This window comes from Phenylobacterium sp. (assembly GCF_030651755.1).
Classification (GTDB): domain Bacteria; phylum Pseudomonadota; class Alphaproteobacteria; order Caulobacterales; family Caulobacteraceae; genus Phenylobacterium.
Window position 1 is genome coordinate 1 of record NZ_JAUSBZ010000161.1, and the last position, 54,003, is coordinate 54,003.

Genomic DNA, 54,003 nt, shown 5'->3' on the forward strand with positions numbered 1-54,003 from the left:
GACAGCGCCCACATGACATCCTTCCAGTCGCGGGCGTCGATGTCGTCGTCCACGACGATCACCCACTGGGTGTACATGAACTGCCGCAGATAGCTCCAGACGCCCATCATCACGCGCTTGGCGTGGCCGGGATAGGCCTTCTTCATGGAGACCACGGCGATCCGATAGGAACATCCCTCCGGCGGCAGCCAGAAGTCGACAATCTCCGGGAACTGCTGGCGCAGCAGGGGGATGAAGACCTCGTTCAGAGCCTCGCCCAGCACGCTGGGCTCATCTGGCGGGCGGCCGGTGAAGGTGGTCAGATAGATCGGGTCGCGGCGCATGGTGATGGCGCTGACCTGGAAGACCGGGAACTTCTCCACCGAATTGTAGTAGCCGGTGTGGTCGCCATAGGGGCCTTCGTCGGCGTACTCGTCCAGCAGGACATGGCCCTCGATGACGATCTCGGCCTCGGCGGGCACCATCAGCGGCACGGTCTTGGCGGCCACCAGCTCGGCCTTGGCGCCGCGCATCAGGCCGGCGAACTGGTATTCCGACAGGGTCTCAGGCACCGGCGTCACCGCAGCCAGTATGGTGCCGGGATCGGCGCCCAGGACCGCGCAGGCGGGCAGGGCGGTGGGCTTGCCCGCCGCCTTCCAGCGCCGGTGATGCTGGGCCCCGCCCCGGTGGGCCAGCCAGCGCATGATGGTGCGGTCCTTGCCCAGCACCTGCATGCGGTAGATGCCGAGATTGTAGTCGTCCTCCCGCTCGGCAGACGGCCCCTTGGTCACCACCAGCGGCCAGGTGATCAGGGGGGCGGGCTCGCCTGGCCAACAGGTCTGGATGGGCAGCTTCGTCAGGTCGATCTGGTCGCCGGTCCAGACGATCTCCTGCACCGGCGCCTTCTTCACCGTGGCCGGCCGCATGGCCATCACGGTCTTGGCCAGGGGCAGCATGTCCAGGGCGTCCTTCAACCCCCTGGGCGGCTCAGGCGCCCGCAGGAAGGCCAGCAGCTCGCCCACCTCGCGCAGGTCGGCCGCCGTTGTCCGCTCGCGCCCCTCCAGCGTGACGCCCATGGCCACCCGCTTGACCGTGCCAAACAGGTTGACCAGGCAGGGCATGGGCGAGCGCTCACCATCGGCGCGGATGACGTTCTCAAACAGGACCGCCGGGCCGCCCTGGCGCAGCAGGCGACGGTGGATCTCGGTCATCTCCAGGACGGTGGAGACCGGCTCGGTCACCCGCACCAGCTCGCCGGCGGCTTCCAGCTTGGCGATGAATTCCCGCAGCGACCGATAGGCCATGAGCCCTCCTGGGTGTTCTCAGGCCCAGGACTTAGGGCGGCGCAGGCCCGGTGTCACCCTTTGCGCCGGGCGGGCTTGCCGCTAGATTTCGCGCCCATGAAGCGCCTTGACCTCGATGACCTGCCCCCCAAGATCGCCCAGCTGTTGTCCGGCCTTGCCGAGGGCGAAGAACTGATCCTCGTCCAGGGCGGCGCGGTGGCCGCTCGACTGCACGGAGGGGCTGCCCCTGAGCCGGCGGCCGAGGACGAGCCCGAGCCCTACAATAACCAGAAGGCCGCCGAGATTTTTGAGCAGTTCCGTTCGGCGATCGAAGACGAGTTCTGAGGCTTCAGGCGCGCCGAAGGCGTCCGAAAGAGGGGACACGAAGGACACAAAGGGGAAGCCAAGGACACGAAGATGTCGCCGCTTTCTCCTTTGTGCTCTTTGCGACCCTTTGTGTCCTTCGTGTCCCTTCTTTTCCGGCGCTGCGCGCCCAGGGGCAGAGAGCCCGGGCCTTCCCCTGGCCCCATTTGCTCGCCATCTTCCTGAAGTGACCCAACGGAATCCGGGCGGCCGTCAGAGTCGTCGCCGTGGGTCAGTCATTAGGGAGACGACCATGTTCAAGCTTGTGTCCGCCGCGCTCGCCGCGGCGGTTCTTGCGACTCCGGCCCTGGCCGAACCGGCCAAGACGGGGTCCGCCACCGTCATTGTCGCCAATCTCAACCCGGCCAACGCCGATGACGCCAAGCGTCTGGAACGCCGGGTGGAGCGGGCCGCCTTCACCGCCTGTGGCGGCCACGAAGGCAGCGTGCGGATGCTCAAACAGACGGTGACCCGGTCTGACTGTTATCAGGAGACCCTGGCTGAGGCCCGGATCGCCGTCGGCATGAACCGGCAGTACGCCGCCCGTTAGGGCGTCTGCGCCGCGTCATAGGCCTTGACCATCGCCTTGGTGGCCAGCTTGCGCCAGCGGCGCGCCAACAGACTGTGCAGCGAACCCGGATCGAGGGTCTCGATCCGGGCGAGCACGGTCGGATAGGTCTGATAGTGCGCCGTCAGGTGAAAGGTGGCGGGTTCCGCCGCCATCAGCATCTCGCGCTCATCGAAGCCGACATCGCTCAGGACCAGGCTCGCATCCTCAGCCCGCAGGCGAGTGAAGAACTTGCCACGCACCTTGAACGACGGATAGCCGTAGGACGTCCCGTCCTCTGCGCCGGGGAAGGCCAGGATGATGGCGCGCGCCTCGGCTTCGGTCATGGGGACCTCCCTGCTCAGTAGGCCAATGCCACCCCGTCCTTGCGCATCTCGGTGGCAGCAGCATAGCGACCGGGCCAGCGCTCGATGGCCTGGTAGCCGCCGAAGCTGCCGTCGCTCTCGCCAATCTTCCAGCCCAGATCGACCAGGGCCTTGCGGGTGGCGGCCGGCACGCCGCTTTCCAGATGCAGCAGACCGGTTCCCGGCGTGACCTCGCCGGTGGGCTCAGAGCCGCCGCCGTGACGCCAGCGGGGGCTGTCGCCGGCCTCCTGCAGCGAGAGGTCGAAGTCGACCATGTTGGAGATGATCTGGGCCTGGCCCTGGGGCTGCATATCGCCGCCCATGACGCCGAAGGACAGCCACGGCGCCCCGTCCTTCACCGCAAAGCCCGGGATGATGGTCTGGAAGGGCCGCTTGGCTGGCGCATAGACATTGGGGTGGCCGTCGGTCAGGGCGAACATCTCGCCGCGGTTCTGCAGCATGAAGCCCAGGCCGTCGGGCGCCAGGCCAGACCCCATGCCGCGATAGTTGGACTGGATGATCGAAACCATCATCCCGTCCTTGTCGGCGGTGGTGAAATAGGTGGTGTCGCCCCGGGTCGGCGCCTGGCCGGCATAGACCGTCGGCAGGATCGAATCCGGGCGGATCAGACGGGCGCGTTCGGCGGCGTAATCCTTGGAGATCAGCCAGTCAGCCGGCGCGTCATAGAAGGACGGATCGGCGTAGTAGCGGGCGCGGTCCTCGAAGGCCAGCCGCTTGGCCTCGACCCCATGGTGGATGGCGGCCGCCGACTGGAAGCCCATGCCGCGGAGATCGAACCGCTCCATGATGTTGAGCTGCTGCAGGGTCGCCAGGCCCTGGCTGTTGGGGCCGAGACTGTAGACGTCCACCCCGCGATAATTGCTGGAATAGGCCTTGGTCCATTCCGCCCGGTGGGCGGCGAGGTCCGCCTTGGTCATCCAGCCGCCGATCCGCTGGAAATAGCGCTCAATGGTTTCGGCGATCTCGCCCTCGTAGAAGGCCTCGCGGCCCCCCTCGGCGATCAGGCTGTAGGTGCGGGCCAGCGCCGGGTTCTTGAAGATCTCGCCTTCGCGGGGCGTGCGCCCCTCCGGCGCCCAGACGGATTTGAAGTTGTCGACCTCCTCGATCCCGAGCGTCCCGCCGGTGAAGTTGGCGTAGCTGCGCTGCAGGTAGTAGGCGACGTTCTGGCTGATGGCCGCGCCCTCGCTGGCGTGGGCGATGGCCGGCGCAAACAGATCCTTCCAGGGCAGCTTGCCGTAGCGCCCGTGCAGGGCCGACCAGGCGTCCACCGTTCCGGGCACGCTGACCGAGATGGCGCCGTGCGAGGGGATCAGGCCGTTCTTGGCGCGGGTGCGCACCGTCTCCAGGGACAGGCCCCGGGGGCTGCGACCCGAGCCGTTCAGGCCCACGACCTGCTTGGTCTTCGGATCCCACAGCATGACGAAACAGTCGCCGCCGATGCCACAGGCGATGGGCTCGGCATAGCCCAGCACCGCATTGGCGGCGATGGCGGCGTCCACCGCCGAGCCCCCGGCCCGCAGAATGTCGATGGCCGCCAGGGTCGCCAGAGGATGCGCCGTGGCCGCCGCCCCGTGGGTCCCCCAGGCCGCGCTGCGGCTGGCGAAGGTCGCCCCGTCGATCCGGTCGCCCGGGCCTACGTCGGGCCGGTTGCGGTTGGGCGTCGCCTCCCGGCTCTGCCCAGCCGCCCCGCTGGCGAAGAGCGCACCGGGCAAGGCGGCGGGCAGGGCGGCCAGGAAGGTGCGGCGACGCATGGGCGGGCTCCAGATCAGATGTAACTGCGGCGTCACTATAGGCGCGACAGCCGTCGCCAAGGCTAGTCCCGGACCTGGATATTTAGCGCCGACAGGGCGTCGGCGATCGGAATGAAAAGGTTGATGCCGGTGGGCGTGCGGCCCGGCTGGAAGCTCGCCACGGTGATGGCGATCACCTGGCCGCGGCTGTTCACCAGCGGGCCGCCGCTATTGCCGGGGTTCACTGTCACGTCGCTCTGAATGAACCTAAGGCCGTCCGTTACGCGGGTGGCCGAGACAATGCCCCGCGTGATCGTCCCCTCAAACGCCTCATCCAGCGGCGTGCCGACCGCATAGACGTCTTCTCCTGCTTGTGGCGGGCTCTGTTCCAGGCGTAGGGGCGCGCGGCCTTCGGGCGGGGCGATCTTGATCAGCGCCACGTCACGACGAGGATCGCTGCGGACGACCTCGCCCAGGGCCTCGGTCCCGTCGGTCCAGCGAACCTTCACGTATTTTGAGCGCCCGACGACGTGGGCGTTCGTCAGAATTTCGCCGTTCGAGGACACCAGGAACCCGCTGCCATGGCCGGCGTCAGAGAGGACCGAGACCGCCGACTGGGCGGCGGCGGCAGGGGGCCTCGGCTGCACGCCGGACGCGGTAAGCCGTAACGGCGGCCATTGCTGAGCGACTGAATGCGGCGTTCCGGGATCCGTGAGGACCTGCTGACGGAAATCGTCATCTGCCAGCAAGGCAAGGGCATTCTCGCGAAACGCGCCATGCAGCAACCTGTCGATTCCGTCCTCGTACCCTAGGTGGAGTCTGAACCCGGCCCGCGTTTTGACGCGGGAAACCAGTCGGCGCTGCAGCGGGTCGTAAATCTGCCACTCGATGGCCAGGATCATCTCGCCTCGGAAGCTATAGGCTCGGTCGGCTGGTTCCAAAACGCAAAGACGCGTCTCGACATTATCGACGGCGGCTCCGAGCAGAAGGCTATCCGCAGGCCGTGAGGCCTCGAAAAGGTTGTCGCCCTCTATGGGAAGACCCAGGCGCGCGGCCTCCTCGTTTAGGATGGCCGAGAATCGAGACAGGTCCCAATCCTGCTCTTCCGCTTTCCAGTAGAGCGATCTAGGCGCCACGTCGCAGAAGAGCCAAGTTCCGCTCGTGCCCCAGACTTGCCCATCGCGCAGGCGAAAAACCAACCGGTCGAGTTTTAACAGGCGCGCGCCGCCAGCGTTTTCGATTGGCGCAGGCACGATGGAGGGCGGCAGCGGCAAGGGCGCTGCAATGACGTCGCCAACCCAAATGGCGCCCAGCAGCACAGAAGCCCAGGCCAGCCGCAATCCCAACCTCATGACGCCCCTCCAGTTCCCCCTCTGTTCTAGGAGGAGACGTCTAGCCCGGCAAGCTCCACACCGCCGTCTTCTTGACCTCCTGGTCCTCGAGCTCTCGCGTCGTTGCGACCTGGTATTCGGCGAGTTTGACCAGGCCTTCGCGGGGGAAGTAGCTGCGGCCGGGGTCGCCGATCAGGACCTTGGCGCCGGCGGCCTTGGCCTCTCCCAGCCAGGCCATGACCCGGGCGGCCAGGGGCTTTTCGTAACAGATATCGCCGGCCAGGATCACGTCGGCTGCCGGCGGCGGGGCGTCCAGCAGATCGCCGCTGGTGAAGTCGCAGGCCACGCCGTTGGCGGGCGCGTTCAGGGCCAGAGCCGCGCCGCAATAGGCGTCGATGTCGGCGGCTAGCACATGGGCTGCGCCAGCCCTGGCTGCGGCGATGGCGACGATGCCTGAGCCCGAGGCGAAGTCGATCACCGACTTTCCGGCCACGATGTCGGGATTGTCGAGGATGTAGCGGGCCAGGGCCTGACCGCCGGCCCAGGCGAAGGCCCAGAAGGGCGGCGGCAGGCCGATCTCCTCCAGCGCCTCTTCGGTCATCTTCCAGATCGGCGTGATCTCGTCAGCCAGATGCAGGACGAGTTCGGGGGTGTGCGGCGGCGCCTGCTGGCGGGTATTGGCCAGGATGAAGGCGCGGCGGCCCTCGGGGGTCTGCTCGATCACGCCGCTCTCCTGCACCTTGCGTCCATGGCGAGTGACGAAGAACAGCCGTCCAGGCAAGGAGAATGATCAGGCCGGCTCCAGCGTCGCCGGCGGCCGCTTGGAGGCGGCCATGCGCAGCACCTCCAGATAGCCGCCGCGGATCTCCATCTGCGGCCCCAGCCCCTTGGCCAGCAACAGGCGGTGGGCCCGGGGCAGGTTGTAGCAGGGCAGGTGCATGAAGATGTGGTGCTCGCAGTGATAGTTCACCCAGTAGGGCGCGATCAGGGCGCGCTCCACCGGGCCGGCATAGGTGGTGCGGGCGCAGCGGAAGGGGTCGCGCTCGTCCCTGGCCACACAGGCGTGCTCGGCGATGTTGCGCAGGCGGGTGATCATCTGCATCCAGGTGGCCTGGGGCAGGAGCCACAGGACGAACCAGGCCCACCACAGGCCGAACGGGGCGGTGAGCGCGATGGTCACAGCCGCGCCGATCAACAGGCGGCGCTTGCGCACGATCTCGGCCTTGAGGATCGGCCCGAGGGGCTCACCGGCCTTACGGGCGGCCAGCTGGCTGCGCACAAGACCGAAGCGCTGTTTGAACCAGGTCTGGCCCGTCAGGTCGCGGACGATCTTGCGGCGCAGGGAGACGGGCGTGATCGGGAAGGGGGCCGAGAGGACGAGGTCGGGGTCCTCCGCCTGCTGGACGAACTTGTGGTGGGTCAGGTGATAGGGGCGGTAGCGATGCAGGCCGCCGCCGGTCAGCCAGTCACCGGCCCAGTCATTGATCTTGAGGTTCCTGTGCAGGGCCCCGTGGGCGGCGTCGTGCATCAGGACGGCCAGGCCCAGCTGCCGGCCGCCGATGATCATGATGGCCAGCGGCAGGGTCAGGGGCCAGATCACGGCCATGGCGCCTGCGGCCAGGATTACGCCCCAGGCGTGGGCGATCAAGGCCAGGCCCTTCCAGCTCGAACGATTGGACAGGCTCGCCCATTCCTGGGCGCTGAACAGGCTCTTGGGATCTATACGCGGGGCGACGGCCATGAGCGCAGTTTGCCATGGTTTTTGACGCCCCGGTAGAATGACGCTGCGTCAGGCGTTCTCCGCCCCGGCGGCCAGGCGCCGCAGGACCTGCTCGCTGGCGGCGTCGGCGGGGTAGAAGAACTCGATCCGCAGGTCATCGGCCGCCGTATCGGCCGGGGCGCCGAACCGCGCCACCGTGGAGACGAGGTCCAGCCGCAAGCCGGCCGCACGGATCTGCAGGATCAGGGCGGCGGCGGGGGCGGCGTGGACGCGCTCGGCCTCCGGGGCGGCGGACTTCAGCGCCGCAATCGTCGCGTCCAGCTCGGCGCGCATTGGCCCTGGCGGCGCGCGCCAGGCCTCGGCCTCGGCGAGGGCCTGGAAGTGGACGATCAACTGCGCCCAGTTGGCGACGGCGGCGCGGAAGGTCTGACTTTCGCAGGCGGCACGGATCAGGCTGACCTGGGGATTGAGCCCGTCCTCGCCGATCAAGGCGCCGAACAGGGTTTGGCCCGGTCCATTGGCCGCCAGCGGCCGCCAGGCGCGGTCGACGGCGAAGGCGGGAAACGGTTCGTGCGCGGCCAGCGCCAACTGGGTCACCCGTCGCACCATGGCCGCCCCCTCGTCGGTGAAAGCGCTCTCGCCATGGGCCGGGGCGAAGCCGGCGGCCAGGAGCAGGGCGTTCACATCCTGAAGAGCCAGGTCCAGCGCCTGGGCCAGACGACCGACCATCTCCCGTGAGGGGCGCGTGCGGCCCGTTTCCAGGAAGGAAATGTGGCGTTGGGACACCTCGGCCGACAATGCCAGGCCCAGCTGCGAGAGGCCGCGCTGCTGGCGCAGGCGCGAGAGCATGGCTGGAAATTCGCCGACGGGGCGTAGGGCGGTGACAGCCATGCGGTCTCCAGACGGTGGCGGTTGGGGCCGCCCCATCCTGGCCGAGCTTCAGACCCCCCTCAATGACCTGTCAGGTCATCGCCCCTCAGAACAGGCCCTGCGGACCACCCCAGGCGCCGGCCATGAGCGCCAGGAAGAGGGCCAGCCCGGCGAGGCTGTTGGACTTGAACAGGGCCAGGGCGCCGGCGGGATCCTCCAGCCGCACCTGGGCCGCCTGGCGCGACAGATGCAGGCCAAACAGAGCCACAGGCGGCAGGAAGAGGGGCCCAAGCCCCCCGACCCAGGCCGCGGCCAGGGCGAGCACGAAGGCGATGACATAGAAGCCGAGCACCGCCTTGGGCGTCGCCTCGCCCAGCCGCCGAACCGAGGACTTCACCCCGGCCAGCGCGTCGTCCTCAAGGTCCTGGATCGCGTAGATGGTGTCATAGCCCAACGTCCAGAAGATGCCGGCGGCGTAGAGCAGCAGGGCGGGCCACTGCAGGCCGCCGGTGACCGCGGCGAAGCCCAGCAGCGCGCCCCAGTTGAAGGTCAGGCCAAGCCAGGCCTGCGGCCACCAGGTGACCCGCTTCATGAACGGATAGGCCGCCACCAGGGCCAGGGAGCCGACGCCGAGCGCGATGGCGAAGGGCGGCATGGCGAGCAGGATGGCCAGCGAGATGAGGCAGCAGCCGATAACGAAGGCCCAGGCCTGCCGCACGGTGATCTGGCCCGATGGGATGGGACGTCCGGCGGTGCGCGAGACCTTGGCGTCGAAATCCCGGTCGACGATGTCGTTATAGGCGCAGCCGGCCGCCCGCATCAGGGCCGCGCCGACGAGGAAGGCGATCAGCCAGCGCCAGTCAGGCAGCTCCCCCTCCATGGCGCCGGCCAGGGCGATTCCCTGCCAGCCGGGCAGCATCAGCAGCCAGATTCCCGTGGGTCGGTCAAAACGGCCAAGCTTGAGCCATGGGCGCAGGGCGGGCGGCGCGTGGCGGTCCACCCAGTTGGCGGGGGCCGCATCAGGCAAGGGGGCGATCATGCCCCTCCTCCTACCAGATCGTGTCTTCGGCGCCTCAGTGAAAGCGGTTGGCAAACCGATGTTCAACGCGCGGTTGACTGCGATTCCCGCCCCGCCTAGCTTTCGGCCGTCCACCACCCGCGACCAGACAGGAGGGTTCGCATGACAATGCATCTTGCACCGAACCCCCACCGCTGCGTCGCCGCGACCCGAACCTAGCTCAGAGCCCCGCTCGAGCGGATCTTCCCGGGCCGGCGCCTCTCCAGGCTCCCGACCCTCAGGAATTTCCCCGTGTTCGTCCGCACCCGCCGGGACGTCTGCTCCCGGCCCTCTCCGCATTCCGCCCCTTGCCGCGCCCCGTTCGCGCGCCTGCGGTCCTGCGCCCTTTCCGCCGGTCTTATGACCCGCGGCCCAGATGTTTGGCCTCTCCGATGACCAGCGAAATCTTCGACGAAGACGAAGGCGTCACCCGACCCCGCCCCTTGGGCAACATGGCCGTGATCGGCTTCATGTGGCGCCAATGGATGGTGGACAAGCCGCGCTTCTTCACCGCCGCCTCCCTGTTTCTGGTGGGCACGGCCTGTGACCTGTCCATCCCCTGGGCGGCCGGCGCCCTGGTGGACGCCGTGTCCTCGCCTGAGCGCCTGACAGAGGCCGCCTGGACCGCCTGGGCGTTCCTGACCGGCCTCTATGTGGTCTATTACGGCGTCCGCACCACGGGCTTCCGCATCCTGAACGGCTTCTACGCCCGGATCATGGAGCGGATCGTCACCCAGGGCTTCGAGCGGGTGCAGTCCTTCTCGGCCGACTGGCATGGCTCCAACTATGCCGGCGCCACGGTGCGCAAGGTCTCCCGGGCCATGTGGGGCTATGACAGCGCCTCAGACGCCCTGCTGCTGATGCTCATGCCGACCCTGATCGTGCTTGGGGGGCTGGCGGTCTCGATGACCGTGCGCTGGCCGTTGGCGGGGCTGTTCACCGCTACCGTCGTGATCATTTTCGCGATCTACAACGTGCTGGCGGCCACCTATTACGTCCGACCGGTCAATCTCGTGTCCAACGCCCTGGACTCCCAGATCGGCGCCTCGCTCGCCGACGCCATCGGCGCCAACCCGACGGTCAAGGCCTTCGGGGCGGAGGCCCGGGAAGGCCAGCGGTTCGCCGGCACGGTGGCCCAATGGCGGATCGCGGTGATCCGCACCTGGAACCGGTTCAACCTGGTGGGCCTGGGGCAGAACGTTCTGCTGGTCATCCTGCAGGGGGGGCTGACGGGACTGATCCTGTGGGCCTGGACGCAAGGGGAGGCCACCGCGGGCGACGTCGCCTTCGCTATCACCTCCTTCATGCTGATGGCCGGCTATATGCGGAATTTCAGCGAGATCACCCGCATGCTGCAGAAGGGCCTCGACGACCTGCTGGACGTGGCCGTCTACATGCGCACCGATCCGCAGCTGGCCGACAAGCCCGGCGCGCCGCCCTTCCAGGGTCTGGAGGGCGCTGTGACCTTCGACCGGGTGAGCTTCGGTTATGCCGGCCAGGGGGAGCGGCTCTATCAGGATTTCAGCCTGGCCATCGCGCCCGGCGAACGGATCGCCCTGGTCGGCCCCACGGGCTCGGGGAAGTCGACCTTCGTCAAGCTGCTACAGCGGCTGCACGACCTGGACGGCGGCCGGATCCTGATCGATGGGCAGGACATCGCCCATGTGACGCAAGGGTCCCTGCGCCGGGCCATCGCCGTGGTGCCGCAGGATCCGTCGCTGTTCCACCGCAGCATCGGCGAGAACATCGCCTATGCGCGGCCGGACGCCAGCCCCGATGAGGTGGTCCTGGCCGCCCGCCGGGCGAGGGCCCACGACTTCATCGCCCGCCTGCCGCAGGGGTACGAAACCCTGGTGGGCGAGCGCGGCGTCAAGCTGTCGGGCGGCGAGCGGCAGCGGGTGGCCATCGCCCGCGCCTTCCTGGCCGACGCCCCGATCCTGGTTCTGGACGAGGCCACCTCGTCCCTGGACGTGGAGACCGAGCGTCAGGTCCAGGCCGCCACCGAGGAGCTGATGTCCGGCCGCACCACCATCGTCATCGCCCACCGGCTGTCGACGATCCGCAGCGCCGACCGCATCCTGGTCTTTGACCGGGGCCGCATCATCGAGGAGGGCCGCCACGGAGAGCTGCTCGCCCGCGGCGGCGCCTATGCCCGCCTGCACGCCGTCTCCGAAGCCGCCGAATGACCGCCAGATCGAGAAGACCATGACTGAACACTATGACGACACCGACGACCTGGCCGAGCGGACCCTCTCCAACCGCCAGGTCCTGGGATTCATCGGCGCCTTCTGGCTGCGGCGGCCGGTCCTGTTCTGGACCTCGGTCGTCCTGACCCTGGTGGCCATCGGCTTCGACCTCGCCCTGCCCTGGGCGGCGGGCCGGCTGATGGACATCGTGGCCGCCGGCCCCGACCAGGCCGACCTCGCCTGGCGGGCCTGGGCGATCTTCATCGGGGTCTTCTTCGCCTTCACCGTGGTGCGCAACATCGCCTTCCGGTTCTGGAATCCGATGGCCGCGGCCAACATGAAGGACATGACCGACGAAGGCTTCCAGCGGGTCCAGTCCTATTCCTCTGACTGGCACGCCAACACCTTTGCAGGGTCCACAGTGCGGCGGCTCAGCCGCGGCATGTGGGGCTATGACATGGTGTCGGACGCGGTGATCCTGTGGCTGGGTCCGGCGCTGATCGTGCTGATCGGCCTGTCGGTGATGATGATCGCCCGCTGGCCGATGGTGGGGATCTTCTCCCTGGCGGTGGTGATCCTCTATCTGGTCTCCAACCTCTGGCTGACCACGGTCTATGTGCGGCCAGCCAACCTGAAGTCCGTAGCCCTGGACTCACGGATCGGCGGGGCGCTCTCGGACTCCATCGGTTCCAACCCGACGGTGAAGGCCTTCGGCGCCGAGGCCCGCGAAGAAGCCCGCATCGGCGGGGTCACCAGCCTGTGGCGGCGTCTGACCCTGATCACCTGGACCCGGTTCATCAATGTCTGGCTGTGGCACAACCTGCTGCTGGTGGGCCTGCAGGCGGGGCTGACCGGCCTGCTGCTGCGGCTGTGGGCGCAAGGGGCGGCCACAGCCGGCGACGTGGTCTTCGCCATCACCGCCTTCATGTTGATGAGCGGCTATCTGCGAAATGTGGGCGAGAATATCCGCATGATGCAGAAGGGCCTCGACGACGTGGAGGATGTGGCCCGCTACGCCGTCACCGAGCCCGAGGTGGCCGACGCCCCCGACGCCGCCATCTTCCGCGGCGAGCGGGGGGAGATCGCCTTCGACCGGGTGACCTTTGGCTACAAGGCCGCCGCCGGGCCGCTTTATGAGAATTTCACCCTGATCGTGGCGCCAGGCGAAAAGGTCGCCCTGGTGGGCGCGACGGGGGCGGGCAAGTCGACCTTCGTCAAGCTGCTGCAGCGGCTCTACGACGTGCAGTCGGGCCGCATCCTGATCGATGGCCAGGACATCTCCAAGGTGAGCCAGGCCTCGCTTCGGCGGTCCATCGCGCTGGTGCCCCAGGACCCGGCCCTCTTCCACCGCACGATCGCCGAGAACATCGCCTATGCGCGGCCCGACGCCCGTCCGGAGGAGGTGGCCGCGGCCGCGCGACGCGCCCGGGCGCATGACTTCATCATGCGCCTGCCCAAGGGCTACGAGACCCTGGTGGGCGAGCGCGGGGTGAAGCTGTCCGGCGGCGAGCGCCAGCGGGTGGCCCTGGCGCGGGCCTTCCTGGCCGATGCGCCGATCCTGGTCCTGGACGAGGCCACCTCGTCCCTGGACGTGGAGACCGAGCGGGACGTGCAGTCCGCCATGGAGGAGCTGATGGCCGGGCGCACGACCATCGTCATCGCCCACCGGCTGTCGACCATCCGCGGCGCCGACCGGATCCTGGTCTTTGAGGGCGGCCGGGTGGTGGAGGAGGGGCGCCACGCCGAACTGGTGGCCAAGGGCGGCGCCTATGCCCGGCTGCATGCGGTCACAGAGGGAGTCGGCTAGGTTGGGCGTGACGAAGAGTGACGAATAGGCGAGGGTCAACCCAGCTCGAAGCGGGCTCTGGCTGATCGGGGCGACCATTGAACTATGCCGAAAATGTCGTGCGGTGGTTGCGGGAGCGGCTGGATCGCGGACCGCCCCTGGCTGAACCCAAGGAGCTCAACCTTGCCCTGCGCGTCCTGGCGCTCTGGCGCGCCTCGCTGATCGTCGACGCCTTCGTGGCGCGGCATGGGCGCAAGGTGCTGCAGGGTCCGTTCGCAGGTATGGCCTATGTGCAGGGCGCGACCGAGGGCGCCCTGGCGCCCCGGCTGCTCGGGACCTATGAGGCGGAGCTTCATCCCTATCTCCTGGCCCTGGTCGCCGAGGGCCTGGACTGCGTGATCGATGTGGGTTGCGCTGAGGGCTACTACGCCGTCGGCATGGCGCTCCTGGCTCCGGGGGCAAAAATCCACGCCTTCGACACTTCGCCAGAGGCCAGGGCCGCCTGCGCCCAGATGGCGGAGCTGAACGGCGTCAGCGACCGGGTGACGATCGGCGAAACGGTGAAGCCCGAGGACTTCGAGGCCTTCGCCGGCCCTGGCCGGCTCGTGCTGATGGATGTCGAAGGCGCCGAGGACGACCTGCTTCGCCCGGATATCAGCCCGGCGCTGGCCCACATGCACATCATCGTCGAGGCGCATGAAGTCTATCGGCCCGGGGTGGCGGCCCGTCTCGCCGAACGGTTCGCAGCGACTCACCATGTCACCGAACTTCCGCTGGGCGGCCGGACCCTGCCCCTGCCAGACTGGCTGATGGCGTCAAACCACCTGGATCAGTTGCTGGCGGTCTGGGAATGGCGGCTTGGCCCGACGCCCTGGCTGGTCATGCGGCCGAAGTCCCTCAACCCCTGAGGGCGGCGTCCAGGGCCGGCGCAAGGTCGCCGCGGGGCTCAGCCGTCACCTCGCCCAGACCCAGCCAACCCGCCATGCGGCGGAGCTCGGCCGCCAGCCGGTCCGGTGTCGCAAGCGTGGCGTCCGGCTCGGCATGGGCGGCCATGACGCGCAGGACGCCGGCCTTGCGGTCGGCTTTCAGGTCCACACGAGCGGTGATCGCCTCGTCCTCCAGAAAGGGCAGGACGTAATAGCCATGGGTGCGCTTTTCGGCCGGCGTGTAGATTTCCAGCCTTATCCGCACGCCAAACAACCGCTCCGTGCGTTCGCGAAACCAGATCAGATTGTCGAAGGGCGACAGGAGCGCGGCAGTGGTGATCTTCCGGGGCTTGCGGGCCTTGGGGTCGAGATAGGCGATCTGACTCCATCCCTGCACCTGCACGGGAACAAGCTCACCGCCCTCCACAAGGCTTGCGATCTGGCTGCGGGTTTCGCCCGGCGACATGCGGAAATAGTCGCGCAGGTCCCGCTCGGTGGCCACGCCCTGCGCCCGCGCGGCGATGCGCAGCAGTTCCCGTTGAGCGGTGTCGCGGGACGGGGTCGGCGCCCCATGAATGTCGGCCGGCAGGACCTCCTGGGGCAGGCCATAGACCCGCTCGAAGGTCGCCCGCCGGGTGGCCGTGGTCAGGCGGCCGGTCCAGAACAGGCATTCGGCCGCCCGCTTGGCCTCGCTCCAGCCCCACCAGCCCCCTGCCCCTTTGACGCCGAGCTCCAGCTCCGAGGCTGAGAGGGGGCCGCGGGCGGCGATGGCCTCAATGGCCCGGTCCATCAGGGCGGGGTGTTCGCGCAGAAACCGGGCCACGCCCTTCCAGACGCCGACGCCCTCGCGGGCGTCTTCCATCCGCCAGCGCAGCAAGGGTTGGGTCGCCAGGGGCAGGAGCGAAGCCTCGTGGGCCCAGTACTCAAAAAACCAGGGGCGCCGCCCCCAGGCCAGGCTCTCCAGGGCGTCGCGAGGATAGGCGCCCAGCCGGGAGAAGAAGGGCAGATAGTGGGTGCGCGAGACCACATTCACCGAGTCGATCTGGACCACCCCCAGGCGGTCCATGGTCTCAATCAGGTGGCGGCGGACCGGCTTAGCCGGGCGACTTCGCCCAAACCCCTGAGCCGCCAGGGCGATGCGGCGCGCCTGGGCCGCGCTGAGCCGTTCGAGCGCGCGTTCGGGGAAAATGGAGCCTGGTCTGGGGGGCAAGGCGCACCAACTCAGGAATCTAGTGGCGCCTGGCCGGGAGGCCCAGGCACGATGGTCTCTGACTCAGCGATCACGCCAGTCGGCCCAATCCTCGGGCTTGGCGGAGGGGACTGCCGCCTCGACCTCGCAGACCAGGCCTGAGGAGAGAAACTCCATCCGCACTTCGCCGACAAATTCCGCGGCCAGACCCTGTTGGATGAGGCGCGAGCCGAAGCCTTTACGCTTGGGTGGGCTGACCGGCGGCCCGCCGGTTTCGCGCCAGACGAGGTGCAGTTTTAGCGGACTATGGTCGGTATCCAGGCGCCAGCCCAGATGAACCTGCCCTGTGTCGTTGCTTAAGGGTCCGTACTTGGCCGCATTGGTGGCGAGTTCATGGAAGGCCAGGGCCATGGCGATGGCGGTCCGTGGGGGCAGGGTCACCCTTGGGCCCTCGATTTTAAACCGATCAGCGCCATAGGGCTCGGCGGCCTGGGCGGCGATCTCCTCCAGCTCGGCGCCGGCCCATTTCGTATCGGTCAGGACGTCATGCGCCCTGGCGAGGGCGAGCAGCCGCGAGGTCAGCGCCTCGCGAACCTCATGGGGCACGCCGCCGCTTCGCAGGGTCTGGGTGGCGATCGCCTGCACAGTCGCCAGGGAGTTTTTCACCCGGTGATTCAGCTCGTGGACCATCAGGCGCAGGTGATCCTCGGCCAGCTTCCGCTCAGTGATGTCGCGGAAGAAGATGGCCAGGCCCTCCTCGACGGGATTGCCGCGCACGTCGAGCCAGGTGATCCGTCCATCGGGGAATTCGTAGCGGTTCTCAATGGCGAAGGCCGTGCGTTCAGTCATCGCCTGGCGATAGATGTGGCCGATCGACATATCGAAGGTGTCTGGCCAGACGTCCCAGTGGTTCTGGCCGATGAAAGTCTCCCGGGGGCGACCATCGACCCGAACGCCTTCGGCGTTGATTTCGAGAATGGTGAAATCGTGCGCCAGCAGCAGGAAGCCATCGGTCATACCCGCCAGGACACTGTGCGCGCGATCGCGCTCGGCCTTGAGGGCGGCCTCAGCGCGCACCTGCTCGGTGACTTCCAGGACAAACGCAATCACACCGGCGGGACGACCGGCCTCGTCGAACACGGGCGAGTAGTCCAGGTTCATCACCACGGACTCGGGCAGGCCGTTTCGGTAGAGCACCAGCTCCTGATTCTTGTAGGACAGGGAGCCTCCCGCCAGGCCGACCTGCATCACATGGCGGTTGAAGTCGGCCACTTCAGGCCACCCCTCCAGCACATTGCTGCCCAGCAGCCTGGGATGGCGGCCGCCCGCAAATACCGAATAGGCGTCATTGTAGAGCATGACGCCCTTCGGCCCCCACAGCATGACGATCGGGGTCGGCGAGTGCAGGAGCATGCCCAGGGCGCTCAACAGGGTCTGAGGCCAGTCACGGACGGGGCCAATTGGACTGTCGGTCCAGTCCATCTCCGCGATCAGGGCGCCGGTCTCGCCACCAGCCCGCAGGAAATCGATCCGATCAACAGTGTGGCCGGACCCTACGGGCTCGGGCGTGCTCCCACTTGATGATGACACGAAAGCGAGGCTCCACGCCGACGGACTTTCCGATCAATCTAGCCGTGTCTTCAGCAGAATATCCAACAAAATGGATCAGTCACACAGTCGTCCGTCCGTTGTCGCGGCAATCTCGAATCGAAACAGCACGTCCGGATCCGGCGCTTCGACATCCTTGGCGACGGCCGGTGGGGCCAGAGTGTTTACGAGGTGGCGGATAACATTGAGCCGCGCGGCCTTTTTCTGATCGGCCTTGACGCAGACCCAGGGGGCGAGGGCGGTGTCGGTGCGCCGGAGCATCTCGTCGCGGGCGGCGGAATAGTCGTCCCACTTGGGCTGGGCGAAGGCGTCCAACGGACTGGTCTTCATGACTTTCAGCGGATCATTTTCCCGCTCGGCCAGACGTTCGGCCTGTTCCGACTTGGAGACGTCCATCCAGAATTTGACCAGTCGGATTCCCGAACCGACCAGCATCTCTTCGAACAGTGGGGCCTCTCGCAGGAAGTCCTCCTGCTCGGCGGGGGTGGAGAAAGCCATGACCTTCTCGACCCCGGCCCGGTTGTACCAGGAGCGGTTGAAGATCACGAACTGGCCGCCAGCCGGCAGGTGGCTGACATAGCGCTGGAAGTACCACTGGGTGCGCTCGATGTCGGAGGGCTTGGACAGGGCTACGACCCGGGTGGCGCGGACCGACATGTGCTCAGTGACCCGACGGATGGTCCCGTCCTTGCCCGCGGCGTCCCGGCCCTCGAATATGACCAGCACCTTTTCCCCTTCAGCCAGGGCGCGTTGCTGCATCTTGACCAGGGCCAGTTGCAGACGGGGCAGGGCCTCGTCATAGGATTCGTCGTCTCTGGAGGTCTTGCTCATGGGAAACCTTACGCCGGTGGGCCACCTTGGCGCCACGGTCTATGCGGCTCGTCGATCCGCCCGCTAGAAAGCCCCATGATCCGTCTGTTCGTCACCCATGATCTCACACCGGGCGCCCGGCTCGGCCTGAACCCGGACCAAAGCCGCTATGTCGTCGCCGTCATGCGCCGGGCGTCCGGCGATCCCCTGCTGGTGTTCAACGGCCGGGACGGAGAATGGCGCGCGGTGGTGGCCGAGAGCGGCAAGCGTGGCGCGGTGCTTCAGGTCGAGGCCCGGACGAAGCCTCAGGTCCAGGGGCCCGACCTCGACCTTATCGTCGCCACCGTCAAGCGGGCGCGGCTGGAGACCATCATCGAGAAGGCCTGCGAGCTTGGCGCGGGCCGGGTGCGCCTGGTCGTCACCGAACGGACCAATCCTGATCACATCCGTCTGCCGCGCCTGAACGCCATCGCGGTGGAGGCCGCCGAACAGACCGGACGGATCGACCTGCCAGAGATCACGGAACCGACCCGCCTGGGCGCCGTGCTGGACACCTGGGAGGCCGACCGCAGGCTGTTGTTCTGCGATGAGGCAGGCGACGCCCCGCCGGTTCTGGACGCCCTGCGCGGACAGCCGACGGGGCCGTGGGCCGTGCTGATCGGGCCGGAGGGCGGTTTTTCTCCGGCTGAGCGCGCCCGGCTGCGTGGCATGGCCCAGGCCGTGCCTGCAACGCTCGGCCCCCGGATCCTGCGGGCCGACACCGCAGCCATCAGCGCGCTGACCCTGTGGCAAAGCGTCTGCGGGGACTGGCGCGAAGACGCCGCCTCTGATTGAGGGGCCATTGCGCTTCGCCATCGTTGCGCCCACTTCAGCGAACGGCGTAAAGAACGCCGCCGCTATCGGGCCTCGGCCGTGGCGAGAATATTGGCGGGCTGGGGAGAGAGTCATGGCCGACGTCATTTGCGACGAGCGTCGCTTGGTGTTCGAGGATCTCGTCGCCTGGTTCGCCGATGGCTCCAAGGCCAAGGCCGACTGGCGCATCGGCGCCGAGCACGAGAAGTTTCCCTTCTATCTCAAGGATCACTCACCGGTTCCCTATGAGGGGCCGAACGGCATTCATGCGCTGCTGACCGGGCTGATGCGGTTTGGCTGGCAAGGCGTGTTCGAGGGCGACACCCTCATTGGCCTGGAGCGCCGGGGCGCCAATGTCAGCCTGGAGCCCGGCGGTCAGTTCGAGCTTTCCGGCGCGCCGCTGAACGACCTGCACGAAATCTGCGACGAGACCGGCGGCCACCTGTCAGAGGTCAAGGCCGTCGCCGACGAACTGGGCCTCGGCTTCCTGGGCCTTGGCTTCACGCCCACCTGGACCCGGGATCAGATCCCGGTGATGCCCAAGGGCCGCTACAAGATCATGCGCAACTACATGCCCAAGGTCGGCGGCATGGGCCTGGACATGATGTTCCGCACCTGCACGGTGCAGGTGAACCTCGACTTCGGGTCCGAGGCCGACATGGTCAAGAAGTTCCGGACCAGCCTCGCCCTGCAGCCTGTGGCGACGGCGCTGTTCGCCAACTCGCCTTTCACCGAGGGCAAGCCCAACGGCTTCCTGTCGGCCCGGGCCAATGTCTGGACCGATGTCGACGCCGACCGAACCGGCATGCTGGACTTCGTGTTCAAGGACGGCTTCGGGTTCGAGACCTACGCCAACTATGCCCTCGACGTGCCCATGTACTTCGTCAAGCGCGAGGGCCGCTATATCGACGTGGCCGGGCGCTCCTTCCGAGAGTTCATGGAGGGCCGGTTGCCGGAGCTGCCGGGCGAGCGCCCGACCATCAAGGACTGGGCTGACCACGTCACCACCATCTTCCCTGAGGTCCGCCTCAAATATTACCTGGAGATGCGCGGCGCCGACGCCGGTCCCTGGAGCCGCCTCTGCGCCCTGCCGGCCCTGTGGACGGGCCTGCTCTATGATCAGGCGGCCCTGGATGCGGCCTGGGACGTCTGCAAGTCCTGGTCGGTGGAAGACCATGAGGGCCTGCGCGCCCAGGCGGCCAAGGTCGGTCTGAAAGCTCAGATCGGCGGCCGCACCCTGCAGGACGTGGCCAAGGACGTCCTGGTCATCGCCCGCCAGGGTCTGAAGGCCCGCAACCGTCTCAGCGGCGGCATGGTCGACGAGACCGGCTACCTCGCGGAACTGGAAGACATCGCCGAGACCGGCCTCACCCCCGCCGAGCGGATGCTCGAGCAGTATCACGGGGCCTGGGGCGGGGATCTGTCCAAGGTCTATGAGACCATGGCCTTCTGAGGCCGCCGTCTCAGCCCTTGGGCTCTTCCACATTGGTGGGCCAATGGGCCTTCTGGCTCTGGCCGCCGCCGGAATCGGTATGCTGCACCACCGCATCGACATCGGTGTGATGGTCATGGGGCGCGACATCGTCCCCGACCCCATAGACCTCGACCCGGTCGGCATAGAAGGCCACTCGCCCATCAATCTGGACGGCGCCGGGCAGGGGGTCCTCATAGGTCCAGGCGACGTTTTCCAGAACCTCGCCCTCCAGGGTGACGGTGTAGTAGGCCGCATCGCCCTTGAACGGACAATGGGTGGACCGGTCAGTCCGGGCGAAATAGCCCATTTCAATGTCGTCCCTGGGGAAGTAGGCGACCGGCGCCATGGCGCCTTCCTTCAGCATCAGGACATTGTCGCTGTCGGCGATGATGTGCCCTTGGACAGCGGCGCGCATGCGCGTGGCGGCGGGGCGGATTTCCAGGGCGTGGTTGGAGCCGGGGGTGGACATGAGATCATCTCCTCTAGACCTGGAGAGAACGCGCCAGCCCGCCCCATGGCTCCAGATGTCACCCTGACCGCGGTTCGCGGGCAAGCCTTGCTTGTCTCACGGCCAGACGCGTGATCTTCTCCCCGCTTTCCCGGGCCGCCCGGGTCGAATGAACCTCGGCGCAGGCCTGATGGCCGGCTCAACGCAGATCAAGCGGAAGTCGATTCATGAACATCGTCGTTGTGCTCGGCGTGATCATCACGCTGCTCACGGGCCTTCCCGTGTTGCTGCAGCTGTTGCGCAATCATCCAAGGGGCCTGATCGTCCTGTTCTTCGCCGAGATGTGGGAGCGGTTCTCCTACTACGGCATGCGAACCATCCTGATCTTCTACCTGACCCAGCACCTGCTGTTCGACGACAATATCGCCAATAGCCAGTACGGATCCTACACGTCGCTGGTCTATCTGTTGCCCCTGATCGGCGGCGTTCTGGCCGACCGATATCTTGGCACCCGCAAGGCCGTGGCGTTTGGCGCCCTGCTGCTGGTCGCCGGGCATCTGGCCATGGCGGTGGAGGGCGAGCCGACCCGCGAGACCCTGACCTATGCCGGCCAGTCCTACGAATTCGCCACCGAAGGCCGCATGGATGACCGCCAGGTGCGGCTCATGGTGGAGGGCGAGCCCTACGCCTTCGCCCTGAAAGAGGGTGGCGGTCTGCAGATCATCGACCTGCCCGCCACCGCGTCCCTCCCGGCGGTCCTCGCCGATGGCAGCTACCAACTGGCCAAGACGGCTGATCCGGTGGGGATCAACGTCTTCTATCTGGCATTGTCGCTGATCATCCTGGGGGTCGGCTTCCTGAAGCCGAACATCTCCACCATCGTGGGACAGCTCTATCCGCAGGGCGATCCGCGGCGGGATTCAGGCTTCACCCTCTACTATTACGGCATCAATCTTGGCGCCTTCTGGGCCTCGGTTCTTTGCGGACTGCTCGGGCAGCAGTTCGGCTGGAGCTATGGCTTTGGCCTGGCCGGGATCGGCATGGCCCTGGGCTGGGTCGTCTTCGTCCTGGGCAAGCCGCTGCTTCAGGGCAAGGGCGAGCCTCCCAATCCCGAGCTGCTGGCCAAGCCCGTGGTGGGGCCGTTGAACCGGGAATGGCTGATCTACCTCTCCACACTTCCCGCCATCGCGGCGATCTGGTGGCTTGTTCAGCGTGAGGCGGTGGTGGGCCAGGTGCTGTCCGTCGCCATTGTCGTGTCCCTGGCCATCGTCGCCTATGTGATCATTCGGGTCTGCCAGACCCGGGTCGAACGCCAGCGGATGATGCTGGCCATGGTGCTGATCTTCGGCTCCGTGGTGTTCTGGACCCTGTTTGAACAGGCCGGGACCTCTCTCAACCTGTTCGCAGCCCGCAATGTGGACCTGTCCATCACGGGTCAGGCCAGCACCTTCCTGGGCATTCCGATGGGCACCCCAGACCAGCTGGCGGCGGCGGGCATGGCCCCGGGCGCCTGGTGGAGTTGGATCGACACCCGCTTTGGCGCCGCCCAGGTGCAGTCGTTCAACGCCGGCTTCATCCTCATCTTCGCGCCGATCTTCGCCGCGCTCTGGGCTTTCCTCGGCCGCCGCAATATGGACCCCGATCCGACCATGAAATTCGGACTGGCCCTGCTGCAGGCCGGTCTTGGCTTCATGGTGGTGGTGTGGAGCGCGGGCTTCGCCGATCCCACATTCCGGCTGCCCCTGATGGTGCTGGGCCTGCTCTACCTGCTGCACACCACGGGCGAGCTTTTCCTCTCGCCGGTCGGCCTGTCGGAGATCACCAAGCTCTCCCTGGCCTCGGTGGTGTCCTTCATGATGGCCGTCTGGTTCCTGTCCAGCTCCATCGCCCAGTTTGTCGGCGGGTGGATCGCAGGTCTGGCTGGAACGGCGACCCTGGGGGGCCAGGTGCTGGACCCGGCCGCGGCCCTGCGCAGTTCCCTCGAGGTGTTCCAGATGCTCGGTTACTGGGGTCTGGGCGCCGGGGCGGTCTTCATCGTCCTCAGCTTCTTCATCAAGGGCTGGGCGCACGGGGTGGAGACCGGGCATGGCCCCTCGCCGGAGCCGATCGCCCCGACGGTCGATGGCGAACGCCAGGCGGTGAATCCCCAGACCCTGCGGGACGACCGCCTGTCTTAGGTGATCTGAGGGGGCGGGGGCCGATCTACCCCCGCCCGATCAGGCGCCCAGGGTCTTGCTGATCCGCAGGCGGTACATGCGGCCAAACTGGATGTCCCGGTCCTCCACATAGGCGATGGGGGCGACGTCCCTGGGGCCGGCATAGACGGTGCGGGTGCGGCGCACGCCGCGCTCGGTGACATTGGGGATTTCGAACCGGATCACCCAGGTCGGCTGAGGCTTCCACTCCACGAAGGGCACGACGAAGGTCTTGAGCTTTCGCGTCGAAATCTCGTCATAGCGGTAGTAGGTCTCCCGCCAGCCCCCGAACACATCGACCCCCCAGACCGACTTCCAGGCCGGCAGATCGTGGGTGTAGTGGGCCTCCCACTCCAGGGGGCGCAGGCCCGAAATCTCACGACTTTCGCCAGTGGTGGGATCCTCCACCTCCGACCATCGCCAGGTGGCCTCCCCGCGTAGCTGGGCGCCCTTCACGCCGAGCCGCTCCAGGGGCAGGTTGAGGTTCAGGGCCAGCTCCTCGCGCACCCCCGAACCGATATTGGCTGGCGCGTCATAGATTCCCCCGTCGATCAGGCGGACGGGCGCCCGGTCAATGACGTCGGTGACCTCGGCCCGGCGGACGGTGACCACCAACGCGCCGCTGGTCCAGAAGCGTCGTTCAATGGCGGCCTCGGCCACCCACTCCTGGGCGGGGTTCAGGTCGGGATTGCCCGCGGTCAACACGCCGGTGTTCAGGGCGGAGGAGGCGACAAAGTCGTCGAAGTCCAGCTGGCCGACGCTGCGCTCAAGGCTGAAACGCAGCTGAGTGCGCGGATCCTGCGCCCAGGCCAGGCTGAGGCGAGGCTTGGCGAAGGCCAGGGACTTCTCCAGGGCCAGATCGCCCTCGGCGGTGATGTCGGAGGCCTCGTAGCGAAGCGCCCCGTCCACCGTCAGACGCGGGGTGGCCCGCCAGGCGGTCTTCAGGAACACCTCGGCCCGCCGCTCTTCGACCTGAACATTGGCCGCCGGCAGGGCGATGGGAACGCCGTTGCGGGCGAACCGGGTGCGACCGTCCAGGGTGTTCAAGGCGGCTTCAGCCCCCAGCTCCCAGGACAGGGTCTCGGTCTGGCGCCAGCGCAGCACGCCACGACCGATGGTCTCCACCGTGTCGCTTTCCAGGGCGAAATGGGCCTGTTCGACCGAGTCGTTGAAAGTGGAGTCGATGACCTGTTCGGCGGTCTGACGCAGCCCGATCAATTCCAGGCTGGTGCGCGGCCCCAAGGGGCGGGTGAGGCTGGCGCCCAGTTCGGTTTCGGTCAGGTCGAACTCTTCGTGGGAAATCTGCAGCGGACCGCCGCCCCGCTGCAGATTTCGCTCGTCATACTCGAAGTGATCGACGAACAGGCGGCCATTGACCCGGAGCTGGCCCCCAAGGATCGGACGCTCCACGGCCCCCGTCAGGGCTCCATTGGTGGCCTGGCCCTGGCTGTCCACGTCGCTGAGAATGAGAGGAAGCCCCTGGCCATCGACGCGAACCCGGGGCCCCTGGCCGGCGCCGTCATCAGGACCCTGTCCGCCGACCAGACCCGCCTCCCAGGCCAGGTCGCCCATCCGGCCCGAGCCCTCGACCCGAAGGCCCAGGAGATTGCGTCCGTCATAGACCTGACGATCGGCCAGGGCGATCAACCCCTGTACGGCGCTGGTCTCTGCGCGGATCAGATTGGCCATCACCGCCTTGCCCTGCATGTCGATGCCGGGGGCGCCCCCGCGGATGAGGTCGATGCGCTCCACCTGCGAGGCCGGGATTCGGCGCAGGATTTCCTGCAGGCTGTCGGACTTCGAGGCCGGCCGTCGCCCGTTGATCAGCACATTGCCCGCCGCGCCCTCGAAGCCACGGACATTGTCACCGCCATCCAGCACGAAGCCCGGCAGGCGCTCGATCATGTCGAGGGCGGTGGTCGGCCGCGCCTGGGCGAAGAAGTCTGGGCGATAGGCCGTGACCCCCTGCTGACCCGGCGCAACCGCCGCAGGGAGATCGGGCGCCTCGGTCTGGGCGAGGGCGGTTGCGGGAATCACCAGCGGGCACGCTACGGCGAGCGCGACAAGGTGTCGGGGGGTGTTCATCTGGGCGTCTCCTCAGACGCGCAGATCATCCAGGGTTGAGCTGAAGACCAGTTAAATCTCAGACAGGTTCGCCGACCAAGGGTCGCCGCCTGGATCCTGATGCGATCAGACGGAGTCGTCTGATCGTCGATCAGGCTCCAAACTCAAAGTCTAGAGGCTCGTGCCGCCCACGGTGAGCCCGGTGATCTTCAGCGACGGCTGACCCACGCCCACCGGCAGGCTCTGGCCGGACTTGCCGCAGACCCCGACACCGGGATCGAAGGCGAAGTCGTCGCCGATCATGGTCACCCGGGTCAGGGCCGAAGGCCCATCGCCGATCAGGGTGGCGCCCTTGACCGGGCGGGTCACCTTGCCGTCCTCGATCAGATAGGCCTCGGTGCACTGGAAGACGAACTTGCCGTTGGTGATGTCCACCTGACCGCCGCCGAAATTGGCGCAGTAGAGGCCGCGCTTGGTGGAGGCGATCATCTCGGCCTGGGGGGTGGAGCCCCCCTCCATGGCGGTATTGGTCATCCGCGGCATGGGCATGTGGGCATAGGACTGGCGACGGCCATTGCCCGTGGCCGAGAGACCCATCAGCCGCGCGCTCATCCGGTCGTGCATGTAGCCCACCAGGATGCCATCCTCGATCAGCACGGTGCGTTCGGTGGGGGTGCCCTCGTCATCGACGGTGAGCGAGCCGCGACGGCCGGGCAGGGCGCCGTCGTCGAATACGGTGACGCCCGGCGCAGCCACCCGCTGGCCGATCTTGCCGGAAAAGGCCGAGGTGCCCTTACGGTTGAAGTCGCCTTCCAGCCCGTGGCCAACAGCCTCGTGCAGCAGAACGCCGTTCCAGCCCGGACCGAGCACCACGTCCATCTCGCCGGCAGGGCAGGCGACCGCGTCCAGGTTCACCAGGGCCTGGCGCAGGGCCTCCTCGCCCTGTTCGCGCCAAGCGTCGGGGGTGATCCAGGCCTCATAGCCCGCCCGTCCGCCGGCGCCGGCGAATCCCGCCTCGCGGCGGCCATCCTTTTCCACCGTCACCTGGATGTTGATCCGCGACAGGGGCCGGACGTCGCGGATCAGCCGGCCATCGGCTCGCAGGATCTCCACGATGCGCCGTTCGCCCGTCAGACTGGCCATCACCTGGACCACCCGGGGATCCCGGGCCCTGGCCCAGGCGTCGATCTCCTGCAGCAGGGCGACCTTTTCGGCGAAGTCGGGGGCGGCCAGGGGATCGTCATCGCCATAGTGGCGGATATTGGTGGCCCGCGGTCCTTCGGCGGCGACGCCCGCATAGCCGCGCTTGGCCAGGGCGGCCGAGGACGCGGCCCGGCGCAGGGCGGCCTCGGAGATTTCGCTGGAATGGGCGTAGCCGGCGGTTTCGCCCGCCACGACGCGCAGGCCGAAGCCTTCGGTCGAATCATAGGCCGCCGACTTCAGCCGCCCGTCGTCGAACAGGAAGGATTCGCTCTCCGACCGCTCAGCGAAAATCTCTCCGTCGTCAGCGCCGGCCAGGGCCTCGCCGAGGATTTCGCGGGCGCGCTCGGGCGCCACGCCACAGGAGTCCAGGATCGATGGCGCGGAGACGTGGGCGTTCATAGAGAGTCTTTCAGCATGTGCGGCGGGCTGGCGTCCCTTAGACATAGGGTCTCACAGGGGCGACGTCACGGGGCGCCGCCCTCGCCCCGGTGGCGGCGGCGTTTGGCCATGCGTCATTTGGTCCAAAACCACGCAACAAACGTGATGACCCTTGCGGCCGGCTATCGCCTTGGCAATTTGGGGGAGAGCGCGTATGCACGCGCCTTGAGGGCCTGGCGGCGGACGCCTTTCGCTGCGTAAGCCTCGTTTCAGTCGCGTATTCGGACCAGGGGGAATCCCCGTTGCCGACGCGCCAAAGAGACCGAGGGGATATGAAGTCGAGCTTGCAGGGGATGCGGACGTTGGCGGCCGGGGCCGCAGCGGGCGCGACGACGGCGTTATGGGGCGTCCAGGCCCTGGCCCAGGACCTGATGGGTCAACCCACGCCCAAGGGGATTGCGCTTCAGCCGGCCGCTGCGCCGTTGAAGCATGACGCGATCTGGTTCCATGACTGGATCCTGATGCCGATCATCACGGTCATCACCCTGTTCGTGGCGGCGCTGCTGATCTGGGTGATCGTGCGCTACAATGCGCGGTCCAACCCCGTGCCGGCCAAGTTCAGCCACAACACCACCATCGAGGTCATCTGGACCCTGGTGCCGGTGCTGATCCTGGTGTTCATCGCCATCTTCTCCTTCCGGCTGCTGTTCACCTATCACGACATGCCGCGCCCCGACCTGACGGTGAAGGCGGTGGGCTATCAGTGGTACTGGGGTTATGAATATCCCGACCATGAGGTGGGTGAGTTCATCTCCAACATGCTGCCCGAGGAAGACGCCCGGGCCGCCGGCGTGCCCTACCTTCTGGCGGCGAACGAGCCGATGGTCGTGCCCGTGGGCAAGACCGTCCGCATCCTGGTCACCGCCGCCGACGTAATCCACTCCTTCGCCCTGCCGGCCTTCGGCCTTAAGACCGACGCCATCCCTGGCCGGGTGAACGAGACCTGGTTCACCGCCGAGAAGGAGGGGGTCTATTACGGCCAGTGCTCCGAACTCTGCGGTTCGGACCATGCCTATATGCCCATCGAAATCCGTGTGGTGAGCCAGGCCGACTTCGAGGCCTGGGTGGCGAGCAAGGGCGGCAATCCCGCCGGACTTGCGGCCAGCACCGCGGCCGAGGCCACCGCTCCGGCGGTCGACCAGACCGCCGCCGACGCCGCGGCCATTGAGGGTGAAACTGAAGACGCGGCTGCTTCGCCGCCGCAAGAGACCGCTGCGCCTGCTGCCGCAGCGGCCGCGAACTGACCAGGGGTAGAGTAAGATGGCTCACGCCGCCGCACACGGTCACGACGACCACGATCACAAGCCGGGTTTCTTCACCCGCTGGTTCCTGTCCACCAACCATAAGGACATCGGCACCCTCTACCTGCTGTTCGCCATCATGGCGGGCATTGTGGGCGGCGCCCTGTCGGGCCTGATCCGCTGGGAACTGGCTGAGCCGGGCCTGCAGGTGTTTGTCGAAGGCTCGCTCCTCGACCAGCTCGGCTGGATCGACGCCACCAAGCACGGCTACAATGTCGTGGTCACCGCCCACGCCCTGGTCATGATCTTCTTCATGGTCATGCCGGCCATGATCGGCGGGTTTGGCAACTGGTTTGTCCCGATCATGATCGGCGCGCCGGACATGGCCTTCCCGCGCATGAACAATATTTCGTTCTGGCTGCTGGTGGCCGCCTGGGTGCTGCTGTTGATGTCGATGTTCGTCGACGGCGGTCCGGGCCGCGGCTTCGGCGGCGGCTGGACCATCTATCCGCCGCTCTCGACGCTCGGCCACACCGGTCCGTCCATGGACCTGGCCATCCTGTCGCTGCACGTGGCCGGCGCCAGCTCCATCCTCGGCGCGATCAACTTCATCACCACCATCTTCAACATGCGCGCCCCGGGCATGACCCTGCACCGGATGCCGCTGTTCGCCTGGTCGGTGCTGATCACCGCCTTCCTGCTTCTGCTGTCCCTGCCGGTTCTGGCGGGCGCCATCACCATGCTGCTGACCGACCGGAATTTCGGCACCAGCTTCTTCAACGCCGCCGGCGGCGGCGACCCGGTGATGTTCCAGCACCTGTTCTGGTTCTTCGGTCACCCCGAGGTGTACATCCTGATCCTGCCGGGCTTCGGCATCATCAGCCACATCGTGTCGACCTTCTCGCGCAAGCCGGTGTTCGGCTACCTCGCCATGGCCTACGCCATGGTGGCCATTGGCTTCGTCGGCTTCATCGTGTGGGCGCACCACATGTACACCGTCGGCATGAACATCAATCTGCGCGCCTACTTCGTGGCCGCGACCATGGTCATCGCCGTTCCGACCGGGGTGAAGATCTTCTCCTGGATCGCGACGATGTGGGGCGGGTCGATCAGCTTCAAGACGCCCATGCTGTGGGCGATCGGCTTCATCTTCCTGTTTACCGTGGGCGGCGTCACCGGCGTGGTCCTGGCCAATGCCGGCATCGACTACAGCCTGCACGACACCTACTACGTCGTGGCCCACTTCCACTACGTGCTCAGCCTGGGCGCGGTGTTCGCGATCTTCGCCGGCTTCTACTACTGGTTCGAGAAAATCTTCGGCGTGAAGTACCGCGAGTGGGCCGGCGCGCTCCACTTCTGGATCACCTTCGTCGGTGTGAACCTGATCTTCTTCCCGCAGCACTTCCTGGGTCTCCAGGGCATGCCGCGCCGGTACGTGGATTATCCGGAGGCCTACACCTACTGGAACTACGTCTCGACGGTGGGCTATCTGATCACCGCGGCCGGCGTTGTCGTCTTCCTGCTGATCCTGCTGGAAGCCGCCATCATGCGCCGCAAGGCCGAGGCCAATCCGTGGGGCGAAGGCGCCACCACACTGGAATGGACCCTGCCCTCGCCGCCGCCGTTCCACCAGTTCAACGAGCCGCCGGTCATCAAGGCTGACAGCCACCACTGATCGGCCGGCCCGGCCAACACCCTGGGGCGCGGTTGGGTCACCGCCGAACCGCGCCCCTTCGTCATTGCGAGCGGCCCGATTAGGAGTATGTCTTTGGCGACCATGACGAGCGCCATTCCCGCGACCACCGACACCCCGGCCCGCTGGCAGGATTACCTCCAGCTGCTCAAGCCGCGGGTCATGTCCTTGGTGGTGTTCACCGGCGCGACGGGCCTCGTCTGCGCCAAGGCGCCGATTCATCCGCTGTTGGGCGCCGTGGCCGTCCTGTGCATCGCCGTAGGCGCTGGCGCCTCAGGCGCGCTGAACATGTGGTACGACGCCGACATCGACGGGCAGATGCGCCGCACCCGCGGTCGCCCCGTGCCTGCCGGCCGCATTCAGGGGGTCGAGGCCCTCACCATGGGCGTCATTCTCTCGCTCCTGTCGGTCATGTTCATGGGCGTGGCTGTCAACTGGCTGGCCGCGGGCCTGCTGGCCTTCACCATCTTCTTCTACGCCGTCGTCTACACCATGTGGCTGAAGCGCTGGACCGCGCAGAACATCGTCATCGGTGGGCTGGCCGGCGCCCTGCCGCCGGTGATCGGCTGGGCCGCCGCAGCTGGCGAGGTCCCACTCAACGCTTGGCTGCTTTGTGCGATCATCTTCATGTGGACCCCGGCCCACTTCTGGGCGCTGGCCCTCTACACCAGTGAGGATTACGAGAAGGCAGGGGTGCCGATGATGCCGGTGGTGGCCGGACCGGCCTCCACCCGCCGGCAGATCTTCATCTACAGCCTGCTGTTTGCGCCGCTGTGCCTTGTGCCGGCCTTCACCGGGCTGGGCGGACGGGTCTATCTGGCGGTGGCCGCGACGGGCGGCCTGATCTTCGTCATCCTGGCCTGGCGGGTCTGGCGCAGCCGGGCCGGCGACAGCGCCGATCCCCGCCGCGATAGCGGGCTCTATGATGTGCGGGCCGGCGCCAAGGATGCGCGCAATCTGTTCGCCTTCTCCATTCTCTACCTGACGCTGATTTTCGCCACTCTGTTGGCCGAGGCCGTCCTCGGCCTGCCGACCTTTCTCAACCTGCTCCCCGGAGGCGCCTGATGAGCGAGCCTGAAGCGCCCCAGGACACCCCTGCTGAGGCGACATCGCCCCAGCCTCGCCTGATGTCCAAGGCTCACCGGGGCCGAAATATCGCCCTGGCCCTGGGCCTTGTGGCGTTCGCCATCCTCGTCTTCCTTGTCACAGTTGTCCGATTGGGCGCCAATGTCCTCGACCGACCTCTCTGAGCCTCTCCGTCCATCACCCGATCCCGCCCGGCGGAATCTGCGCCTGGGGTTGATCTGCGCGGGCGTGTTTGTCGGCATGATCGGCCTGGCCTACGCCTCAGTGCCCCTCTACCGGGCCTTCTGCCAGGTGACGGGCTTTGGGGGGACGGTCAGCCAGGCCGAGGCGGCCCCGACACAGGTGCTGGACCAGAGCCTGAACATCCGCTTCGACACCAATGTTCGCAGCCTCCCCTGGACCTTCCGCTCCGAGCAGGTGGCCCAGTCGCTGAAGATCGGCGAGACCGGCCTGGCCTTCTTCGCCGTGACCAACAATGGCGCGACGCCGATGACGGGGCGGGCGGTCTACAACGTCGTGCCTGAGGCGGCCGGCGCCTATTTCCGCAAGCTCGAGTGCTTCTGTTTTTCCGACCAGACCATCGGTCCGGGGGAGACCATCAAGTTCCCCATGGTCTATTTCGTTGATCCCGAATACGCCGAGGACTTCGAGACGCGAAACAAGGCCGAGATCACCCTGTCCTACACCTTCTATCCGTCCAGTGAGGACGCCGCGGTTCAGCCCGTCGCGCATGCGCCGGCCACGCCAGCGGCTTCCCCCCTTGGCGGATCGCAAGGGGCGGGGCTATAGCACCACAAAGACCACCTGCTGGCGGAGACACCAAGCTCAGCCAGCAGCACGATATCATGAGGGGTTAGGACCGAAATGGCCCAAGCAGGCGTCAAGCACGACTATCACCTGGTCAATCCCAGCCCGTGGCCCCTGCTGGCCTCGTTGGGCGCCACTGTCATGGCCGTGGGCCTTGTCATGTGGCTCAAGGGCCTCTTCGGGGTTCCTGCGGGCACCTGGTGGCTGTTCGCCGCCGGCCTGACCCTGGTCCTGATCACCATGGCCGGCTGGTGGATCGACGTGACCAAGGAAGCCAACGCCGGCGACCACACCCCGGTCGTCTCCATTGGTCTCCGCTACGGCATGATCCTGTTCATCGCCTCTGAAGTGATGTTCTTCGTCGCCTGGTTCTGGATCTTCTTCGAAATGGCGCTCTTCCATGAGGCCCGCACGCTGTCGAGCATCGAAGAAGTCCGTCTGGCCTGGGCGACCTGGCCGCCCCAGGGCATCGAAACCGTTCCGGCCTGGAACCTGCCCCTGGTCAACACCCTGACCCTGCTCCTGTCAGGCACCACGGTGACCTGGGCCCACCACGCCCTGCAGCAGGGCGACCGCAAGGGCGCTCAGTTCGCCCTGATCCTGACGGTGATCCTCGGGGTCTTCTTCAGCGCCATCCAGGCCTACGAGTACCACCACATTCTGTCGCACGGGTATTTCTACTCCGAGGCCGCGGCGAACTCGGGCCTCTATGGGTCGTCCTTCTTCATGGCGACGGGCTTCCATGGCTTCCACGTGCTGGTGGGCACCATCTTCCTGCTGGTCTGCCTGATCCGCCTGATGCGCGGCGGCTTTACGCCTGAGAAGCACTTCGGCTTCGAGGCGGCCGCCTGGTACTGGCACTTCGTCGATGTGGTGTGGCTCTTCCTGTTCGCCTTCATCTACGTGGTGTTCGGCGGCGCAGGACACTAGCGGCATGGCGGGGCCAGCCGTGACCGGCTCAAGCCCCGCCGCGTTGCTGAGGACTCACTCCTCATGTCCGGTCTCGATGACCTGGCCCTTTCCGACCTGGAGGGCCGCTAGCTGATGGCCGGAGGTAATCCGCTTATCTGGGGACTGACGGGCCGCTGCCCCAACTGCGGGGAGGGACCTCTGTTCGAGGGCTTTCTGAAGGTGGCCACACGCTGCGCCGCCTGCGGCTATGACTTGGCCAAGGCCGATTCAGGTGACGGGCCGGCGGTTTTTGTGATCCTCATCGCCGGGTTCGTGGTGGCCTTCGCCGCCCTCTATGTGGAACTGGCCTTCACACCGCCCATCTGGCTGCACCTCATTCTCTGGCTGCCCCTGACGGTCATCTTCTCGATTGGCCTGTTGCGCCCCCTTAAGGGGCTCATGCTCGCCGCCCAGTTCTCCAATCGCGCAGCTGAGGCGCGCTCCGATGACTGAGCCGGCCCCCCCGCGGCGCATCCCGATCGGTCTGACCCTGGCGACCCTGATCTCCCTGGGCATTCTGATCACTCTGGGCGTCTGGCAAATCCAGCGTATGGACTGGAAGTCCGACCTTCTCGACCAGATCGAAACCCGCTCGGAGGCGGCCCCGCGACCCGCTGGCGAGATACTGGCCCTGGCGGCCGGGGGCGAGGACCTTGGCTTCTACCGTGTCAGCCTGGATTGCCCGGGACTCGCCACGGCCCCCTTCGTCCAGCTCTATGCGATCAAGGACGGCCAGGCGGGGCAGAGATTGATCTCAGCCTGTCCGGTGTCTGGCGGCGGCTATCAGACCCTGCTGGTGGATCGCGGCTTCGTGCCCGACACCGTCGCCGAGCGACCGCAAGTGTCCCCCGACGGGGACGCGCCGGTGGCTGTGATCGGCCTGTTGCGCAATCCTGATCCGGCCAACTTCGTCACCCCGGACAACCGCCCTGACGCCAATATCTGGTACTCCCGCGATGTGGCCGCCATGGCCCAGACCCTGGGCGCGCCCGCGCCCGCTCCGGTCTTCCTGCTGGCGGAAAACACCAGCAACCCCGACTTCCCCGCCCTGGAGCCAACTCCGCTTCCCGGGGAGATCGCCAATCGCCATCTGGAATACGCCCTGACCTGGTTCGGCCTTGCCGGCGCCCTGATCGCCGTCTATGCCGCCGTCCTCAGGCGCAGATGGAAACCTTGATGCGGTATGTCTCCACCCGGGGTCAGGCCCCGGCGGTCGGCTTTGTGGACGCGGTTCTGGCCGGGCTCGCCCCGGACGGCGGGCTTTATGTGCCGGAGACCTGGCCGCATTTCACGCCAGAGGCCCTCACCGCCTTCCGCGGTCGTCCCTATGCCGAGGTGGCCGCTGAGGTGCTCGCCAAGTTCGTTGGCGACGAAATCCCCCGCGATGTGGTCGACGCCATGTGCGAGGAGGCCTACGCCACCTTTGCGCACGCCGCGGTCGTGCCCCTGGTGCAGATCGCCCCGGACGCCTTCCTGGCCGAGCTGTTCCATGGCCCCAGCCTGGCGTTCAAGGACGTGGCCATGCAGCTCCTGGCCCGCCTCTATGAGCACGTGTTGGCCGGTCAGAACCGGACCCAGACCATTCTCTGCGCCACCTCGGGCGATACAGGCGGGGCGGCGGTGGAGGCTTTCCGCGGCCGGGCCCACGTCCGGGTCTGCGCCCTCTTCCCCGAGGGCCGGATATCGGAGGTCCAGCGGCGGTTCATGACCACGGCCAGCGAGGACAATGTCCGCTGTGTGGCCGTCCAGGGCACTTTTGACGACTGCCAGGCCATTGTGAAGGCCGCCTTCCAGGACCAGAGCCTCCGCCAGGCGGTGGATCTGACCGGGGTGAACTCGATCAATTTCGCGCGGATCGTCGCCCAAAGCGTCTACTACTTCACCACCGCCGTAGCCGTCGGCGCGCCGGAACGGCCGGTGTCTTACTGCGTGCCCTCGGGCAATTTTGGCGACGCCTTCGCTGGCTATGTCGCCCGTCAGATGGGATTGCCCATCGCCCGCATCGTCGTGGCCACCAATTCCAACGACATTCTGGCCCGCGCCCTCCAGGAAGGCCGCTACGCCCGGGGAGATGTGACCGCCACCCAGAGCCCGGCGATGGACATCCAGTCGGCCTCCAACTTCGAGCGACTCTATTTCGAGGCGGTGCGCCGGGAGTCAGTGGAGACCGCCCGAGCGTTCACGGCCTTTGGCGAGGCCGGTCATATCGACATCCCGCCGCAGGCCCTGGCCTATATGTCCGAACTGTTCACCGGGGTGGCCGTCAGCGAGGACGAGACCAGCCGCACCATGCTGGCCACCCTGAATGAGACGGGGGAGCTGATCGATCCGCATACCGCCGTGGGGGTGGCGGCCCTGCGCCGCGTCAGCGACGTGACCGGCCCGATCATCGTGCTGTCCACCGCCCACGCCGCCAAGTTCCCTGAGGCCGTGGCGGCGGCGACGGCGGTCACGCCCGACCTGCCGCGCTGGACCCAGAGCCTGGCCGACCGCCCAGAGCGTTTTGACCGCCTCCCGGCTGATGCAGACGCCATCAAGGCCTGCATCCGCGCCTTCGCCGAGAGCTAGGGCTTGGCGTCGGTACATCGTCTGTCAAATGGCGTCCGGGTTGTCTGCGACCCTATGCCCGGCCTGGAGACGAGCGCGCTCTGCGTGGTCGCCGGGCGTGGCGCCCGGTTCGAGGACGAGGCCCGGTCAGGCTGGTCGCATCTCCTTGAACACATGGTCTTCAAGGGCGCGGGCCAGCGATCGGCCATGGAGATCGTCGAGGCGATCGAGGCCCAGGGCGGCCAGATCAACGCCGCAACGGGGTATGAACGCACGAGCTTTCAAGTCCGCTGCCTGGCCGGGGGTTTGCCGCTCGGGGCGGCGGTTCTGGCCGATCTGGTGCTGGCGCCCCGGCTGGACACCCAGGACCTCACCCGGGAAAAGCAGGTGGTTGGCCAGGAGATCGCCGAGGCCGCCGACACCCCCGACGACCTGGTCTTCGAAATGGCCCAAACGGCGGCCTATGGCGATCAGCCCCTTGGCCGTTCCATTCTGGGCACTGTCCCTTCCATCGGAGGGGCCGAACCCCAAAGCCTCGCCGACTGGCGGGCGCGCCTCTATGACCCCGCCGCCCTGGTGGTCAGCGCCGCGGGCGCCGTGGAAGAGGCCGAACTCCTCGACTTGGCGGAGCAGCATTTTGGAGCCGCCACGGCGCCGGACGAGGGCGCCACATCCCCCGATGCGACCTTCCAGGGGGGGGAGTCGGTGGCCGCCAAGCCGCTGGAGCAGGCCAACCTGGTGTTCCTGCTGCCCGCTGTCGGGGTCAGCCACCCGGACTACTTCGTCCTAAGGCTCTTTGCGGAAATTCTCGGGGGCGGCATGGCCTCGCGCCTGTTCCAGGAGGCCCGGGAGAAGCGCGGCCTGGCCTACGCCGTCGACGCCTACAGCGAGACCTATGCCGATCAGGGCGTGCTCGGCGTGTTCGCCGGCTGCGCCGCCAAGGACGCGACCGAGCTCGCCAAGGTCGCCGCCGCAGAAATCGCCGGCCTTGGAGATTCGGTCACCGCTGTCGAACTGGCCCGCGCCAAGGCCCAGATCAAGGGCGCGATGTTCATGATGCGCGAATCGCCCCTAGCCCGGGCCGAACAGACCGCCGCTCAGCTCCTGCTGTTTGATCGGCCCCTGCCGCCTGCGGAGATCGCTGCAGGGATCGAGCGGGTCAGCCTTGAGGACCTCGCACGGCTAGGTGATGGCCTGCGCGCCAGTGGTCGAGTGGCGGTCTCGGTCCTCGGGCCCCGGCAGGCCGCCGGGGCGGCGAAGGCGTTCAGGCAGACCCTGTTTGGCTAGGGTCTGGTCGATCAAGCTCCAGGTTGAAGGGCCGGTTCGCGCTTCAAGCCCGGCCCGGACCCGCCATCCTGTGGAACTCAGAGCCGGGTTGCGGGCGTTCGGCTCTCAAACCCGGCGGCTTTCGCACCCATAGTCGCCTTCTTCGTCCTCCTCTGACTTGACGGGCGAGCCAATCGGAGCGGCAATCGCATCATGGCCTTGCTGGACTGGATTGCGCTGGAAGGCGGACTGCGGGTGAACGGCGAAGGGGTTCTCCTTCGTCCCCCTCGGGCCGCCGACTATAGCGAATGGCGCGAAGTGCGGGCCGCGTCCCGCGCCTTTCTGCAACCCTGGGAGCCGACCTGGCCGGCCGATGATCTCACTCGGGTCGCGTTCCGCCGCCGGCTGGCGGCCTACGCCCGGGATCGGGAGGCGGGTGTCGCCTACAGCTTCCTGGTGTTCCGGGAGTCCGACGGCGCCCTGACCGGGGGCATAACCCTTTCCAATGTCCGCCGCGGCGTCGCCCAGATGGGCACCGTGGGCTACTGGTGCGGCCAGGCCTTTACACGCCGAGGACTGACCCTCGCTGCGGCAAGGGCGCTCAATGGATTCGCCTTCAACACCCTGGGACTCCATCGCCTGGAGGCCGCCTGCCTGCCGCACAACGCCGCCTCCCGGAGTTTGCTGGCCAAGGCGGGGTTCGAGGAGGAGGGTTTCGCCAAGGCTTATCTGAAAATTAACGGCGTTTGGCGAGATCATGTCCTGTTCGGCATGACTACGCCCCGCTTGCGGGACGAGGGGCCGGAACTGAGAGTTTCTGTTTAGCCGGCGTCCTACGCCGGCGCCCCAGAGAGGCCATGGCGAGCGATCGTTGGATATGGGACGCCACGAGCACGCTGGAAGCGCTAGGCGCGGCCGATGTGGTGCTCTGGCATTGGGAGCCCGAGAGCGACCGCCTGCGTCTGACGGGGGCCTCGCGCGCCCTTGGCCTTGGTCCCCTTGCGCCGGAATGCTCTTCGGCCGCCATCCGCGCCCTGGCCCTGCCGCAGGACCGCGCCCGGGCCGAGGAAGTGTTGCGGGTGCAGGAGCCGGGAACCGAGATCGCCGTGCGTCTGCGGATGCGGGGCGGCGGAGTCTGCATCTGGCGGGGGATCTGGCTTGAGGAAGGCGTGCGCGCCGCGGGCGTGGTCGCCGCCGAGACCAAGTTCGCCGCTTCCGACCTCGACAACCTGACCGGTCTCCTGGACCGCAAGAGTTTCATCCAGCGCGCCCGCGAGCACCTGCAGCAGCCGGGCGAGTACGAACTGGTGGTCGCCGATCTCGACCGTCTGCGCCGCCTGAACGAAGCCCTGGGGCATGAGCGGGCCGACCTGGTCCTGGCCGCTCTCGGCTCCCGCCTGGCTGCAGCCTTCCCCCCAGGCTCCCTCCTGTCCCGGGTCGGCGAAGATGAGTTCAGCGTCCTGGCCAAGGTCGCCGAGGTGTCGGCCAGCGAGGTGCTGCGCAACGCCCTGGAGCGTCCCTTGCGGGTGGCCGGATTCGACATCCACCCGACTTTGTCCGTGGGCGCTGTGCGGGCGCGGGGCGGCGATGAGGCGCCGGAGGCGGCTGAACTCCTACGCCGGGCCGAGCTTGCGGTGGAAGCCGCCAAAACCGGGGGACGGGGCGGCGCGGCCGCCTATGGTCGCGCCCTGGAGAGCGATGGGTTGTCGCGGCTGGCCCTTGAGGGCGATTTGCGCGGCGCGATCGGCCGCGGAGAGCTGACGGCCTTCTACCAACCGATCGTACGCCTCTCGACCGGCGCCCTGTCGGGGTTTGAAGCCCTGGTGCGTTGGCGCCATCCCCGTCGGGGTCTCCTGATGCCCGATCAGTTCCTGCCCCTGTGCGAAGAGATGGGGCTGATGAACGCCCTCGGCTCCCTGATGATGCGGGAAGCTGCGGCCCAACTTGCAGTCTGGCGCCGTGACCACCGGGCGGCCGGAGAGCTGACCGTGGCGGTGAACCTCTCCACTGGCGAAATCGATCATCCCGATCTCATCGCCAATGTGGTCCGTATTTTGCGCGAAACCGGCCTGCCTCCCGGCGCCCTGAAGCTGGAGGTGACCGAGGGAGACGTCATGCGCGACCCTGACCGCGCGGCTATCATTCTGCGCGACCTCCGCCAGGCCGGCGCAGCCCTGGCCTTGGACGATTTCGGCACCGGGTTTTCGTCCCTGTCCTATCTGACGCGTCTGCCGTTCGACACCCTGAAGATCGACCGTTACTTCGTGCGGACCATGGGCACCGATGAGGGGTCGGCCAAGATCGTTTCGTCGGTGGTCAAGCTTGGCCAGGACCTCGATCTTGAGGTCGTCGCCGAAGGGGTGGAGAACGCCGGCATGGCCCGTCAGCTACTCGCCCTGGGGTGCGACTATGGCCAGGGTTTCGGCTACGCCCCGGCGCTTTCGGCCCAAGAGGCCGAGGTCTATCTCAACGAGAGCTATGTCGATGGCGCGGCGCCCGTGAAGGCCCGCGGTTAAGGCTCGCGCCGGGCCTCGGCGCAGGACGATCTAGGCTCGGCCCGCCGCGGCCGACAGCAGGCCAGGATCGATGCCGAGTTTGGCCAGGGCGTTTGACCATTTGTGGTCGTGGTCGTCTCCAAACAGCAGGACTTCGTCGGCGGCGCAGGTCAGCCAGACATTGTCCCGCAACTCCTGCTCCAACTGTCCCGCGCCCCAGCCGGCATAGCCGAGCGCCATGACGCTGCGCCGGGGGCCCTGGCCGTGGGCCAGCACCTCCAGGACTTCGCGGGTGGCCGTCAGGGCCAGACCCTCGCCCACGGGCAGGCTGCTTTCGTTGCGGTAGTCCGAGGTATGCAGGACAAAGCCCCGCTCGCGCTCGACCGGACCACCGATCAGAATGGGATCATCCAGCCCTGAGGCCGATTCGGAGTCTGGCTCGATCTCCAGGCGCTCAAGGAGGTCGGCGAGCATCAGTCCGTCCACCGGGCGGTTCACCGTCAGCCCCATGGCATGCTCGTCATCATGGGCGCAGACCAGCACCACAGCCCGCTCGAACCGCGGATCGCCGATGCCGGGCATGGCGATCAGCAGCTGGCCTGAGAGGTAGGCGCCGTGCGTGGGGCCATGCGGGTCAATGTGAGCCATGTCCTATAGTGGGTGGTCGAAGGCGGCCCTTTCAAGACCCATCCGGCGCCACGAGGTTGAAGGGACGGACCAAACCGCTATGTGCTTGCCTGGCGCCATCCCGGCGACTCATTCAGGAGCACGGCCATGACCATCAATGTTGGCGACAAGCTGCCCGCCGTCACCCTCACCCAAGCCACCCTGGACGGCCCCAAGCCGGTTTCCACCGACGACGTCTTCAAGGGCAAGCGCGTCGCCCTGTTCGCGGTGCCCGGCGCCTTCACCCCGACCTGCTCGGCGCGTCACCTGCCGGGCTACGTGGACAAGGCCGAGGCGATGAAGGGCCAGGGCGTTGATGTGATCGCCTGCCTCTCGGTCAACGACGCCTTTGTGATGAAGGCCTGGGGCGAGTCACAGGCGGTGGGTGACGACATCATGATGCTGGCCGACGGCAGCGGCGAATTCACCCGCGCCGTGGGTCTGACCATGGACGCGACCAAGTTCGGCATGGGCGAGCGGTCGCAGCGCTATTCCATGATCGTTGAGGACGGGGTGGTGAAATCCCTGAACGTCGAAGAGCCTGGTGAATTCCGCGTCTCCTCGGCTGAGTACCTGCTGGATCAGCTTGGCGGCTAGGCCGGACGACCACAACGGCCCCTGACCAGCTTGCGAGGCGTTAAGCTGGTCAGGGAGAGCCTCGACACCGTTGGACACCGCCTGAGGAGCCGCCATGCCCGCCGCGAGATTCGATTTCGAAAATTCCAGTGGGCGGCGGCTTTCGGGGGTCCTGGAGACCGGACTGTCGCCGCCGCGGGCCTACGGGGTCTTCGCCCACTGCTTCACCTGCGACAAGCGCTCGCACGCCGCGGTTCGGATCAGTCGGGCCCTGGCGGAGGCGGGGATCGGGGTTCTGCGATTCGACTTCACCGGCCTGGGGGACAGCGAGGGCGCCTTCGGCGAGGGTCTGTCAAGCGATGTGGCCGATGTGGTCTGTGCGGTCGAGGCGATGAACGCCGCCGGTCATGAGGTGCAGGTGCTGGTCGGCCACAGCTTCGGCGGGGCCGCGGTTCTGGCCGCCGCAGGCGGGTGTCCCACCGTGCGAGCGGTCGCAGTGGTGAATGCGCCGGCCTCGGCCGAACATGTGCTGCGCCACGTCGAGGGCGCGCCTTCGGCTGCTGCGGGCGGGCCGGTTCCGGTGACGATCGCTGGCCGTAGCTTTGAGTTGGGCGCCGGGTTTATCAACGACCTCGCCAAACAGGACCAGGCTCGCCGGATCGCTGACCTGAAGCGCGCCCTCTTGATCCTGCATGCGCCGCGGGATGAGGTGGTGGGGATCGACAACGCCACCGAGATCTTCGTGGCCGCCCGCCATCCCAAGAGCTTCATCTCCCTTGATGACGCCGACCACCTGCTGACCGACCGGGCCGACTCCGACTACGCCGCCGGCGTGATCGCCGCCTGGGCCGCCCGCTACCTCACGACGGCGGGGACAGGAGACCAAGCGCCCACAGGTGAGGCCGTGCGCGTGGAGGAGACTGGCGCCGGCAAGTTTCAGGTCTTGGTTCAGGCGGGTACCGCCCGATTTGTCGCCGACGAGCCCCGCGACGTGGGCGGTCTGGATTCGGGGCCAAGCCCCTATGACCTGCTCGGCGCGGCCCTGGGCGCGTGTACGGCCATGACGCTGCGCCTATATGCGGACCGCAAAGGCCTGCCGCTTGAGCGGGTCAGCGTCGAGGTGACCCACAAGGCGCGCTCGGCCAAGGCCCGCGACCGTTTTGTCCGCGAGATCGGGCTGGAGGGCGACCTGGATGCAGATCAGACCTCCCGGCTCATAGAGATCGCCGAAAAGTGTCCGGTTCACCGAACCCTCGTGGAGGGCGCGGACATCGCCACCCGGGCGGCGGCCGCACCCGCACCCGTTCTGCAGGCCACTGATCGGGGCGATCACTTTACGCAGATGGACAAGGCTTGCGCCGACGACGATCCGCAGCCCCCTTGGCCCGAACAGAGCTGATCAGCTGTCGCCCAGCACGATCTGGCTCAGGGTGGGGCCGATCTCGGCGTGGACCACAAGGTCGGCGACATCATCCTGGTCGGTGGGTTCCCGGTTGACGATGGCCAGGGCGGCCCCGCGCCGCTTGGCCAGCAGGGGAAACTCCGCGGCCGGATAGACCACCAGGGACGAGCCCAGCACCAGGAAGAGATCGCAGGCGAGGGTGGCGGCGCGGGCCCTTCGCATCTCGTTCTCGGGCATGGCCTGACCAAAGGAGATGGTGGCGGTCTTCACCAGTTCGCCACACTCCCGGCAGGTCGGGACGTCGCCCGTGGTCTCAAACTCATGCTTCAGCTGAGGCAGTTCGTGTCGCAGGCCACAGGCCAGACAGGTGGCGTAGCTGGCGTTGCCATGCAGCTCGATGATCTTCTCATCCGGCACCCCGGAGGCCTGATGGAGATTATCGACATTCTGAGTGATGACCGCGCCGACCTGGCCCCGCGCCACCAGGCGGGCGACGGCGTGATGGCCGGCGTTGGGCTCGCGCCCGGTCCAACCGGCGCGGCCGGCGAAGGCGCGGGTCCAGGCCTCCCGGCGCCTCTCTTCACTGGCGACGAAGTCCTGGAAGTAGATGGGTTTCATCTTGCTCCAGACGCCCCCAGGACTGCGGAAATCAGGAATGCCAGACTCCGTCGAAATACCGGCGCCGGTGAAGACCACGATGTTGCGGGCCGTCCCGATCAACGCCGCGAGTTCGGGGCGACTCATGCGGTTGTCTCCTCACCCTTGGCGACCGGCGGCGAGGCGGGCGGGGCCTCGGCCTTTGGCGCTTTTGACGCTGTCTTGCGGTCCAGGCCGAGCCGCTTGGCCAGCAGGCCGATTGTGGGTCCCTGAATCACGCTGGAGGCGAGCACGACGAAGAAGACAATGTTGAACATCGCCTGGGCGTCCGGCACGCCGGCCACGATGCCGAAAGTCGCCAGGACAATGGGTACGGCGCCGCGCAGACCTGCCCAGGAGACGAACAGCTTGGCCCGCCAGTCAAATCGGCGGAACGGGGCCAGACTGATGAAGACGCTGGCTGGTCGCGCCACCAGCATCAGCACCGCCGTGATCGCCAAGCCCTCGAAGGCGACTCCTGGCAACTGATGGGGAAACACGACCAGACCCAGGGTCAGGAACATCACCACCTGAGCCAGCCAGGCCAGGCCATCCTGAAACTGCGACACCGCCTTGCGGCCCGGATAGTCGCGATTGCCCGCAAGCACCCCGGCCACATAGGCGGCCAGGAATCCGCTCCCGGTCAGGACCCCGGCCAGTCCGAAGGCGAGCAGGGCTGCGGCCACCGAAACCACCAGGAACAGGCCGCCCTGTCGAAGCTTGGCCCGGGCCAGGATGACGGTGAAGGCATATCCGATCAGGAGACCGACCATCGCGCCCAGGAACATCTGCAGCATGAAGTCGGGCACAAAGTTCAGCAGGGGCGTAGTGGGAACCGCGATGAGGGCCAACGCCATGCCGACCAGGAAGATGGCCATCGGATCGTTGGAGCCGCTCTCCAGTTCGATCAGGGCCAGGACGTCTTCGCGAAGCTTGGTTTCCTGATTGCGCAGGACGGCGAAGACGGCCGCCGCATCGGTCGACGCCACGACGCTGCCTAGCAGGAAGCCCTGCAGGAGGCTGAAGTCCAGCAGCAGAATGGCTGTCAGGCTGACGACGCCGGCGCTGATGGTGACCCCCACCGTGGCCAGGACCAAGGCTGGCGTCAGGACGGGCCGGACCGCCTTCCAGGGGGTGTCGAGCCCCCCGGAGAACAGGATGAAAATCAGGCAGGCCACGCCGATGGTCTGGGCGACCTGGTAGTCGGCGAAGCCGATGCCGCCTGGTCCGTCCGATCCCGCCAGCATGCCGAGCGCCAGAAAGCCGATCAGAGCGGGCACCCCGAACCGGCTGGAAAGGGTGCCCGCCAGAACGGTGGTCAGGAGGAGCACGCCCGTGACGAGCAGGAAGAGTTCAGGCGTGACAGCAGGCATGGACCCCTAGTTCGGTCATGAACCGCCTGGTCGCAAGGCCCTATGGAGTCGAACCCTCACTCGACAGGCTTGGCGAGATAGGATTCCTCATCCAGTTCACCTTCCCACTTGGCGACGGTGACGGCCACCGCCAGGTCGGAGGTGACGTTGGCGACCGTGCGGGTCATGTCCAGCAGGCGGTCGAAGGGCAGGACGAAGCCCACCACAAGGGCGGTCTGCTCAGGTGAAACGCCCATGGTGGTCAGTACGGCCGCCAGCATGAAAAGCGAGGCCGACGGGATGGGAGCCGTGCCCACGGAAACCAGGATGGTGGTCAGGGCGGCCAGGAAGTACTGGCTGAGGGTCAGCTCGATGCCGAAGGCCTGGGCGGTGAACATGGCCAGCAGGCCGATATAGAGGGCCGTGCCGTCCATCGAAACGGTGGTGCCCAGGGGCAGGGCCGTGGAGGCCACCGTATGGCTGACCCCCAGGTTCTTCTCAGCCACCCGCATGGACACCGGCAGGGTCGCCGCGCTGGAGGAGGTGGAAAAGGCCACCATCACCGCATCGGGGATGTCGCGGAAGAAGGGCCAGATCGGCAGGCCGGCCAGCAGCCTCAGCATGCCGCCGTGGACCAGGACGATATGGAGGATGCAGCCCAAGAGGAGGGCCGCCGCCATCAGGAAGATGTTGTAGAAGACGCCAAGTCCCGCTGTCCCCATGACCCAGGCCATCAGGGCGAAGACGCCGAAGGGCGCGACCTCCATCACCACGCGGGTAATGTAGAGGATGACGTCGACACCGGCGTCGAACAGTTTGCGAATCGGGTCGGCCTTTTCCCCGAGCGCCAGGATCGCGGCGCCCACAAGGAACGAGAAGAAGATCACCGCCAGGATATCGCCGCTGGCCAGGGCCCCGATCGGGTTGAGCGGCACGATGCCCAGCAGCTGGTCACGGACCGGCGGCGCTGAACCGACGACCTCGGGGGCCACGCCTTGGAAGTTGACGCCCTGGCCTGGCCCAAACAGCAGCCCCATGGCCATGCCGACGCCGACGGCGATGGCGGTGGTCAGCAGGTAGAGGAAGATGGTCTTGCCGCCGATGGAGCCCAACCGTTTGGGATCACCCATGCCCGCCACGCCGGCGACGATGGAGACGAAGACCAGAGGCACGACGATCATTCGGATCAGGCGTACGAAGAGATCGCCGACCCACTTGATGGCGTTGGCCTGTTCCCCGAGCAGCAGCCCGGCGATCACCCCAAGGACCAGGGCGAGCAGGATGCGCTTCCAGAGGACGACATCGAACCACCACCGCTGAATCAAGGTGCGCCTTTCGGGCGCCTCGGCGGTAGGGCTCGTCGGCGGCGAATCGGTCATGCGACTCTCTTGAAAACTGTGCCGCGCTACGGCGGCGGTTCGGCGCAGGGTAGGGGGGTTATTGGCCTACGCCAATCACTCTCGCCCGACTGAGCCTGGCGGGCTTATCGAACAAGTCCGACAAGAGCCTGCGCCGGGCCGATGGGCTGTCCTGCGAAGCGGCGCCCGTCTGCTAGGCGCCGCAGCGGCCGGGGCGCCCAAGTCGCAGGCGCGGCCTGGACCGTCGGGGCAATCGGTATTACGAAAATTGACGAACGTAATACTAGAGCCAAGATCGCCTCATGACCGTGGAACCGATTTCCCAGCTTGCCCGCCTCAGTGTCAGCCTGCCGGCCGAACTCCTGGCCCAGCTCGATGCGATGGTGGCCGAGCGCGCCCTGCCCAGCCGTTCGCAGATGATCGCCGAGCTGATTCGCCATGAGCTGGCCGAGCACAGCGAGGGCCGGGACGGGGCGATCCTGGCCGGGACCATCACCCTGATCTATCGGGCCGAGAGCGGCCGGGTGCGCCAGGCCCTGGCCCAGGCGCAAGGGCTGTTCCTCAAGGAGGTCATCTCCTCGCAGCACGTCTTCCTGGAGGACGACCAGTCCCTGGAGGTGCTGCTCGTCCAGGGACCGTCTGAGCGACTGCATATGCTGTGCGACGAACTCCGCCGGATCCGTGGGGTGCATCAGATCCGCCTGGTCACCACCCGCGCCCTGCTGCCCCCGCTGCACGCCCACGGGCGCGGCGGCAAGAGCGCCCTCGCCGGAGGCGCGGCATGACCGGCTCGTCCACCGCCGATCCCAAGGGCGCCCAGACCCATGCCCGCGCGCAAGGCGCCACCCGCATTGAGGCGATGCCGACCCTGCCGCCGAGCGCGGCGAGCGACCTCCCGGCCGGCGTGGCGGCTGACGACATGCTCTGGGAAGAGACGATCGGGGCCGGGGGCTACGCCGCCAAGCGGCTGAACCGCGGCGCGCGGCTGCGCCTGGTCGACCTGCAGGGCGACGCCTGCGCCTCCATGCTGGTGTTCAACGCCGAGAACCCCGTGGAGCGCCTGAATGTCGCCGACACGGTCAAGGTGCAGTGGAACGCCTATCTGGGCCAGGGCCGCCTGCTGCTGTCGGATATGGGGCGGGTCATGATGAGCCTGCTGGAGGACGGGGCTGAGACCCACGACGCCTTCTGCGGCGCGTCCAATGCGGCCTCCAATGCCCGACGCTATGGATCAGGTGACAACTGGGGTCCCCACCCCAACGCCCGGGACCGCTTCTCCCTGGCGCTGGCCAAGTTCGGTCTGGGCCGTAAGGACATCCATCCCTGCATCAACTGGTTCAAGGGCGTTAAGATCGACGCCGACGGCGCGGTGGAGACCCACGTCGGTCCCTATCCGCCCGGTCGCAGCCTGACCCTGCGAGCGGAGATGGACGTCATCGTGGTGCTGGCCAACTGCCCGCATGTTCGCGACCCCCGCCCTGAGTACAGCGTCACCCCGCTGCGGGTCAGCGCCTGGCGCGGGCCGGTGACAGCGCAGGACGATCCCATCCGCAATGCGACGCCGGAGGGCCTGCGGGCCTTTCTGAATGTCGAAGACTATTTCTGTCGCTAAGAGGGGCCGCCGCCATGACCGACACTGCTCTGGCCGGACTGCCTGGTCCTGTGCTGCATGACGAGATCGTGCCCGCCCTGGCCCCCTGGGACCATGTGGTGCGCAAGGGCGAGGTGCTGCGAATCATCGACCTGGAGGGCAACCAGGCTGTGGACTTCCTGATGTACGCGCTCGCCGACGACGCCGAGCGCTACAGCGCCCAGGACACCATCGCCGCCCAGGGCAACATCTTCCTGCGCACGGGCTCGGTGCTGTTGTCGAACGAGGGAAACCCGATGGCCACGGTGCTGGGCACCTCGGTGGCCTATCACGACACCATCGGCGGGGCCTGTTCCTGCGAGAGCAACACCCTGCGCTATGGCCATCACACCAAGGGCCAGCACGCCTGTGTCGAGAACTTCCTGCAGGCCAACGCCCGCCACGGGCGGGGCAAGCGCGACATGGTCTCCAACATCAACTGGTTCATGAATGTCCCCGTTGAGGCGGACGGCGCGCTCGGCATCGTGGACGGCATCTCTGCCCCAGGCCTCTATGTGGACATCCGCGCCGAGATGGATCTGGTGGCGGTGGTCTCCAACTGCCCGCAGATCAACAACCCCTGCAACGGCTTCAATCCGACGCCGGTGCGCATGATCATCGCCGCCTGAGCAGGGTCGTTCCAGTGTTCACCAAGGTTCTCGTCGCCAACCGCGGCGCCATCGCCTGCCGCATCCTGCGCACGCTCAAGGAGATGGGCGTGGCCTCGGTGGCGGTGTTTTCCGACGCCGACGCCGGCTCCCTCCATGTCAGCCAGGCCGATGAGGCGGTGCGGATCGGGCCGGCGCCGGCGGCCCAGTCCTATCTGGACGTCGAGGCCATCCTGGCCGCCGCCCGCGCCACAGGCGCCCAGGCCATCCATCCCGGCTATGGCTTCCTGAGCGAGAACGTGGCCTTCGCCGAGGCCTGCGAGGCCGCCGGGATCGCCTTTATCGGTCCGACGCCGGACAATATCCGCGCCTTTGGCCTTAAGCACACGGCGAGAGACCTGGCCCAGGCCCAGGGTGTGCCGCTGGCGCCGGGAACTGACCTGCTCACCGACGCCGACGCGGCGCTGGCTGCAGCCGGGGCGATCGGCTTCCCGGTGATCCTGAAGGCGACCGCCGGCGGCGGCGGCATCGGCATGCGGGTCTGCGAGGACGCTGCCGCCGTGGCCGAGGCCTTCGCCGCGGTCAGCCGCCTGGCGGGCAGCAACATCTCCGACGGCGGGGTCTTCCTGGAGCGCTATGTCCGCCAGGCCCGGCATATCGAGGTCCAGGTCTTCGGGGACGGCCAGGGCCATGTGGTCGCGCTCGGCGAGCGGGACTGCTCCCTCCAGCGGCGCAACCAGAAGGTCATCGAGGAGACGCCGGCCCCGCATCTGCCGGCCGCCACCCGACAGGCCCTGATCAAGGCCGCCGTGCGCCTGACGTCAGCGGCCCGCTACCGCTCGGCCGGCACGGTGGAGTTCCTCTATGACGCCGAGCGCGACGACTTCTTCTTCCTGGAGGTGAACACCCGCCTGCAGGTCGAACACGGGGTCACCGAGCAGGTCACCGGCGTCGATCTGGTGGCCTGGATGATCCGCGGCGCGGCGGGGGACTATGGGTTCCTGGAGGGCTTCGAGGCCAGACCCCAGGGCGCCTCGATCCAGGCCCGCCTCTATGCCGAGGACCCGGGCCAGGACTATCGGCCCAGTTCCGGGGTTCTGACAGAGGCGCATTTCCCCGACGGGGTCCGCGCCGACTCCTGGGTAGTGGACGGAACCGAGGTTAGCGCCTTCTACGACCCGCTGCTGGCCAAGCTGATCGTCACCGCGCCGGATCGAGAACAGGCCGTGGCGGCCCTGCAGCAGGCCCTGGACGACACGCGCCTGGCGGGGCTGGAGACCAATCTGGAATGGCTGCGCCAGGTGGCCCGCAGCGCGGCGTTCGTGTCAGGCCAGGTTTCGACCCGAGCCCTCGCCGACATCGCTTTCCAGCCTCAGACCATCCGTGTGCTAAGCGGCGGGCCGGCGACCACGGTCCAGGACTATCCGGGCCGCCAGGGCTACTGGGATGTGGGCGTCCCGCCATCCGGCCCGATGGACGCCCTGGCCTTCCGACTGGGCAACCGCCTGCTGGGCAATATGGAGACCGCCGCGGGGCTGGAGATCACCGCCCTTGGCCCCACCCTGCTGTTCAACCGCACCGCCTCGGTCTGCCTGGCCGGCGCCGCCCTTGAGGCGAGCCTGGATGGCGCGCCGATCGAGCCCTACGTCCCGTTCCAGATCGCCGCCGGCCAGACCCTGAAGCTCGGGCGGGTGAAGGGGGCGGGGCTTAGGGCCTATCTCCTGGTTCGCGGCGGGCTGGACGTGCCGGCCTATCTGGGCAGCCGGGCGAGCTTCACCCTCGGCGGGTTCGGGGGCCATGCCGGCCGCACCCTGGCGGCTGGCGACGTCCTGCGGGTCGGCGATGGCCTGATTGGGCCGCCGCGGGCGTCGCTTGCGTGGGATCAGCGGCCGTCGCTCGCCAAGGCCTGGAGCCTGCGCGTGCTGGCCGGTCCCCATGGGGCGCCGGACTTCTTCACCGAGGCCGACGTGGCGATGATCGCCAGCGCCCCGTGGAAGGTCCACTACAACTCCAATCGCACCGGCGTGCGGCTGATCGGGCCAACGCCGCAGTGGGCGCGCCGGGACGGGGGGGAGGCGGGTCTGCAGCCCTCCAACATCCACGACAACGCCTACGCCATCGGCGCGGTGGATTTCACCGGCGACATGCCGATCATCCTGGGGCCGGACGGCCCGTCCCTGGGGGGCTTTGTCTGTCCCTTCGTGATTATCCAGGCCGATCTGTGGAAGGCCGGTCAGCTGGCGCCCGGCGATACGGTGACCTTCCAGGTGGTCAGCGACCATGAGGCCGTGGCCGCAGAGAAAGCTCAGGACGCTCTGATCGCCGGCGCCCCGCCGCCGGCCCCGTCGCAGACGCCTGCGCCCGCCGTGCTTTCCAGCGACAGCCCGATTCTCGGGGTTATCGAGGCCGCCGGCCATCGACCCCGCGCCGTCTATCGTCGCCAGGGGGACCGCCACCTGCTGGTGGAGTACGGCCCCATTGTGCTCGACCTCGAGCTGCGCCTGCGCATCCACGCCCTGATGCTCGAGCTGAAATCCATGGCGCTGCCAGGCGTCATCGACATCACCCCGGGCATCCGCTCGCTGCAGGTCCACTATGACAGCCGGGTGCTGTCGCAGGCCGAGCTGCTGCGGGCGCTCACCGACGCGGAAGACCGGCTGGGCGGGCTCGACGACTTCGAAATCCCCTCCCGGGTGGTCCATCTGCCGCTCTCGTGGAAAGACCCGGCGATCTACGAGACCATCGACAAGTACATGGCCTCGGTGCGGGACGACGCCCCCTGGTGCCCGGACAACATCGAGTTCATCCGGCGGATCAACGGCCTGGCCAGCGAGGACGATGTCCATCGCATCGTCTTCGACGCGCGCTATCTGGTGATGGGGCTGGGCGACGTCTATCTGGGCGCGCCGGTGGCCACCCCCATCGACCCGCGCCACCGGCTGGTGACCACCAAGTACAACCCCGCCCGCACCTGGACCCCGCCCAATGTGGTGGGTATCGGCGGAGCCTATATGTGCATCTATGGGATGGAGGGGCCGGGCGGCTACCAGCTGTTTGGCCGCACCATCCAGGTCTGGAACACCTATCGCCAGACGAACGCCTTCACCGAGGGCAAGCCCTGGCTGCTGCGGTTCTTCGACCAGATCCGGTTTTTCCCCGTGTCTCACGAGGAGCTGACCGAGTGGCGTCGGGACTTCCCGCTGGGGCGGCGCGAAATCCGCATCGACCACGAGACCTTCCGCCTGTCAGACTACCGCCGCTTCCTGGCCGACAACGCCGCCAGCATCGCGGCCTTCCAGACGACCCGCGAAACCGCCTTCGACGCTGAACGCGCCGAGTGGGAACGCCGCGGCGAGTTCGCTCGGGTCGAGGCCCTGGCCAGCGCCGCCGATGATGTGGCCGAGGCGCCGGAAATCATCGTCCCCGACGGCGCAGAACTGGTCGAAGCGCCGCTCGGCGGCAGCGTCTGGAAGATGCTGGTCCAGCCCGGCGACCGGGTCGAGAAGGGCGCGGTCATCGCCATCATCGAGGCCATGAAGACCGAGTGCGATGTGACGAGCCCCACCGCCGGCGTCGTCCGCCAGGTCTACGCCCAGGAACGCCAGGCCATCGCGCCCGGCGCACCGATGATCGCCGTCGAACCCACCTGAAGGAGTCTGGGATGGACCGCCTCTCCGTCGCCGCCATCGCCGCCGAGGTCCGGTCAGGCCGCCGAACGGCCGAGGACGTCGCCCGCGACAGCCTGGCGCGGATCGCCGCCTATGACGCGGTTCAGCCCCAGGCCTGGATCGAACGTCAAAAGGCCGAGGCCGTCCTCGCCGCCGCCCGGGCGGTGGACGCCCGGCTGGCCGCCGGCGAGGACCTGCCTTTGGCCGGTGCGCCCTTTGCGGTGAAGGACAATATCGATGTGGCCGGTCTACCCACCACCGCAGCCTGCCCCGCCTATGCCTATGCCCCGGAGGAGACCGCCACAGTGGTGGCGCGCCTGCAGGCGGCGGGCGCGGTTCTGATGGGCAAGACCAATCTCGACCAGTTCGCCACGGGCCTGGTGGGCAGCCGCACGCCCTATGGCATCCCGGCCTGCGTGTTCAATCGCGACTATGTGAGCGGCGGCTCCAGCTCGGGCAGCGCCGTGGCGGTGGGGGCGGGGCTGGTGGCCTTTGCGCTGGGCACCGACACGGCCGGCTCTGGACGGGTGCCGGCCGCCTTCAACGGCTTGGTGGGCCTCAAGCCCACCAAGGGCAGCTGGAGCACCGCAGGGCTCGTCCCGGCCTGTCGGTCGCTGGACTGCATCACAGTCTTCACCGCCACCGCCGCCGATGCAGCCCTGGTGGACTCCGTGGCCGCAGGCTTTGACCCCGCCGATCCTTATTCCCGCCAGCCCGGTCCGGCCGCGCCGGCTCTGGGAGCCGCCTATCGCATGGGCGTGCCGCGCCTCGACCAGCTCAACTATCTGGGCGATGCGGCGTCTGAGCGGTTCTACGACCAGGCCATCGCCCGCTTGGCCGCCACCGGCGCGACCCTGGTGGAGGTGGATATCGCCCCCCTGCTGGAGGCCGCGCAACTGCTCTATGCCGGGCCGTGGGTGGCCGAGCGCACCGCCGCCATCGAGGACCTGCTGCGCACCCGGCCCGCCGCCGTCCACCCCGTGGTGCGGGCCATCGTCCAGACCGGCTTTGGCGTCTCAGGCCTGGAGACCTTCAAGGGCCTATATGCGCTGCAGGACCACGCCCGGACAGCCCAGGCCCTGTGGGAGACCATCGACGTCCTGTTGCTGCCCACGGCGCCGACCATCTACCGGATCAGCGAAGTGCTCGCCGAGCCCTTCGCGCTGAACGCCAATCTGGGCCTCTACACCAACTTCGTGAACCTGCTCGACATGAGCGCCATCGCCGTGCCGGCCGGCTACCGGGACAACGGGACCGGCTTTGGCGTCACCCTGATCGGTCCGGCTTGGGCGGACACCGCCCTGCTCGACCTCGCCCGTCGCTATGAGGAGATCCGTCCCATGCCCGCCGTCCCTGAGCTCGACACCGCCGGAAAGCCGCAGACCGTGAAGCTGAGCGTCGTCGGCGCCCATCTGGCCGGCATGCCCCTGCACTGGCAACTCACCTCCCGCGACGCCCGTCTGGTGGCCCGCACCCGCACCGCGCCGGCCTATAGGCTTTATGCGATGGCCGAGACGACGCCGCCGAAACCAGCCCTGATTCACGTGGGCGAGGCCGACGGCGCCGCCATCGAGGTCGAGGTCTATGAGCTGGATGTGGCGGGCTTCGGCGGGTTCACCGCCGAGGTGCCCGCGCCCCTGGCGATCGGCACGGTGAGCCTGGAGGATGGGACCACGGTGAAGGGCTTCGTCGCCGAGCCCCGGGCGCTGGCGGGCGCGACGGACATCACCCACCTGGGCGGCTGGCGCGCCTATATCGCCAGCTTGGCCTAACTCAGAGCTCAGACCTCACCCGCCATGGCCGCGATCTCCCTGGGGATCGCGGTCTTTTGCTTGTCGTCCAGCGGGAAATCATAGACCGCCGTGGAGCCATAGCGCTGCGGCGCGTGGGGATCGTGACGGCGCTTGTCCACCGCGATGACCCGGGTGCCCAGCTTGAAGGCCTCCTTGATGTCGTGGGTGACCATCAGGATGGTCAGACCGTGCTCGCGCCACAGGCCGGTGATCAGCTCGTGCATGTCCAGGCGCACCCCCGGGTCTAGCGCACCGAAGGGTTCGTCCAGCAACAGGATGCGCGGCCTGGTGATCAGGGCCTGGGCGATGGCCAGGCGCTGCTGCATGCCGCCTGACAGCGCCCGCGGGAAGGCCTTGAGCGAGGCGGAGAGACCCACCTGCTCCAGGATCGCCAGGGCCTCGGCCTTGGCTTGGCGGCGCTTGGCGCCGGTGAGCAGGCCGGTGAAGGGCGCCTGGTCGCACCGGGCGCCGAACATGACGTTCTGAAGCACGGTCATGTGCGGAAAGACCGAGTAGCGCTGGAAGACCACGCCGCGGTCAGGGCCGGGCTCGGCCGGGATGGGCTGCCCATCCAGCAGTATCTCCCCGCGGCTGGGCGCTTCCTGGCCCAGCGCCAGGCGCAGGAAGGTGCTCTTGCCAGCGCCGGAGGGTCCGACAATGGAGACAAATGAGCCGGGCGCCACGTCCAGGCTGACCTTCTCCAGTACAACATGGTCGCCGTACTCGACCCAGACATTGCGGAACGACAGGGCCGGGGTCATCGGCGGCCCCCTGGGGCATGGGCCCAGCGGAAGGCGGTGCGGCTCCAGGTCAGCAGCAGAAGGTCGATGATCACCGCCAGCAGGGAGATCCAGGCGACGTAGGGCAGGATGATGTCCATGGCCAGGTAGCGGCGAACCAGAAAGATGCGGTAGCCGAGACCCACGTCCGAGGCGATGGCCTCGGCGGAGATCAGGAACACCCAGGCCGGGCCCAGCGAGAAGCGCACGCTGTCGATCAGCCGCGGCATCGCCTGGGGCAGGGCGACCTGCAGGGCCACCAGCCAGGTGGAGGCGCCCAGCGTCTGGGCCTTGACGATCTGCTCCTCGGGGATGGCCGCCACGTGGGAAGCGAGGTCGCGGACCATGAAGGGGGTGATGCCGACGAAGATCAGCACGATCTTGGCGGTCTCGCCTAAGCCAAAGACAATGAACAATATGGGCAGGACGGCGATGGGCGGGATCACCGATATGGTGGCCACCAGGGGACCAAGGCCTGCCCTCGCATAGGGCAATAGGCCGATGGAAAGCCCGAGCACCAGGGTCGTGGCGGCCGCGGCGCCGACGGCGATTCCCAGCCGGGTGAGGCTTGCCTGGGTGTCGGCCACCAGGGGAATCCGGTCGGTTCGGGGATCCTTCTGCAGGGCCATGATCTGGATGGACTGAGCCATGGCCGCGGGCGTCGGCAGGATCTTATCGCGGGGGTTTTCCGCGTGGCGGGCCTGCGAGGCCACCAAATAGACCAGGACCAGGATCGCGATGGGCAAGAGGCCCAGAAGGAGGCGACCGCCGCCACGCGGCCTAGCGTTCAGCAATCGGCGCATGGGGCGGTCACCTCGATCAGGGGTACTCAGCTACGGGGGCGAGCGGGGCGCTAGAGGGCGCCGTCGACCGCCATCTGGGTATAGGTCGGATCAAAGCGCAGCGTGACGTTCTCGGCGTTGCCCAGGATCTTGCCGCCAGGGAAGCTGATGCCGATGTCATCCACCGACCGGGCGCCTTGGCCAAACAGCCCGGCCTGGAAG

General features: G+C 67.5%; 47 protein-coding genes and 1 pseudogene. 27 read left to right on the top strand and 21 right to left on the bottom strand.

Going from position 1 to position 54,003, the window contains the following annotated elements; translation table 11 throughout:
• Positions 1-1,283: UbiD family decarboxylase (locus Q7V15_RS15805; protein WP_304756777.1), on the bottom strand; the 1,283-nt coding region annotated here is incomplete at its 3' end.
• Between the two features lie 96 nt (positions 1,284-1,379).
• Here Q7V15_RS15805 and Q7V15_RS15810 point away from each other — a divergent pair.
• Positions 1,380-1,607 carry a hypothetical protein gene (locus tag Q7V15_RS15810; RefSeq protein WP_304756778.1) on the top strand — a complete coding sequence of 76 codons (228 nt, stop codon included), beginning with the start codon at positions 1,380-1,382 and terminating at the stop codon, positions 1,605-1,607.
• A gap of 271 nt (positions 1,608-1,878) precedes the next feature.
• Positions 1,879-2,175, top strand: a complete 297-nt coding sequence (locus Q7V15_RS15815; protein WP_304756779.1) for a UrcA family protein — start codon at positions 1,879-1,881, stop codon at positions 2,173-2,175.
• Here the strand turns inward: Q7V15_RS15815 and Q7V15_RS15820 are convergent.
• From Q7V15_RS15820 to ubiA, 7 genes are all read right to left on the bottom strand, one after another.
• Positions 2,172-2,519 (bottom strand): MmcQ/YjbR family DNA-binding protein, encoded by a 348-nt coding sequence (locus Q7V15_RS15820; protein WP_304756782.1) that lies wholly within the window; start codon positions 2,517-2,519, stop codon positions 2,172-2,174. The two genes, Q7V15_RS15815 and Q7V15_RS15820, sit on opposite strands and share 4 nt — an antisense overlap.
• A gap of 14 nt (positions 2,520-2,533) precedes the next feature.
• The gene (ggt, locus tag Q7V15_RS15825; protein ID WP_304756783.1) at positions 2,534-4,309 is read right to left on the bottom strand and encodes a gamma-glutamyltransferase; all 1,776 of its coding nucleotides are present in this window, start codon (positions 4,307-4,309) and stop codon (positions 2,534-2,536) included.
• Positions 4,310-4,371: 62 nt separating this feature from the next.
• A complete protein-coding gene (locus Q7V15_RS15830) occupies positions 4,372-5,640 on the bottom strand; it encodes a S1C family serine protease (RefSeq protein ID WP_304756786.1) in 1,269 nt (422 codons plus the stop codon).
• Between the two features lie 40 nt (positions 5,641-5,680).
• Positions 5,681-6,343: a methyltransferase gene (locus Q7V15_RS15835; protein WP_304756789.1), complete on the bottom strand. Its 663-nt coding sequence runs from the start codon at positions 6,341-6,343 to the stop codon at positions 5,681-5,683.
• 66 nt (positions 6,344-6,409) lie between these two features.
• Positions 6,410-7,360 (bottom strand): fatty acid desaturase family protein, encoded by a 951-nt coding sequence (locus tag Q7V15_RS15840; protein ID WP_304756791.1) that lies wholly within the window; start codon positions 7,358-7,360, stop codon positions 6,410-6,412.
• Positions 7,361-7,408: 48 nt separating this feature from the next.
• Positions 7,409-8,230 carry a helix-turn-helix domain-containing protein gene (locus Q7V15_RS15845; protein WP_304756793.1) on the bottom strand — a complete coding sequence of 274 codons (822 nt, stop codon included), beginning with the start codon at positions 8,228-8,230 and terminating at the stop codon, positions 7,409-7,411.
• 85 nt (positions 8,231-8,315) lie between these two features.
• On the bottom strand, positions 8,316-9,248 hold the full coding sequence (ubiA, locus tag Q7V15_RS15850) for a 4-hydroxybenzoate octaprenyltransferase (RefSeq protein ID WP_304756795.1): 933 nt from the start codon (positions 9,246-9,248) through the stop codon (positions 8,316-8,318).
• A gap of 410 nt (positions 9,249-9,658) precedes the next feature.
• On the opposite strand from ubiA, the gene Q7V15_RS15855 reads away from it, so the two are divergent.
• The 3 genes from Q7V15_RS15855 (at position 9,659) to Q7V15_RS15865 (ending at position 14,146) form a co-directional block, all read left to right on the top strand.
• The gene (locus tag Q7V15_RS15855) at positions 9,659-11,452 is read left to right on the top strand and encodes an ABC transporter ATP-binding protein (RefSeq protein WP_304756797.1); all 1,794 of its coding nucleotides are present in this window, start codon (positions 9,659-9,661) and stop codon (positions 11,450-11,452) included.
• A gap of 19 nt (positions 11,453-11,471) precedes the next feature.
• A complete protein-coding gene (locus Q7V15_RS15860) occupies positions 11,472-13,259 on the top strand; it encodes an ABC transporter ATP-binding protein (protein ID WP_304756798.1) in 1,788 nt (595 codons plus the stop codon).
• 77 nt (positions 13,260-13,336) lie between these two features.
• Positions 13,337-14,146 carry a hypothetical protein gene (locus Q7V15_RS15865; RefSeq protein ID WP_304756799.1) on the top strand — a complete coding sequence of 270 codons (810 nt, stop codon included), beginning with the start codon at positions 13,337-13,339 and terminating at the stop codon, positions 14,144-14,146.
• On the opposite strand, the gene Q7V15_RS15870 is transcribed toward Q7V15_RS15865, so the two are convergent.
• The 3 genes from Q7V15_RS15870 to ppk2 all read right to left on the bottom strand — a co-directional run bounded on the left by Q7V15_RS15870 (position 14,136) and on the right by ppk2 (position 17,792).
• A complete protein-coding gene (locus Q7V15_RS15870) occupies positions 14,136-15,374 on the bottom strand; it encodes a winged helix-turn-helix domain-containing protein (RefSeq protein WP_304756801.1) in 1,239 nt (412 codons plus the stop codon). The two genes, Q7V15_RS15865 and Q7V15_RS15870, sit on opposite strands and share 11 nt — an antisense overlap.
• A 63-nt stretch (positions 15,375-15,437) precedes the next feature.
• Complete coding sequence (locus tag Q7V15_RS15875) at positions 15,438-16,943, bottom strand: sensor histidine kinase (protein WP_304756803.1); 1,506 nt, start codon at positions 16,941-16,943, stop codon at positions 15,438-15,440.
• A gap of 75 nt (positions 16,944-17,018) precedes the next feature.
• Positions 17,019-17,792 carry a polyphosphate kinase 2 gene (gene ppk2, locus Q7V15_RS15880; RefSeq protein ID WP_304756804.1) on the bottom strand — a complete coding sequence of 258 codons (774 nt, stop codon included), beginning with the start codon at positions 17,790-17,792 and terminating at the stop codon, positions 17,019-17,021.
• Positions 17,793-17,867: 75 nt separating this feature from the next.
• On the opposite strand from ppk2, the gene Q7V15_RS15885 reads away from it, so the two are divergent.
• Positions 17,868-18,605, top strand: a complete 738-nt coding sequence (locus Q7V15_RS15885) for a 16S rRNA (uracil(1498)-N(3))-methyltransferase (protein WP_304756806.1) — start codon at positions 17,868-17,870, stop codon at positions 18,603-18,605.
• 112 nt (positions 18,606-18,717) lie between these two features.
• Positions 18,718-20,076, top strand: coding sequence for a glutamate--cysteine ligase (locus Q7V15_RS15890; protein WP_304756807.1), 1,359 nt, complete (start codon positions 18,718-18,720; stop codon positions 20,074-20,076).
• Positions 20,077-20,086: 10 nt separating this feature from the next.
• Here the strand turns inward: Q7V15_RS15890 and Q7V15_RS15895 are convergent, their stop codons facing one another.
• On the bottom strand, positions 20,087-20,566 hold the full coding sequence (locus Q7V15_RS15895) for a DUF427 domain-containing protein (protein ID WP_304756808.1): 480 nt from the start codon (positions 20,564-20,566) through the stop codon (positions 20,087-20,089).
• Between the two features lie 206 nt (positions 20,567-20,772).
• Between Q7V15_RS15895 and Q7V15_RS15900 the strand changes: the two genes are divergently transcribed.
• Positions 20,773-22,722: a peptide MFS transporter gene (locus Q7V15_RS15900; RefSeq protein ID WP_304756810.1), complete on the top strand. Its 1,950-nt coding sequence runs from the start codon at positions 20,773-20,775 to the stop codon at positions 22,720-22,722.
• Between the two features lie 39 nt (positions 22,723-22,761).
• Here Q7V15_RS15900 and Q7V15_RS15905 read toward each other — a convergent pair whose 3' ends face one another.
• Entirely contained in the window at positions 22,762-24,825 is a 2,064-nt protein-coding gene (locus Q7V15_RS15905) for a TonB-dependent siderophore receptor (protein WP_304756811.1), read from the bottom strand.
• Between the two features lie 150 nt (positions 24,826-24,975).
• Positions 24,976-26,406 carry a metalloprotease TldD gene (gene tldD, locus Q7V15_RS15910; protein WP_304756813.1) on the bottom strand — a complete coding sequence of 477 codons (1,431 nt, stop codon included), beginning with the start codon at positions 26,404-26,406 and terminating at the stop codon, positions 24,976-24,978.
• A 311-nt stretch (positions 26,407-26,717) separates the two neighbouring features.
• Here tldD and coxB point away from each other — a divergent pair, with 311 nt between their 5' ends.
• The 12 genes from coxB (at position 26,718) to Q7V15_RS15970 (ending at position 38,552) form a co-directional block, all read left to right on the top strand.
• Positions 26,718-27,689 (top strand): cytochrome c oxidase subunit II, encoded by a 972-nt coding sequence (coxB, locus tag Q7V15_RS15915; protein ID WP_304756814.1) that lies wholly within the window; start codon positions 26,718-26,720, stop codon positions 27,687-27,689.
• Between the two features lie 16 nt (positions 27,690-27,705).
• A complete protein-coding gene (ctaD, locus tag Q7V15_RS15920) occupies positions 27,706-29,361 on the top strand; it encodes a cytochrome c oxidase subunit I (RefSeq protein WP_304756815.1) in 1,656 nt (551 codons plus the stop codon).
• A gap of 102 nt (positions 29,362-29,463) precedes the next feature.
• Positions 29,464-30,444 (top strand): heme o synthase, encoded by a 981-nt coding sequence (gene cyoE, locus Q7V15_RS15925; RefSeq protein WP_370689833.1) that lies wholly within the window; start codon positions 29,464-29,466, stop codon positions 30,442-30,444.
• A complete protein-coding gene (locus tag Q7V15_RS15930; RefSeq protein WP_304756817.1) occupies positions 30,444-30,629 on the top strand; it encodes a hypothetical protein in 186 nt (61 codons plus the stop codon). Before cyoE ends, Q7V15_RS15930 begins: the two co-directional genes overlap by 1 nt.
• Complete coding sequence (locus Q7V15_RS15935; RefSeq protein ID WP_304756819.1) at positions 30,607-31,254, top strand: cytochrome c oxidase assembly protein; 648 nt, start codon at positions 30,607-30,609, stop codon at positions 31,252-31,254. Before Q7V15_RS15930 ends, Q7V15_RS15935 begins: the two co-directional genes overlap by 23 nt.
• Before the next feature lie 75 nt (positions 31,255-31,329).
• On the top strand, positions 31,330-32,202 hold the full coding sequence (locus Q7V15_RS15940; protein WP_304756820.1) for a cytochrome c oxidase subunit 3: 873 nt from the start codon (positions 31,330-31,332) through the stop codon (positions 32,200-32,202).
• A gap of 114 nt (positions 32,203-32,316) precedes the next feature.
• The gene (locus Q7V15_RS15945) at positions 32,317-32,676 is read left to right on the top strand and encodes a DUF983 domain-containing protein (protein WP_304756822.1); all 360 of its coding nucleotides are present in this window, start codon (positions 32,317-32,319) and stop codon (positions 32,674-32,676) included.
• Positions 32,669-33,400 (top strand): SURF1 family protein, encoded by a 732-nt coding sequence (locus Q7V15_RS15950; RefSeq protein WP_304756825.1) that lies wholly within the window; start codon positions 32,669-32,671, stop codon positions 33,398-33,400. The genes Q7V15_RS15945 and Q7V15_RS15950 overlap by 8 nt, the downstream gene beginning before the upstream one ends.
• Positions 33,400-34,791 carry a threonine synthase gene (gene thrC / locus Q7V15_RS15955; protein WP_304756826.1) on the top strand — a complete coding sequence of 464 codons (1,392 nt, stop codon included), beginning with the start codon at positions 33,400-33,402 and terminating at the stop codon, positions 34,789-34,791. The genes Q7V15_RS15950 and thrC overlap by 1 nt, the downstream gene beginning before the upstream one ends.
• Positions 34,792-34,845: 54 nt before the next feature.
• Positions 34,846-36,057: a pitrilysin family protein gene (locus Q7V15_RS15960; protein WP_304756828.1), complete on the top strand. Its 1,212-nt coding sequence runs from the start codon at positions 34,846-34,848 to the stop codon at positions 36,055-36,057.
• Positions 36,058-36,249: 192 nt separating this feature from the next.
• The gene (locus Q7V15_RS15965; RefSeq protein ID WP_304756829.1) at positions 36,250-36,861 is read left to right on the top strand and encodes a GNAT family N-acetyltransferase; all 612 of its coding nucleotides are present in this window, start codon (positions 36,250-36,252) and stop codon (positions 36,859-36,861) included.
• A 32-nt stretch (positions 36,862-36,893) separates the two neighbouring features.
• A complete protein-coding gene (locus tag Q7V15_RS15970; protein ID WP_304756830.1) occupies positions 36,894-38,552 on the top strand; it encodes a bifunctional diguanylate cyclase/phosphodiesterase in 1,659 nt (552 codons plus the stop codon).
• A gap of 30 nt (positions 38,553-38,582) precedes the next feature.
• On the opposite strand, the gene Q7V15_RS15975 is transcribed toward Q7V15_RS15970, so the two are convergent.
• Entirely contained in the window at positions 38,583-39,179 is a 597-nt protein-coding gene (locus Q7V15_RS15975) for a YqgE/AlgH family protein (RefSeq protein ID WP_304756831.1), read from the bottom strand.
• A 126-nt stretch (positions 39,180-39,305) separates the two neighbouring features.
• On the opposite strand from Q7V15_RS15975, the gene Q7V15_RS15980 reads away from it, so the two are divergent.
• Positions 39,306-39,794 (top strand): peroxiredoxin, encoded by a 489-nt coding sequence (locus Q7V15_RS15980; RefSeq protein WP_304756832.1) that lies wholly within the window; start codon positions 39,306-39,308, stop codon positions 39,792-39,794.
• A 94-nt stretch (positions 39,795-39,888) separates the two neighbouring features.
• A complete protein-coding gene (locus Q7V15_RS15985) occupies positions 39,889-41,172 on the top strand; it encodes a bifunctional alpha/beta hydrolase/OsmC family protein (protein WP_304756833.1) in 1,284 nt (427 codons plus the stop codon).
• On the opposite strand, the gene Q7V15_RS15990 is transcribed toward Q7V15_RS15985, so the two are convergent.
• The 3 genes from Q7V15_RS15990 to Q7V15_RS16000 are packed head-to-tail and all read right to left on the bottom strand — an operon-like array spanning position 41,173 to position 44,542.
• A complete protein-coding gene (locus Q7V15_RS15990; protein WP_304756834.1) occupies positions 41,173-41,919 on the bottom strand; it encodes a Sir2 family NAD-dependent protein deacetylase in 747 nt (248 codons plus the stop codon).
• Complete coding sequence (locus Q7V15_RS15995; RefSeq protein ID WP_304756836.1) at positions 41,916-43,184, bottom strand: potassium/proton antiporter; 1,269 nt, start codon at positions 43,182-43,184, stop codon at positions 41,916-41,918. Before Q7V15_RS15995 ends, Q7V15_RS15990 begins: the two co-directional genes overlap by 4 nt.
• 56 nt (positions 43,185-43,240) lie before the next feature.
• Positions 43,241-44,542, bottom strand: a complete 1,302-nt coding sequence (locus Q7V15_RS16000) for a dicarboxylate/amino acid:cation symporter (protein WP_304756837.1) — start codon at positions 44,540-44,542, stop codon at positions 43,241-43,243.
• A gap of 281 nt (positions 44,543-44,823) precedes the next feature.
• On the opposite strand from Q7V15_RS16000, the gene Q7V15_RS16005 reads away from it, so the two are divergent.
• The 5 genes from Q7V15_RS16005 to atzF are packed head-to-tail and all read left to right on the top strand — an operon-like array spanning position 44,824 to position 52,199.
• Complete coding sequence (locus Q7V15_RS16005; protein ID WP_304756838.1) at positions 44,824-45,306, top strand: CopG family ribbon-helix-helix protein; 483 nt, start codon at positions 44,824-44,826, stop codon at positions 45,304-45,306.
• The gene (locus tag Q7V15_RS16010) at positions 45,303-46,133 is read left to right on the top strand and encodes an urea amidolyase associated protein UAAP1 (protein ID WP_304756839.1); all 831 of its coding nucleotides are present in this window, start codon (positions 45,303-45,305) and stop codon (positions 46,131-46,133) included. The genes Q7V15_RS16005 and Q7V15_RS16010 overlap by 4 nt, the downstream gene beginning before the upstream one ends.
• Before the next feature lie 14 nt (positions 46,134-46,147).
• Positions 46,148-46,780, top strand: a complete 633-nt coding sequence (locus Q7V15_RS16015; protein ID WP_304756840.1) for an urea amidolyase associated protein UAAP2 — start codon at positions 46,148-46,150, stop codon at positions 46,778-46,780.
• 14 nt (positions 46,781-46,794) lie between these two features.
• Positions 46,795-50,409 carry an urea carboxylase gene (gene uca / locus Q7V15_RS16020; protein WP_304756841.1) on the top strand — a complete coding sequence of 1,205 codons (3,615 nt, stop codon included), beginning with the start codon at positions 46,795-46,797 and terminating at the stop codon, positions 50,407-50,409.
• Between the two features lie 11 nt (positions 50,410-50,420).
• Positions 50,421-52,199, top strand: a complete 1,779-nt coding sequence (gene atzF / locus Q7V15_RS16025) for an allophanate hydrolase (RefSeq protein ID WP_304756842.1) — start codon at positions 50,421-50,423, stop codon at positions 52,197-52,199.
• Between the two features lie 8 nt (positions 52,200-52,207).
• Here atzF and Q7V15_RS16030 read toward each other — a convergent pair whose 3' ends face one another.
• The 3 genes and pseudogenes from Q7V15_RS16030 to Q7V15_RS16040 form a co-directional block, all read right to left on the bottom strand.
• On the bottom strand, positions 52,208-52,981 hold the full coding sequence (locus tag Q7V15_RS16030) for an ABC transporter ATP-binding protein (protein ID WP_304756843.1): 774 nt from the start codon (positions 52,979-52,981) through the stop codon (positions 52,208-52,210).
• On the bottom strand, positions 52,978-53,802 hold the full coding sequence (locus Q7V15_RS16035; protein WP_304756844.1) for an ABC transporter permease: 825 nt from the start codon (positions 53,800-53,802) through the stop codon (positions 52,978-52,980). Before Q7V15_RS16035 ends, Q7V15_RS16030 begins: the two co-directional genes overlap by 4 nt.
• A gap of 50 nt (positions 53,803-53,852) precedes the next feature.
• Positions 53,853-54,003 (bottom strand): annotated as a pseudogene (locus tag Q7V15_RS16040) (lipid kinase); the annotation flags it as partial.

Excerpts from the sequence above, each read along its gene's own strand:
- Q7V15_RS15940 (WP_304756820.1), top strand. The coding sequence starts at position 31,330 with ATGGCCCAAGCAGGCGTCAAGCACGACTATCACCTGGTCAATCCCAGC.
- coxB (WP_304756814.1), top strand. The coding sequence starts at position 26,718 with ATGAAGTCGAGCTTGCAGGGGATGCGGACGTTGGCGGCCGGGGCCGCA.
- atzF (WP_304756842.1), top strand. The coding sequence starts at position 50,421 with ATGGACCGCCTCTCCGTCGCCGCCATCGCCGCCGAGGTCCGGTCAGGC.
- thrC (WP_304756826.1), top strand. The coding sequence starts at position 33,400 with ATGCGGTATGTCTCCACCCGGGGTCAGGCCCCGGCGGTCGGCTTTGTG.
- Q7V15_RS15980 (WP_304756832.1), top strand. The coding sequence starts at position 39,306 with ATGACCATCAATGTTGGCGACAAGCTGCCCGCCGTCACCCTCACCCAA.
- Q7V15_RS15900 (WP_304756810.1), top strand. The coding sequence starts at position 20,773 with ATGAACATCGTCGTTGTGCTCGGCGTGATCATCACGCTGCTCACGGGC.
- Q7V15_RS15860 (WP_304756798.1), top strand. The coding sequence starts at position 11,472 with ATGACTGAACACTATGACGACACCGACGACCTGGCCGAGCGGACCCTC.
- Q7V15_RS15890 (WP_304756807.1), top strand. The coding sequence starts at position 18,718 with ATGGCCGACGTCATTTGCGACGAGCGTCGCTTGGTGTTCGAGGATCTC.
- Q7V15_RS15810 (WP_304756778.1), top strand. The coding sequence starts at position 1,380 with ATGAAGCGCCTTGACCTCGATGACCTGCCCCCCAAGATCGCCCAGCTG.
- Q7V15_RS15965 (WP_304756829.1), top strand. The coding sequence starts at position 36,250 with ATGGCCTTGCTGGACTGGATTGCGCTGGAAGGCGGACTGCGGGTGAAC.
- Q7V15_RS15995 (WP_304756836.1), bottom strand. The coding sequence starts at position 43,184 with ATGCCTGCTGTCACGCCTGAACTCTTCCTGCTCGTCACGGGCGTGCTC.
- Q7V15_RS16035 (WP_304756844.1), bottom strand. The coding sequence starts at position 53,802 with ATGCGCCGATTGCTGAACGCTAGGCCGCGTGGCGGCGGTCGCCTCCTT.
- Q7V15_RS15985 (WP_304756833.1), top strand. The coding sequence starts at position 39,889 with ATGCCCGCCGCGAGATTCGATTTCGAAAATTCCAGTGGGCGGCGGCTT.
- Q7V15_RS15840 (WP_304756791.1), bottom strand. The coding sequence starts at position 7,360 with ATGGCCGTCGCCCCGCGTATAGATCCCAAGAGCCTGTTCAGCGCCCAG.
- ubiA (WP_304756795.1), bottom strand. The coding sequence starts at position 9,248 with ATGATCGCCCCCTTGCCTGATGCGGCCCCCGCCAACTGGGTGGACCGC.
- ppk2 (WP_304756804.1), bottom strand. The coding sequence starts at position 17,792 with ATGAGCAAGACCTCCAGAGACGACGAATCCTATGACGAGGCCCTGCCC.
- Q7V15_RS15970 (WP_304756830.1), top strand. The coding sequence starts at position 36,894 with ATGGCGAGCGATCGTTGGATATGGGACGCCACGAGCACGCTGGAAGCG.
- Q7V15_RS15820 (WP_304756782.1), bottom strand. The coding sequence starts at position 2,519 with ATGACCGAAGCCGAGGCGCGCGCCATCATCCTGGCCTTCCCCGGCGCA.
- Q7V15_RS16000 (WP_304756837.1), bottom strand. The coding sequence starts at position 44,542 with ATGACCGATTCGCCGCCGACGAGCCCTACCGCCGAGGCGCCCGAAAGG.
- Q7V15_RS16005 (WP_304756838.1), top strand. The coding sequence starts at position 44,824 with ATGACCGTGGAACCGATTTCCCAGCTTGCCCGCCTCAGTGTCAGCCTG.
- Q7V15_RS15945 (WP_304756822.1), top strand. The coding sequence starts at position 32,317 with ATGGCCGGAGGTAATCCGCTTATCTGGGGACTGACGGGCCGCTGCCCC.
- Q7V15_RS15895 (WP_304756808.1), bottom strand. The coding sequence starts at position 20,566 with ATGTCCACCCCCGGCTCCAACCACGCCCTGGAAATCCGCCCCGCCGCC.
- Q7V15_RS16030 (WP_304756843.1), bottom strand. The coding sequence starts at position 52,981 with ATGACCCCGGCCCTGTCGTTCCGCAATGTCTGGGTCGAGTACGGCGAC.
- Q7V15_RS15950 (WP_304756825.1), top strand. The coding sequence starts at position 32,669 with ATGACTGAGCCGGCCCCCCCGCGGCGCATCCCGATCGGTCTGACCCTG.
- cyoE (WP_370689833.1), top strand. The coding sequence starts at position 29,464 with ATGACGAGCGCCATTCCCGCGACCACCGACACCCCGGCCCGCTGGCAG.
- Q7V15_RS15845 (WP_304756793.1), bottom strand. The coding sequence starts at position 8,230 with ATGGCTGTCACCGCCCTACGCCCCGTCGGCGAATTTCCAGCCATGCTC.
- Q7V15_RS15905 (WP_304756811.1), bottom strand. The coding sequence starts at position 24,825 with ATGAACACCCCCCGACACCTTGTCGCGCTCGCCGTAGCGTGCCCGCTG.
- Q7V15_RS15960 (WP_304756828.1), top strand. The coding sequence starts at position 34,846 with ATGCCCGGCCTGGAGACGAGCGCGCTCTGCGTGGTCGCCGGGCGTGGC.
- Q7V15_RS15930 (WP_304756817.1), top strand. The coding sequence starts at position 30,444 with ATGAGCGAGCCTGAAGCGCCCCAGGACACCCCTGCTGAGGCGACATCG.
- Q7V15_RS15830 (WP_304756786.1), bottom strand. The coding sequence starts at position 5,640 with ATGAGGTTGGGATTGCGGCTGGCCTGGGCTTCTGTGCTGCTGGGCGCC.
- Q7V15_RS15855 (WP_304756797.1), top strand. The coding sequence starts at position 9,659 with ATGACCAGCGAAATCTTCGACGAAGACGAAGGCGTCACCCGACCCCGC.
- ggt (WP_304756783.1), bottom strand. The coding sequence starts at position 4,309 with ATGCGTCGCCGCACCTTCCTGGCCGCCCTGCCCGCCGCCTTGCCCGGT.
- Q7V15_RS15815 (WP_304756779.1), top strand. The coding sequence starts at position 1,879 with ATGTTCAAGCTTGTGTCCGCCGCGCTCGCCGCGGCGGTTCTTGCGACT.
- Q7V15_RS15885 (WP_304756806.1), top strand. The coding sequence starts at position 17,868 with ATGATCCGTCTGTTCGTCACCCATGATCTCACACCGGGCGCCCGGCTC.
- tldD (WP_304756813.1), bottom strand. The coding sequence starts at position 26,406 with ATGAACGCCCACGTCTCCGCGCCATCGATCCTGGACTCCTGTGGCGTG.
- Q7V15_RS16010 (WP_304756839.1), top strand. The coding sequence starts at position 45,303 with ATGACCGGCTCGTCCACCGCCGATCCCAAGGGCGCCCAGACCCATGCC.
- Q7V15_RS15990 (WP_304756834.1), bottom strand. The coding sequence starts at position 41,919 with ATGAGTCGCCCCGAACTCGCGGCGTTGATCGGGACGGCCCGCAACATC.
- Q7V15_RS15975 (WP_304756831.1), bottom strand. The coding sequence starts at position 39,179 with ATGGCTCACATTGACCCGCATGGCCCCACGCACGGCGCCTACCTCTCA.
- Q7V15_RS16015 (WP_304756840.1), top strand. The coding sequence starts at position 46,148 with ATGACCGACACTGCTCTGGCCGGACTGCCTGGTCCTGTGCTGCATGAC.
- ctaD (WP_304756815.1), top strand. The coding sequence starts at position 27,706 with ATGGCTCACGCCGCCGCACACGGTCACGACGACCACGATCACAAGCCG.
- Q7V15_RS15935 (WP_304756819.1), top strand. The coding sequence starts at position 30,607 with ATGTCCTCGACCGACCTCTCTGAGCCTCTCCGTCCATCACCCGATCCC.